The organism is Pseudooctadecabacter sp., from assembly GCF_020627745.1.
In the GTDB taxonomy this organism is placed as follows: domain Bacteria; phylum Pseudomonadota; class Alphaproteobacteria; order Rhodobacterales; family Rhodobacteraceae; genus Octadecabacter.
On sequence record NZ_JAHDGE010000001.1, the window covers coordinates 125034 to 179905 of the forward strand.

The 54872-nt window shown below is 61.9% G+C and carries 62 protein-coding genes (1 of these 62 only partly in view); 28 read left to right on the forward strand and 34 right to left on the reverse strand.

Going from position 1 to position 54872, the window contains the following annotated elements; genetic code table 11:
* Positions 1-596: thioredoxin (locus QZ653_RS00680; protein ID WP_296417018.1), on the forward strand; the 596-nt coding region annotated here is incomplete at its 5' end.
* Positions 597-599: 3 nt separating this feature from the next.
* Here the strand turns inward: QZ653_RS00680 and QZ653_RS00685 are convergent.
* From QZ653_RS00685 to argH, 5 genes are all read right to left on the reverse strand, one after another.
* Entirely contained in the window at positions 600-3236 is a 2637-nt protein-coding gene (locus tag QZ653_RS00685) for a DUF4175 domain-containing protein (protein ID WP_366933041.1), read from the reverse strand.
* 66 nt (positions 3237-3302) lie between these two features.
* Positions 3303-4568, reverse strand: a complete 1266-nt coding sequence (gene lysA / locus QZ653_RS00690) for a diaminopimelate decarboxylase (protein ID WP_296417021.1) — start codon at positions 4566-4568, stop codon at positions 3303-3305.
* 116 nt (positions 4569-4684) lie between these two features.
* Positions 4685-5005: a DUF2834 domain-containing protein gene (locus QZ653_RS00695; RefSeq protein WP_296417023.1), complete on the reverse strand. Its 321-nt coding sequence runs from the start codon at positions 5003-5005 to the stop codon at positions 4685-4687.
* Complete coding sequence (locus QZ653_RS00700) at positions 5005-5178, reverse strand: hypothetical protein (protein WP_296417025.1); 174 nt, start codon at positions 5176-5178, stop codon at positions 5005-5007. Before QZ653_RS00700 ends, QZ653_RS00695 begins: the two co-directional genes overlap by 1 nt.
* A complete protein-coding gene (argH, locus tag QZ653_RS00705; protein ID WP_296417027.1) occupies positions 5175-6569 on the reverse strand; it encodes an argininosuccinate lyase in 1395 nt (464 codons plus the stop codon). The genes QZ653_RS00700 and argH overlap by 4 nt, the downstream gene beginning before the upstream one ends.
* Positions 6570-6599: 30 nt before the next feature.
* On the opposite strand from argH, the gene QZ653_RS00710 reads away from it, so the two are divergent.
* Positions 6600-7187, forward strand: a complete 588-nt coding sequence (locus QZ653_RS00710; protein WP_296417028.1) for a TlpA disulfide reductase family protein — start codon at positions 6600-6602, stop codon at positions 7185-7187.
* Positions 7188-7222: 35 nt separating this feature from the next.
* On the opposite strand, the gene QZ653_RS00715 is transcribed toward QZ653_RS00710, so the two are convergent.
* Entirely contained in the window at positions 7223-8008 is a 786-nt protein-coding gene (locus QZ653_RS00715; protein WP_296417030.1) for a MauE/DoxX family redox-associated membrane protein, read from the reverse strand.
* A 144-nt stretch (positions 8009-8152) separates the two neighbouring features.
* On the opposite strand from QZ653_RS00715, the gene QZ653_RS00720 reads away from it, so the two are divergent.
* Positions 8153-8425, forward strand: a complete 273-nt coding sequence (locus QZ653_RS00720; protein WP_296417032.1) for a metal-sensitive transcriptional regulator — start codon at positions 8153-8155, stop codon at positions 8423-8425.
* Positions 8426-8429: 4 nt separating this feature from the next.
* On the opposite strand, the gene QZ653_RS00725 is transcribed toward QZ653_RS00720, so the two are convergent.
* The 5 genes from QZ653_RS00725 to ubiA all read right to left on the reverse strand — a co-directional run bounded on the left by QZ653_RS00725 (position 8430) and on the right by ubiA (position 12949).
* Complete coding sequence (locus tag QZ653_RS00725; protein WP_296417033.1) at positions 8430-9308, reverse strand: copper resistance D family protein; 879 nt, start codon at positions 9306-9308, stop codon at positions 8430-8432.
* Positions 9305-9649 (reverse strand): copper resistance protein CopC, encoded by a 345-nt coding sequence (locus QZ653_RS00730; protein ID WP_296417035.1) that lies wholly within the window; start codon positions 9647-9649, stop codon positions 9305-9307. The genes QZ653_RS00725 and QZ653_RS00730 overlap by 4 nt, the downstream gene beginning before the upstream one ends.
* 76 nt (positions 9650-9725) lie before the next feature.
* The gene (locus tag QZ653_RS00735; RefSeq protein ID WP_296417036.1) at positions 9726-10040 is read right to left on the reverse strand and encodes a hypothetical protein; all 315 of its coding nucleotides are present in this window, start codon (positions 10038-10040) and stop codon (positions 9726-9728) included.
* The gene (locus QZ653_RS00740) at positions 10037-11932 is read right to left on the reverse strand and encodes an OmpA family protein (RefSeq protein WP_296417037.1); all 1896 of its coding nucleotides are present in this window, start codon (positions 11930-11932) and stop codon (positions 10037-10039) included. Before QZ653_RS00740 ends, QZ653_RS00735 begins: the two co-directional genes overlap by 4 nt.
* Before the next feature lie 57 nt (positions 11933-11989).
* Positions 11990-12949, reverse strand: a complete 960-nt coding sequence (gene ubiA, locus QZ653_RS00745) for a 4-hydroxybenzoate octaprenyltransferase (RefSeq protein WP_296417038.1) — start codon at positions 12947-12949, stop codon at positions 11990-11992.
* Positions 12950-12960: 11 nt separating this feature from the next.
* Here ubiA and QZ653_RS00750 point away from each other — a divergent pair, with 11 nt between their 5' ends.
* The 4 genes from QZ653_RS00750 (at position 12961) to QZ653_RS00765 (ending at position 16484) form a co-directional block, all read left to right on the forward strand.
* Complete coding sequence (locus QZ653_RS00750) at positions 12961-13701, forward strand: 16S rRNA (uracil(1498)-N(3))-methyltransferase (RefSeq protein WP_296417039.1); 741 nt, start codon at positions 12961-12963, stop codon at positions 13699-13701.
* Positions 13698-14537: a GNAT family N-acetyltransferase gene (locus QZ653_RS00755; RefSeq protein WP_296417040.1), complete on the forward strand. Its 840-nt coding sequence runs from the start codon at positions 13698-13700 to the stop codon at positions 14535-14537. The genes QZ653_RS00750 and QZ653_RS00755 overlap by 4 nt, the downstream gene beginning before the upstream one ends.
* Positions 14534-15043 carry a hypothetical protein gene (locus tag QZ653_RS00760; RefSeq protein WP_296417042.1) on the forward strand — a complete coding sequence of 170 codons (510 nt, stop codon included), beginning with the start codon at positions 14534-14536 and terminating at the stop codon, positions 15041-15043. The genes QZ653_RS00755 and QZ653_RS00760 overlap by 4 nt, the downstream gene beginning before the upstream one ends.
* Positions 15044-15113: 70 nt before the next feature.
* Positions 15114-16484, forward strand: coding sequence for a glutamate--cysteine ligase (locus QZ653_RS00765; protein ID WP_296417043.1), 1371 nt, complete (start codon positions 15114-15116; stop codon positions 16482-16484).
* A gap of 123 nt (positions 16485-16607) precedes the next feature.
* On the opposite strand, the gene QZ653_RS00770 is transcribed toward QZ653_RS00765, so the two are convergent.
* The 6 genes from QZ653_RS00770 to QZ653_RS00795 are packed head-to-tail and all read right to left on the reverse strand — an operon-like array spanning position 16608 to position 20697.
* Positions 16608-16862 carry a hypothetical protein gene (locus tag QZ653_RS00770; protein WP_296417044.1) on the reverse strand — a complete coding sequence of 85 codons (255 nt, stop codon included), beginning with the start codon at positions 16860-16862 and terminating at the stop codon, positions 16608-16610.
* Complete coding sequence (gene plsY / locus QZ653_RS00775) at positions 16859-17461, reverse strand: glycerol-3-phosphate 1-O-acyltransferase PlsY (protein WP_296417045.1); 603 nt, start codon at positions 17459-17461, stop codon at positions 16859-16861. The genes QZ653_RS00770 and plsY overlap by 4 nt, the downstream gene beginning before the upstream one ends.
* Positions 17454-18722: a dihydroorotase gene (gene pyrC / locus QZ653_RS00780; RefSeq protein ID WP_296417046.1), complete on the reverse strand. Its 1269-nt coding sequence runs from the start codon at positions 18720-18722 to the stop codon at positions 17454-17456. Before pyrC ends, plsY begins: the two co-directional genes overlap by 8 nt.
* A 51-nt stretch (positions 18723-18773) precedes the next feature.
* Positions 18774-19322, reverse strand: coding sequence for a hypothetical protein (locus QZ653_RS00785; RefSeq protein WP_296417047.1), 549 nt, complete (start codon positions 19320-19322; stop codon positions 18774-18776).
* Positions 19319-19738 carry a hypothetical protein gene (locus tag QZ653_RS00790; protein ID WP_296417048.1) on the reverse strand — a complete coding sequence of 140 codons (420 nt, stop codon included), beginning with the start codon at positions 19736-19738 and terminating at the stop codon, positions 19319-19321. The genes QZ653_RS00785 and QZ653_RS00790 overlap by 4 nt, the downstream gene beginning before the upstream one ends.
* On the reverse strand, positions 19735-20697 hold the full coding sequence (locus QZ653_RS00795) for an aspartate carbamoyltransferase catalytic subunit (RefSeq protein ID WP_296417049.1): 963 nt from the start codon (positions 20695-20697) through the stop codon (positions 19735-19737). The genes QZ653_RS00790 and QZ653_RS00795 overlap by 4 nt, the downstream gene beginning before the upstream one ends.
* Positions 20698-20794: 97 nt before the next feature.
* Between QZ653_RS00795 and QZ653_RS00800 the strand changes: the two genes are divergently transcribed.
* The 4 genes from QZ653_RS00800 (at position 20795) to QZ653_RS00815 (ending at position 27039) form a co-directional block, all read left to right on the forward strand.
* On the forward strand, positions 20795-21574 hold the full coding sequence (locus QZ653_RS00800) for a uracil-DNA glycosylase (protein WP_296417050.1): 780 nt from the start codon (positions 20795-20797) through the stop codon (positions 21572-21574).
* Positions 21571-22110: a molybdenum cofactor biosynthesis protein B gene (moaB, locus tag QZ653_RS00805; RefSeq protein WP_296417051.1), complete on the forward strand. Its 540-nt coding sequence runs from the start codon at positions 21571-21573 to the stop codon at positions 22108-22110. The genes QZ653_RS00800 and moaB overlap by 4 nt, the downstream gene beginning before the upstream one ends.
* An 87-nt stretch (positions 22111-22197) precedes the next feature.
* Positions 22198-23655 carry an efflux RND transporter periplasmic adaptor subunit gene (locus tag QZ653_RS00810; RefSeq protein ID WP_296417052.1) on the forward strand — a complete coding sequence of 486 codons (1458 nt, stop codon included), beginning with the start codon at positions 22198-22200 and terminating at the stop codon, positions 23653-23655.
* 3 nt (positions 23656-23658) lie between these two features.
* A complete protein-coding gene (locus QZ653_RS00815) occupies positions 23659-27039 on the forward strand; it encodes an efflux RND transporter permease subunit (RefSeq protein WP_296417054.1) in 3381 nt (1126 codons plus the stop codon).
* On the opposite strand, the gene QZ653_RS00820 is transcribed toward QZ653_RS00815, so the two are convergent.
* Positions 27036-27848, reverse strand: a complete 813-nt coding sequence (locus QZ653_RS00820) for a protein-disulfide reductase DsbD domain-containing protein (protein ID WP_296417056.1) — start codon at positions 27846-27848, stop codon at positions 27036-27038. The genes QZ653_RS00815 and QZ653_RS00820 overlap by 4 nt on opposite strands.
* 115 nt (positions 27849-27963) lie before the next feature.
* Between QZ653_RS00820 and QZ653_RS00825 the strand changes: the two genes are divergently transcribed.
* Complete coding sequence (locus QZ653_RS00825; RefSeq protein WP_296417057.1) at positions 27964-28530, forward strand: YqgE/AlgH family protein; 567 nt, start codon at positions 27964-27966, stop codon at positions 28528-28530.
* On the opposite strand, the gene QZ653_RS00830 is transcribed toward QZ653_RS00825, so the two are convergent.
* Positions 28522-29475, reverse strand: a complete 954-nt coding sequence (locus tag QZ653_RS00830; RefSeq protein ID WP_296417058.1) for an L-threonylcarbamoyladenylate synthase — start codon at positions 29473-29475, stop codon at positions 28522-28524. The two genes, QZ653_RS00825 and QZ653_RS00830, sit on opposite strands and share 9 nt — an antisense overlap.
* Before the next feature lie 111 nt (positions 29476-29586).
* Between QZ653_RS00830 and QZ653_RS00835 the strand changes: the two genes are divergently transcribed.
* Together QZ653_RS00835 and QZ653_RS00840 are read left to right on the forward strand one after the other, a co-directional pair.
* Entirely contained in the window at positions 29587-31287 is a 1701-nt protein-coding gene (locus QZ653_RS00835) for an acyl-CoA dehydrogenase (RefSeq protein WP_296417059.1), read from the forward strand.
* Positions 31288-31311: 24 nt separating this feature from the next.
* Complete coding sequence (locus QZ653_RS00840) at positions 31312-32340, forward strand: MBL fold metallo-hydrolase (protein ID WP_296417060.1); 1029 nt, start codon at positions 31312-31314, stop codon at positions 32338-32340.
* Here the strand turns inward: QZ653_RS00840 and QZ653_RS00845 are convergent.
* Together QZ653_RS00845 and QZ653_RS00850 are read right to left on the reverse strand one after the other, a co-directional pair.
* Positions 32328-33068 carry a class II glutamine amidotransferase gene (locus QZ653_RS00845; RefSeq protein WP_296417061.1) on the reverse strand — a complete coding sequence of 247 codons (741 nt, stop codon included), beginning with the start codon at positions 33066-33068 and terminating at the stop codon, positions 32328-32330. The two genes, QZ653_RS00840 and QZ653_RS00845, sit on opposite strands and share 13 nt — an antisense overlap.
* A gap of 1 nt (position 33069) precedes the next feature.
* Positions 33070-33306, reverse strand: a complete 237-nt coding sequence (locus tag QZ653_RS00850; RefSeq protein ID WP_296417062.1) for a DUF6356 family protein — start codon at positions 33304-33306, stop codon at positions 33070-33072.
* A gap of 98 nt (positions 33307-33404) precedes the next feature.
* On the opposite strand from QZ653_RS00850, the gene QZ653_RS00855 reads away from it, so the two are divergent.
* The 4 genes from QZ653_RS00855 (at position 33405) to QZ653_RS00870 (ending at position 35168) form a co-directional block, all read left to right on the forward strand.
* Positions 33405-33866, forward strand: a complete 462-nt coding sequence (locus QZ653_RS00855) for an Lrp/AsnC family transcriptional regulator (protein WP_296417063.1) — start codon at positions 33405-33407, stop codon at positions 33864-33866.
* Positions 33867-33880: 14 nt separating this feature from the next.
* Entirely contained in the window at positions 33881-34330 is a 450-nt protein-coding gene (locus QZ653_RS00860; RefSeq protein ID WP_296417064.1) for a DUF6173 family protein, read from the forward strand.
* Between the two features lie 72 nt (positions 34331-34402).
* Positions 34403-34537, forward strand: a complete 135-nt coding sequence (locus QZ653_RS00865; protein ID WP_296417065.1) for an aa3-type cytochrome c oxidase subunit IV — start codon at positions 34403-34405, stop codon at positions 34535-34537.
* A gap of 4 nt (positions 34538-34541) precedes the next feature.
* Positions 34542-35168, forward strand: a complete 627-nt coding sequence (locus QZ653_RS00870) for a hypothetical protein (RefSeq protein WP_296417066.1) — start codon at positions 34542-34544, stop codon at positions 35166-35168.
* A gap of 16 nt (positions 35169-35184) precedes the next feature.
* Here QZ653_RS00870 and QZ653_RS00875 read toward each other — a convergent pair whose 3' ends face one another.
* Entirely contained in the window at positions 35185-35514 is a 330-nt protein-coding gene (locus QZ653_RS00875) for an AzlD domain-containing protein (protein ID WP_296417067.1), read from the reverse strand.
* Positions 35511-36224 (reverse strand): AzlC family ABC transporter permease, encoded by a 714-nt coding sequence (locus QZ653_RS00880; RefSeq protein WP_296417068.1) that lies wholly within the window; start codon positions 36222-36224, stop codon positions 35511-35513. Before QZ653_RS00880 ends, QZ653_RS00875 begins: the two co-directional genes overlap by 4 nt.
* 106 nt (positions 36225-36330) lie before the next feature.
* On the opposite strand from QZ653_RS00880, the gene mobA reads away from it, so the two are divergent.
* Genes mobA through QZ653_RS00895 form a run of 3 tightly spaced genes read left to right on the forward strand, consistent with a single transcriptional unit; the run spans position 36331 to position 38305 of the window.
* Complete coding sequence (gene mobA / locus QZ653_RS00885) at positions 36331-36912, forward strand: molybdenum cofactor guanylyltransferase MobA (protein WP_296417069.1); 582 nt, start codon at positions 36331-36333, stop codon at positions 36910-36912.
* On the forward strand, positions 36909-37730 hold the full coding sequence (locus QZ653_RS00890) for a molybdopterin guanine dinucleotide synthesis (protein ID WP_296417070.1): 822 nt from the start codon (positions 36909-36911) through the stop codon (positions 37728-37730). The genes mobA and QZ653_RS00890 overlap by 4 nt, the downstream gene beginning before the upstream one ends.
* Positions 37727-38305 carry a GNAT family N-acetyltransferase gene (locus QZ653_RS00895; protein ID WP_296417071.1) on the forward strand — a complete coding sequence of 193 codons (579 nt, stop codon included), beginning with the start codon at positions 37727-37729 and terminating at the stop codon, positions 38303-38305. Before QZ653_RS00890 ends, QZ653_RS00895 begins: the two co-directional genes overlap by 4 nt.
* Positions 38306-38344: 39 nt before the next feature.
* Here the strand turns inward: QZ653_RS00895 and QZ653_RS00900 are convergent, their stop codons facing one another.
* Together QZ653_RS00900 and greA are read right to left on the reverse strand one after the other, a co-directional pair.
* Positions 38345-39361, reverse strand: coding sequence for a hypothetical protein (locus QZ653_RS00900; RefSeq protein WP_296417072.1), 1017 nt, complete (start codon positions 39359-39361; stop codon positions 38345-38347).
* Between the two features lie 21 nt (positions 39362-39382).
* The gene (greA, locus tag QZ653_RS00905) at positions 39383-39853 is read right to left on the reverse strand and encodes a transcription elongation factor GreA (RefSeq protein ID WP_296417073.1); all 471 of its coding nucleotides are present in this window, start codon (positions 39851-39853) and stop codon (positions 39383-39385) included.
* A 215-nt stretch (positions 39854-40068) separates the two neighbouring features.
* Between greA and QZ653_RS00910 the strand changes: the two genes are divergently transcribed.
* The 3 genes from QZ653_RS00910 (at position 40069) to QZ653_RS00920 (ending at position 44449) form a co-directional block, all read left to right on the forward strand.
* Positions 40069-41715 carry an electron transfer flavoprotein-ubiquinone oxidoreductase gene (locus QZ653_RS00910; RefSeq protein WP_296417074.1) on the forward strand — a complete coding sequence of 549 codons (1647 nt, stop codon included), beginning with the start codon at positions 40069-40071 and terminating at the stop codon, positions 41713-41715.
* A 171-nt stretch (positions 41716-41886) separates the two neighbouring features.
* Entirely contained in the window at positions 41887-43605 is a 1719-nt protein-coding gene (locus tag QZ653_RS00915; RefSeq protein WP_296417075.1) for a tetratricopeptide repeat protein, read from the forward strand.
* Positions 43592-44449, forward strand: coding sequence for a 4-(cytidine 5'-diphospho)-2-C-methyl-D-erythritol kinase (locus QZ653_RS00920; RefSeq protein ID WP_296417076.1), 858 nt, complete (start codon positions 43592-43594; stop codon positions 44447-44449). Before QZ653_RS00915 ends, QZ653_RS00920 begins: the two co-directional genes overlap by 14 nt.
* On the opposite strand, the gene QZ653_RS00925 is transcribed toward QZ653_RS00920, so the two are convergent.
* A complete protein-coding gene (locus tag QZ653_RS00925; protein ID WP_296417077.1) occupies positions 44442-45440 on the reverse strand; it encodes a polyprenyl synthetase family protein in 999 nt (332 codons plus the stop codon). The two genes, QZ653_RS00920 and QZ653_RS00925, sit on opposite strands and share 8 nt — an antisense overlap.
* 54 nt (positions 45441-45494) lie before the next feature.
* On the opposite strand from QZ653_RS00925, the gene QZ653_RS00930 reads away from it, so the two are divergent.
* The 3 genes from QZ653_RS00930 (at position 45495) to QZ653_RS00940 (ending at position 46740) form a co-directional block, all read left to right on the forward strand.
* Positions 45495-45710 carry a DUF2007 domain-containing protein gene (locus QZ653_RS00930; protein WP_296417079.1) on the forward strand — a complete coding sequence of 72 codons (216 nt, stop codon included), beginning with the start codon at positions 45495-45497 and terminating at the stop codon, positions 45708-45710.
* Positions 45700-46455: a tRNA1(Val) (adenine(37)-N6)-methyltransferase gene (locus QZ653_RS00935; protein ID WP_366933040.1), complete on the forward strand. Its 756-nt coding sequence runs from the start codon at positions 45700-45702 to the stop codon at positions 46453-46455. Before QZ653_RS00930 ends, QZ653_RS00935 begins: the two co-directional genes overlap by 11 nt.
* A 117-nt stretch (positions 46456-46572) precedes the next feature.
* Positions 46573-46740 carry a YdcH family protein gene (locus QZ653_RS00940; protein WP_296417082.1) on the forward strand — a complete coding sequence of 56 codons (168 nt, stop codon included), beginning with the start codon at positions 46573-46575 and terminating at the stop codon, positions 46738-46740.
* Positions 46741-46772: 32 nt separating this feature from the next.
* On the opposite strand, the gene QZ653_RS00945 is transcribed toward QZ653_RS00940, so the two are convergent.
* The 4 genes from QZ653_RS00945 to QZ653_RS00960 all read right to left on the reverse strand — a co-directional run bounded on the left by QZ653_RS00945 (position 46773) and on the right by QZ653_RS00960 (position 51266).
* Positions 46773-47711, reverse strand: a complete 939-nt coding sequence (locus QZ653_RS00945; protein ID WP_296417083.1) for a transcriptional regulator GcvA — start codon at positions 47709-47711, stop codon at positions 46773-46775.
* A gap of 577 nt (positions 47712-48288) precedes the next feature.
* The gene (gene phbB, locus QZ653_RS00950; RefSeq protein WP_296417084.1) at positions 48289-49011 is read right to left on the reverse strand and encodes an acetoacetyl-CoA reductase; all 723 of its coding nucleotides are present in this window, start codon (positions 49009-49011) and stop codon (positions 48289-48291) included.
* A gap of 89 nt (positions 49012-49100) precedes the next feature.
* The gene (locus tag QZ653_RS00955; RefSeq protein WP_296417085.1) at positions 49101-50276 is read right to left on the reverse strand and encodes an acetyl-CoA C-acetyltransferase; all 1176 of its coding nucleotides are present in this window, start codon (positions 50274-50276) and stop codon (positions 49101-49103) included.
* A gap of 189 nt (positions 50277-50465) precedes the next feature.
* Positions 50466-51266, reverse strand: a complete 801-nt coding sequence (locus QZ653_RS00960; protein ID WP_296417086.1) for an EAL domain-containing protein — start codon at positions 51264-51266, stop codon at positions 50466-50468.
* Between the two features lie 104 nt (positions 51267-51370).
* On the opposite strand from QZ653_RS00960, the gene QZ653_RS00965 reads away from it, so the two are divergent.
* Positions 51371-51940, forward strand: a complete 570-nt coding sequence (locus tag QZ653_RS00965) for a DNA-3-methyladenine glycosylase I (RefSeq protein ID WP_296417087.1) — start codon at positions 51371-51373, stop codon at positions 51938-51940.
* On the opposite strand, the gene QZ653_RS00970 is transcribed toward QZ653_RS00965, so the two are convergent.
* The 4 genes from QZ653_RS00970 to uvrC all read right to left on the reverse strand — a co-directional run.
* The gene (locus QZ653_RS00970; RefSeq protein ID WP_296417103.1) at positions 51926-52345 is read right to left on the reverse strand and encodes a molybdenum cofactor biosynthesis protein MoaE; all 420 of its coding nucleotides are present in this window, start codon (positions 52343-52345) and stop codon (positions 51926-51928) included. The genes QZ653_RS00965 and QZ653_RS00970 overlap by 15 nt on opposite strands.
* A gap of 22 nt (positions 52346-52367) precedes the next feature.
* Entirely contained in the window at positions 52368-52613 is a 246-nt protein-coding gene (gene moaD / locus QZ653_RS00975; protein WP_296417088.1) for a molybdopterin converting factor subunit 1, read from the reverse strand.
* Between the two features lie 12 nt (positions 52614-52625).
* Positions 52626-53288 (reverse strand): CDP-diacylglycerol--glycerol-3-phosphate 3-phosphatidyltransferase, encoded by a 663-nt coding sequence (pgsA, locus tag QZ653_RS00980; protein ID WP_296417089.1) that lies wholly within the window; start codon positions 53286-53288, stop codon positions 52626-52628.
* A 188-nt stretch (positions 53289-53476) separates the two neighbouring features.
* On the reverse strand, positions 53477-54872 hold the 3' portion of the coding sequence (uvrC, locus tag QZ653_RS00985; protein WP_296417090.1) for an excinuclease ABC subunit UvrC. The gene runs 470 nt beyond the window's last position; 1396 of the gene's 1866 nt are visible here — the last part of the coding sequence; the start codon falls outside the window, past its right edge; the stop codon is at positions 53477-53479.

A 54872-nucleotide genomic window follows, 5' to 3' on the forward strand; every position in this document is an offset into this window, starting at 1 on the left:
AGCCGGAGCCGCAGCCTGAACCTCAGCGCCGAGAACTCGACCCCGGCGTGGCGGATATCTTGCGTCAGGAGGCGGAGTTCGAACAGGCCGCGCGTGCTGCCGAAGCGGATCCGATCGAGACCCAGCCGGAAATGGATTTGTCCCATGATCCGGATGAGGACCGCCGCAGTCGTGAAGCCCGCGACCGGCTGGCCCGTTTGCGTGGTGAGCAGGACACGACCACCAATGCCGCCACCGCAGCCGCCGTTGGCGCGACAATGGCCACGCAGACCGATGCGCCGCGCCGCGAATTGCTGCCTGACATCGAAGAAATCAATTCAACCTTGCGGCCTTCCGAAAACACCGCATCATCGACCAGCGAAGACGACACCGCACCGCCCAAAAGCGGGTTCCGCCGCGGGTTCATGGTGATGGTGCTGATCGCCCTGATCGCGCTGGCGGCCTATGTGTTCGCGCCACAGATTTCAGCGGCCATTCCGCAGACCGAACCCGCATTGACGGCCTATGTCGATTGGGTCGACAGCCTGCGGTTATGGCTGGATGCCCAGATCGGCACTCTGGTGGAACAAGCGACCTCCGGCGAGGCTGACAGCTAGAGATCAGAAACGGTCAAGCAACCGGCGCAGATAGTCCAGTTCTTCCTGAGGACGGGTCTGTTCCGACGACCTGTCCCGCAACTCGCGCAACAGTTCCTCGGCGCGGCGGTTCAGATCGTCCTGAAGCATGGATTCCTCGGATCCGAACTGGCCTTGCGTGCCCATTTGACGGCCCAGTGGATCGCGGCGTTCAGGCTCAGGTCGGCCTTCGGCGTTGCCCGTCTGGGTGCCCTGACCTTCGCGCAGTTCATCATTCGTCTGATTTTCGGCCAAAGCCTGTCCAAGGTTGCGCAGCCCGTCACGCAAAGCATCAAGCGCTTCTGCCTGTTGATCGATCGCACCGGGCAAGTCGCCTTCGCGCAGGGCGTCTTCAGCGTTGTCCATGGCCCCCTCGGCGCGTTCCAGCGACCGCTCCGCGTTGTCGGCGGCATCGCCGGTCAGACCGGGCAGGCCATCGCGCAACCGGTTTAGACCCTGACGCAACGCCTGCTGGCGTTCGGCCAGTGATCCCGCATCACCGCCACCCCCTTCGCCGGCCTGACCATTCTCGCCGGTCAGACCGCCTTGGGTGTTGTCCCCCTGACCTTGGCCCTGACCCTGTTGCTGGCCCTGCTGGCCGCTTTGGCCCTGCTGCCCATCCTGACCTTGTTGGCCTTGCTGACCCGGCTGTTGGCCTTGCTGCTGGCCGGGCTGTTGGCCCTGTTGCTGACCTTGCTGCTGGCCGTCCTGCTGGCCCTGATTGAACTGCTCCTGCAATTCGCGGAACGCCTCATCCGACAGCTGCTGCTGGTCGCGCAACGTTTCAGCGAGGTCTTCCATGCTTTGTTCACCGGGCGATTGCGGCCCGCCTTCGCCGCCCTCGCCTTGGGTGACTTGCAGGTTTTCCATCAACTCGTTGAGCTGTTCCATCAGCTCCATCGCTTCGGCCATGCGGCCTTCTTCCATCAACTCCTGAATACGATCCATAAGCGCCTGAAGTTCGTCCTGCGTGATCGTCTGGCTTTCGCCGCCTTGGGGCTGGTCGGTGCCGTCCTGCGGTTCTGCATTCTGGGCGAGCATGTTCATGTAATCATTCATCGCCTCACGCAGTTCCTGCATCAGTTCTGCGATTTCCTCGTCGGAGGCACCATTGCGCATGGCTTCTTCCAGCCGTTCCTGCGCACGTTCCAGACGGGCGCGCGCATCGGCCAGCGACCCTTCCTCAAGCTGGACGGCAAGCTCCCACATGGCGTCCACGACCTCATCGCGGACCTCATCGGTCAGGCCGACATCTTCGATGTTTTCCAGCCGGCGGATGATGAACCGCAGCCGCAGGTATGTGGTTTCATCGGGAAAGACGTCATCGGGGCGGTTGGACACCGCGCGCAGCACTTGGGCCACACGGGGCGCGTTGGATTTCGACCACAGGATGTCGCGGCGCTGTTCGATGACCGCGCGCGCGATGGGCTGGAAAAACCGCCGTCCGGGCAGGATGACCGGTTCGGGATCGGTGGCGCCGGTCTGGCCTAACGCGTCCTCGACCTGCAACGTAATGGTGACGGGCAGGTTGGCGAAGGGATGCTCGCTGAAATCGTCGATCAACATCTCTTCGAAATCGGCACGGTCGCCGGAAAAGGGCATGGGCAGGTCAAGGACCACCGGATCGCGCGGGTCAGGATCGGCGGCCAAACCGTAGCGGCGATCCACGCGCGATGGATCAAGCGCAATTGTGGCGGTGCCCGCGACGACGGCATAATCATCGGTGGCGGCAAAGGGTTGGGACATTTCGCCCATGGCGTCCGCCTCAACCGGGGCGGTCAGGTCCACGGTGGGGGCCTCATCCTCCAGCAACAGAATGGTCCAACTGGCCCCGCCTTCCCCGTCAATGGTGATGGTGCCGGATTGCGTGACGGCAAACCCCTGTTGCAGATCGGTGGCGGCGGGAATGTCCTCTGTCCGGCCGGAGACGGTTTCGGACACCGTGAGATCACCCACATCGCCGTAAAGGCGGATTGTGACAAAGGAACCTTGGGGAATTTGCACGCGGTTGGCGACGATGTCGGCCAGATAAAGCGTGGGCTTGCCGGTGTAGGCAGGCGGTTCGATCCAGCCTTCCCATACAGGACCTGCGGCAAGGGTGGGGTCAACGCCCTGTGCCACATCGCCCACAGTGCCAACCCGCCAGATGGACCCGAACAGCAAAGCCACGACCATGACGAGCAGCGCGACATAGCGTACGCCGTAGGGGTCTTTGGACGACACCCGTAAATCAGGTTCAACCGCGCGGGCCTCACGTGTCTTGGCGGCCATTCGCTCCAAATGGGCCGCCCAGACCGCCTCTGACGCGGGATCACCCGCCCCGATGGCCTGTTGGTCGTTCAGCGCGGCAATGGGACGGCCCGGCAGGCGCGCATCGACACGGGCCACAGCCTCGGCCCGCGTGGGCCATGAATACGCGCGGAAGCCACGGTAAAGCGTATATAGGAGCGCCAGCACCGCGATGACGCCGCCGACCCACAAAACCTCAAGCGGGGCGCGCTCGTGCCAGCCCATCATCAGCGGTGCGATGGCCAGAAACACCACCGTCCAGACCGGCCAGAACGCCTGCGTCACGCGTTCAGCCACAAGGCCCGCGCGGGTCAGCGCGACAGGCCGTTTCAGGTGCCGTGGAACGGGATAATCAGGGGTCAGGTGCCCTCTCCTGCTGATTTGGCGATGCCGGAACGATCATAGCCACTCAGGTATGGTATCTCGATTGATCATCTCGTCAAAGGTGGGACGTCGGCGGATAACCGCGAATTGATCTCCCTGCACTAAAACTTCGGGGATCAGGGGGCGGGAGTTATATTCGCTCGACATCACCGCGCCATAGGCCCCGGCAGAGCGGAAGGCGACCAGATCAGCGGCAGACAGCGTGGGCATCAGGCGTTCCTTGGCAAAGGTATCGCCGGATTCGCAGACAGGTCCGACGATGTCATAAGGCGTGAAATCATGGCCCGGCGCGGGTTCAACGACAGGGATGATATCGTGCCACGCCTCATACATCGCGGGACGGATCAGGTCGTTCATGGCGGCATCGAGGATCAGAAATTTGCGGCCTTCGCCGGATTTCACATAGATGACCCCCGCCACCAGAAGGCCCGCATTGCCCGAAATCAAGCGGCCCGGTTCAATCTCGATCTCGCAGCCCAGATGGCCGACCTCTTCTTGCACCATGGCACCGTAGTCGGTGGGCAAAGGCGGGGCGGAATTGTCGCGGGCATAAGGAATGCCCAGACCGCCCCCCAGATCAAGGCGCGTAATCTCATGCCCATCGGCACGCAGCTGTTCGGTCAACTCGGCCACCTTGCGATAGGCCAGACGGAAAGGTTCCAACGCGGTCAACTGGCTGCCGATATGCACATCAATACCAATCACCTTGAGCCCCGGAAGGGCGGCGGCCATGGCATAGACCTCACGGGCGCGCGAAATCGGGATGCCGAATTTGTCTTCCTTTTTGCCCGTGGAAATCTTCGCGTGGGTCTTGGCGTCCACATCCGGGTTTACGCGCACGGTGATCGGCGCCTGCATGCCCAAGGACACGGCCACGTCGGACAGGGCTTCCATCTCGGGCTCGGATTCGACGTTAAACTGACGGATTCCGCCCTCAAGCGCCGTGCGCATTTCCTCGCGCGTTTTACCGATACCGGAAAAGACGATCCGGTCGCCGGGAATGCCTGCGGCCCGCGCGCGGCGATATTCGCCGCCAGATACCACATCCATGCCGGCCCCTGCATCGCCCAGCAGCTTCAACACCGCCTGATTGGAGAGCGATTTCATCGCGAAACACACAAGATGATCGGTCCAGGACAGCGCTTCATCAAACAGCTTGAAATGTCGCAACAAGGTGGCGGAGGAATAGACATAGAACGGCGTGCCGACCTCGGCCGCGATCTGCGCAATCGCCACATCCTCGGCCATCAACTGACCGTCCCGATAGAGAAAATGATCCACGTCTGCACCTCGATAGATTCGCGTCGCACGCAGACCTAGCAGATCAGGCGCGCGGTCCAACCTTCATCTGGCCCAAAAAACTCCCGCCGGAGGCACCAAAATTCGCAGAATTTTGGTCACCCGCCCGCGGCACGCGCCTGTGACATGCGGATAAAAATATACAAGGGCAGCCCGCAACTGACCCCGATTCCGAAGGTCGCGGGAATCGTAACCAGCCGCACCCATTGGCGGGTCTGAACGGCTTCGTAAATAACCCAGACCGTCAGGGCGACAGCGGCCACCGTCAGATCCCAAACCAGACCCGAGGACGCATCATTGGCGTGCCACGCATCGACCATCGCCATGATGTCCCACGTATTCGCCTGAAACCACGCGATAAAGTAGGACATCGGGTGGATCGTGCCCCAGACGGCCAGCGCCGCGAACACCCATCTCATCAAAGGGACAGGCCCACGTTAAAGGTGCCGTTGGTGGCCCCCACGCCCACGTTGGGCGTCACGCCATTGGGCCCGACCGAAACACCCACATTGCCTGTTGGGCGGAACGGCGGATCGTCGGCGCCGCAGGCGGCGACGATGCTTAAGGTGATCAATGCAATAACAATTCTCATGACAAAACCTCTTTCCAGCGGCTGATCTGGGCGCGCACGTTGTCGGGCGCGGTGCCCCCGTAGGATGTACGGCTGCGCACGGAGTTGTCCACTCCCAGCACTTCAAACACCGCATCCGTGATGTCGCCATGGACCGATTGCATGTCCGACAACGTCAGATCCGGCAGGTCTATGCCCTTGTCTTCGGCCATGGCCACCAGCGAACCGGTGACATGGTGCGCATCGCGGAACGGCAGGCCCAAGGCGCGCACCAGCCAATCGGCAAGGTCTGTCGCGGTGGAAAAGCCCATGGCCGCAGCGACACGCAAATCGTCAGGCCGACCTTTCATGTCACCGACCATGCCGGTCATCGCGGCCAGCCCCAACATCAGGTTGTCGGCGGCGTCAAACACCTGTTCCTTGTCTTCCTGCATGTCCTTTGAATAGGTCAGCGGCAGGCCCTTCATCACCGTCATCAGCGCCACATTGGCCCCGAAAATCCGCCCGATCTTGGCGCGCAACAACTCTGCCGCGTCGGGGTTACGCTTTTGCGGCATGATGGAAGAACCCGTGGACCACCGGTCCGACATGGACACGAACCGGAACTGGGCCGAGGACCAGATCACCAGTTCTTCGGCCAGACGGCTCAGGTGCATGGCGCAGATGGAGGCAGCGGACAGGAATTCCAACGCGAAATCACGGGCCGCGACAGCGTCCAAGGAATTGGCCATGGGCCGGTCAAAACCCAGCGCCTCGGCCGTCATCTGACGATCCAGTGGAAAGGATGTGCCCGCCAATGCTGCGGCCCCCAAGGGGCTTTCATTCATACGGGCGCGCGCATCCGCAAACCGCGCACGGTCGCGGGCGAACATTTCCACATAGGCCATCATGTGGTGGCCCCATGTCACCGGTTGGGCCACTTGCAGATGGGTAAAGCCGGGCATGACCCAATCGGCGCCCTCCTCGGCCTGCCCGAGCAGCGCCTTTTGCAGTGCCACCAAAGCCTCCATCGCGGCATCGCACTGGTCGCGGACCCACAGGCGAAAATCGACGGCCACCTGATCGTTGCGCGACCGGCCCGTGTGCAGACGGCCTGCGGGTTCGCCCACGATCTCTTTCAGGCGGGCTTCGACGTTCATGTGGATGTCTTCCAGCTCCACCCGATAAGGGAACGTCCCGCCCTCGATTTCTGACAACACCGTGAGGAGGCCTTCCCTTATGGCGTCGGCATCGTCATTGGTGATGATACCAGTGGCGGCCAACATGGCGGCATGGGCGCGGGAGCCTGCGATGTCTTGGGGTGCCAAGCGGCGGTCAAACCCGATGGAGGCATTGATCGCCTCCATGATCGCGTCCGGCCCTGCGGCGAACCGTCCGCCCCACATTGCATTCGAGGATGTTTTGTCCGACATGAATAGCGTCCTTAAGCACGGGTGACCCGAATGAGAAAACAGCTGATCCTTGCCGCTGCCGCCGTCATCGGTGTTGCCGGTGGGCTATACCTAGCGAGCGAGACCGAGGGAACCCCCGGCCTGCCGGAGGTGGATTTTGCCACCGTCGAAGCGATGCGCGAAGGCGACATGCAAAAGCTGCAGTTCGGCGTCGATCGCGGATCGGACGTGGTGTTTGTGAACGAGGACGGGTCGGATATGACGCTGGCCGCGTTCGAAGGCAAACATGTGCTGTTGAATTTCTGGGCCACATGGTGTGCGCCCTGCCGCAAGGAAATGCCGCATCTGTCGCAGGTGCAGGCGGAACTGGGCAGCGATGATTTTGAGGTTGTGACCGTGGCAACCGGCCTGAACCAGCGCCCCGCGATGGAGAGGTTTCTGGCGGAGATCGGCGTCGACAACCTGCCGCTGCACACCGATCCGAATTCCGCGCTGGCGCGGGATTTCGGTGTCGTGGGCCTGCCGGTGACCTTGGTCCTTGATCCGCAAGGGTATGAGGTCGCACGGCTGATTGGCGATGCGGACTGGGCCAGCGACAACGCCAAGGCGATCCTTCGGGCGCTGATCGCGGACGACTAGATCAACTGGCCCGCGAGGCCGCAGCCGCGACGGGGCTAGATCATCAGCCACAACATGACGACGGCCATGGCGATCATCATCAGGTTTTCGGTCAAGCTGACGAACCCCAGCGGAACGTTTGAATTGCCGCCCACGCAGGCACATTTCAACTCCCGTTTGTCTATATAGACCGCTTTGAAGACGCTGATGGCACCGATGGTCGCGATGAACAAAGCCGCAGGGGCGGCCAGCCATGTCAGGATCATGCCGGTCATCAGGATGCCCGCTCCGGTTTCGACAAAGGGATAGATATAGCCGTAGGGCACCCATTTACGGGCCAGCAAATCATAGTTCAGGAACATGGTGCTGAACCCTTCAACATCGCGCAACTTCTGCATCCCCAACAGGATCATCGAAACGGAGATAAACCAGCCCAGCGTTTGCCACGTGATGGCCCCCAGAAACCCGATGGACAGGGCCACAGCCGTCAATGCGGCAACCGCAAAGAGATAGAGGACAGGACGATAGGTTTTGGCCTTCGGGTCCCATCCGGTCAGCTTTTCGCGCAGGTCGGTGTAGCCGCCCACCCGTTCGCCTTCGATCCAGGCTTGAGGGGTGGTTTTCACACCGTGTTCGGCCTTGAAGGCGTCCACTTCGGCCCGCGTGCGAAACAGCCGGTCGTCCACCTCGTACCCTTCGCGGTCCAGCAGCCAGCGCGCCTTTTGACCGGAGGGGCACAAATGGTCCGGCAGGGCCATCCGGTAAAGAACGGCTGTCTTTCCGGTCGCGGCCTGTGCCGGGGCGGTCTCGACATCGGCGACATCACGGGTTTGCTGTGGCATTTGCTGTCTATCCTGTTTGTGTCATCGGTGGCGGGGTATTTGAGGCCACACACCTCTATACCCCTATAGGGTATAAATACAACCGTCATCCGTTTAGTTCCATCCCCCCTCGACTTGCCCATAACGCACGTGCCACAAGAAAGGATGCACAAGAACCGCGACGCCGCCCTGAACCGCCTCAAACGCCTTGAAGGGCAGGTGCGCGGCATTGCCAAGATGATTGAGGACGATCGGTATTGCGTTGATGTCCTGACGCAGATTGCCGCTGCTCGTGCAGCACTGAAAGGTGTCGAGAAGCTGGTGATCGACGACCATGCCGCCCATTGCATCGAAGACGCGCTTGCGTCGGGTGATCCGCAGGACCAACGGGCCAAGTTCACGGAACTTCTGGACCTGTTGGACAAGGCGCGCGGCTAGACTGTCAAAGGTTGACCGGCGGTGTGGTCAGCACTGTCAGGGCCGCTGTCGCCAGCAAGATGACGGCGACGGCCACTGCCTCGGCGAGGATCGACCTTTTCAAGGCCGGACCGGCCTCCGCTGTCCCTGCCCGCAAGGCAGGCACCAGCCGCAGCTTGTTGAGAGCTGCAAAGCCCAAAAGCACCGAAACTCCCGCCACCTTCAACAAAAGACCAGCCCCATAGGCCGTCCCGAACAAAGCAGACAGCGAACCGGACAGCAGCCACGCAAGGGCCACCCCTGCAACAACCAGCACGGCAACACCGTAGGCAGCCACGGTGCCGAAATTGTGCAACAAGTCCGCGCCATGAGGGGTGGACGCCGCGCGCCTGAGGGGCATCAAGGCTCCGACCCAAAGGGCCGCCGCCAGAAGGTGCACACCAACAAGACCCGCCAAGGCGCCGCGGGGTGCGCCCAATGAATGGCCCACCTGTGTGTAGGACACAGCCACGGCACAACATCCCGCCAAGGCAATCCAACGCCCCCAACGCGGCACCAAAAGCGCCAGAATGGCCAGTTCACCGGCGCCACGCCACACAGCAGCCGTGCCCAGCGGGCTGTCCCAGACAAAGCCCAGCATCACCGGATCCAACGCACCGTCGACCCCCATGCCTGAAATGCGGGCCGCCCTGATGCCGAACCGCGCTGCGAGTATGACCAGCCCAATCAGCGCTGCCGCGACAGCAAGACGCTGCGCCACGCGCACCACTTCAGGTGCGGCCCGACGTGCGAAGACAAACACAAACAGGACACCGCCCATAGCCAGCAAGGCAGCACCATACCCCATTGCCTTGACGACAACGGCAAGCAACGCTGCCCCGTCAACAGGGGCCAGTCCGGTCATTCAACAATCACAAACGAGAAACTGCCCTGCATCGGATGCCCGTCGGCGGCCATGCCGCGCCAGTCAAACCGGTAGCTTCCGGGTGCAAGCGCCTGTGTGGGCAGGGCGCGGAATTCCGTCACCGCATCCATGCCGGTTTCGCGGTCAATTCCTATTTCGCCAGCATCCGATGTGAGGGTCACGGTGATGACGCGCACGGGATCGTCGAACCGCATGGACACCTCGGGCACCTCCGTGACCTGGGCACCGTCTGCGGGCGTTGTGGCGTCGGTTTTGGAATGGGCAAACGCCATTACCGGAACCAGACAAACCGCAAGAGTGACGAGGGTATATTTGATCATATCGAAAGCCTTCGGTAGGGCGTAGCAATTCGCACGACAGGGGTCCGGATCGCTGACGGATGGGGTTGATGAGGTCCTAGCCTTGTAGCTGGCCGCGCAGATGTTCGGCCTCGGTGCGGGCATCGCGCAGGCCGTCCATGGCGGCGCGCAGTTCAGCCTCGGTCTGGCTCAGCTGGTTGGTGATTTCCGCCTCACGTTGTTGCAGATAGGTGATCGCCTGATCGCGGGTTTCCTCGGCTTCATGCAAAGCCTGCGCCATACGGTCCAATTCGCCCACTTCGGCTTTGGACACGCGGGTGAAGCGGTTGATCAGCCAAGAGGCAAACCAGCCCAGCGAAAACGCGACAAACAGGATGATCGCTGTGGCGACGATGAATTCGGTTCTGTTCATTCGGTGGCCTCGTCCCCGGTCTGTTCTGCAGCGGCGGCTTCTGCTTCGATCTGCTCAAGCGCTGTGGGTTCTTCGGTACTTTCCGGCACGATCAATGTAAACTCAATCCGTCGGTTCGCCTCACGGCCTGCTTCGGTTTCATTGTCGGCAATCGGGTTTTCCTCGCCGTAGCCGACGGACCGGAAGCTGGACACCGGCACGCGGCGCACGCGCAGCGCATCGAGAACCGCATCGGCACGCTGCTGGCTGAGGCGCTGATTGCCCCCTTCGGAGCCCTGACTGTCGGTGTAGCCCGCGATTTCAAGCCGAAGATCGGAACACCGGCGCAGAATGTCGGCGATGTCGTCGATGATGCTGGCACCTTCGCCTGCGATATTCGCGGAACCGGGGTCGAAGGTGATCTTGCGTGCGGCGGTGACGGCGGTGATCTGGTCAAGGCATTCTTCCTCGGTCGGGAGGGCCGCGATCGGATCGAGGGCCTCCACATAGGTCACGTTTACCTCGAATTCGGCGGAACTGCCCAGCTTGTCGACCAGAAGACGGCTGATGATTCCGTTGGCGTCTTCCACACCTGAATTGCCGCGCACGACAATCGTATCGGGCTGCACCGTCACCGACCCGTTGGACAGCGACGACAGCGCTTCGACCCCGGCCAGAACGCGCACCGGCCATGTGCCGGGCAGACCGTCCGAGACACGGGTCGCCATGGAGATATCGTTGGATCCGAATTTCGCACGGGCAAAGTTTTCTGCCGTGGTGTTGAGCAATTCATCAGACACGCGGCCGCGCAACTGCACCAGCCCTTCGGGGCTGAGGGTGGCGACAAACTGTGGCGGCCCGTCCTGCCCCTGAACGGGGGCCTCGGGCAGGATCGCCTCAAGTGCAAAAGCCTCGGGCAAGGTATTCTCAAGCTCGCCTGCGACACGGTCGAACAGGCCCTGAACCGCACCCTGCTGGCCGACCAGTGTCACCTCCGTGTCCGAGATCGTGACCGTGCCACCACCGAGTTCATCCACAGCCTCAAGCGCCATGGTCACCGCATCGGCCCAGCGCGCGGTGGGCGCACCCAAAGCGACAGTGCAGCCGACACGGCCTTCGATCCCGGCCGCCTGGGCCGCTGTCACGATGCGACGTTCGGCGGCGGGCGTATCGGCCACGCAACTGTCAAAGCGCGCCCCGTCAGCATCCTTGATAAAGCGTGTCACAAAGGGCGACACGACCTGACGGGGGGCCATGATGTTCAGCGTCACCAGCTGGCCTTGCGGGGTGATGCGGCGCAGTTCGTTTTCGAAGGCGGCCTTTTCCTCGGGCGAATCCGAGATCGCCTCAACCGACACGCGTCCCGCACGCACGGAAATCTTCGAACGCGGCAACTGGCGCAAGGCGCGCAGGGCGAAATCCACGGAGTCGTTCCAGCCCAGCGGAGTTTCGTAATCCGCCGTCTCAAGGAAATCCGCGAAGTTGCCGTCGCGGCCTGCAAGACCTGCAAACCGTGCGGTCAGCGCCTCACGATCGGTGGCGGCAGGGATCAGCCCGATAAGGGACACGCCGCTGTCGTTGCGCAAAATCTCCATGGAGAATTCGGGCGCCTGCAACGCCTCGGAGGCTTTGACGGTCATGTTGTCGATCACGCGGCTGGCGTCGACCATGGACCCCGCGGTGGAGATGGCGCGGAACCGGTTGGCTTCGGTCGGGGCCTCCCCCTCCAGGATCACCTGCAAGCCGTCGCCCAGCACGGTCGCGAAGTCGTGGCCGTTTTCCTGCAAGGCGATCTGCACGGCATCGACAGACCGTGTTTCCACCGTGGCCACAGCAAAGCGCGCACCTACGACGCAGATCACGGCTGCGATGGCAAAGGCGGCAAGGCGCACAAAAAGTTCTGACAGCCGCATGGCGGATCCTTTGAAACCTGTGAAGTGTCGTTTAGGCGGTTCGGGCCTTGGGTTCAATCATAGCAAAAGGGCGACGGCGAAAAACGGCACGGGGATCAGGCCCGCGTCGCGGTTGGACCGGAACAGGCGCAGCAGGTGGGGGCCGTCGTCCGCGTCAAACGTGCGCAGCTGCCATGCCAGATGCCAGCCCATGGCCCACGGCCCGCCCAGCGCCACCACCAGAGCCAGAATGGACGCATCCTGTGCGGCCCAAATGATAGCAAGGCCCAGAAGGATGATCGTGTTCATCAAAAACAGCCGCAGCCATTTGCGGGTCGCATCCCCAAACAGCCGCGCCGTGGATTTCACCCCGATCAGCGCGTCATCTTCAGCGTCCTGATGGGCGTAGATCGTATCGTAGAAAAGCGTCCACGCGATGCCTGCCAGATAAAGGACAAAGGCCGGCCATTCCAACGTGCCGGTGTGCGCTGTCCATGCCAGCAATGCCCCCCAGTTGAAAGCAAGGCCCAGAAACACCTGCGGCCACCACGTGAACCGTTTCGCGAAGGGGTAAATGGCGACGGGGATCAGCGACGCAAAGCCCAGCAGAACCGCATTGGGCGGAAATGTCAGCAGGATCAACAGAGCCACCAGCGATTGCGACGCCATCCAGATCAGCGCGGCCCGCACGCCCACTTGCCCAGACGGAATGGGCCGCAGCGCCGTGCGCTCAACCGATCCGTCGATATGCCGGTCGGTGATGTCGTTCCACGTGCACCCCGCTCCGCGCATGAGGAACGCGCCCAACGCACAGCCCAGCGCGATCCATGCATCATAAAGGCTGGCGCTGCCTGTGTGCAGCATCGCCAGCAGCAGTGACCACCAGCAGGGCAGCAACAACAACCACGTGCCGATGGGCCTGTCCGCACGGGACAGCCTCAGAAACGGCCGCGTGCGCGGGGGCGCCCATGTGTCGACCCAATTGCCGGTCACGGCATCGGCAATCGGCCCCTCTGGTGTCCCGTCTTGATGGGTCATATGGTCCTCGCATGGCACGGAAAAACAATCACATTCGGCTCTATGTAGATCATCCTTTGCGGGCGGCGCAAAGGGTCAGCCTGACGCGGGATCAGGCGCATTATCTGTTCGGGGTCATGCGGCTGGGGCTGGGCGACGCAGTGGCGTTGTTCAACGGGCGCGATGGCGAATGGCACGCGCAAGTCAGTGAGGCTGGCAAGAAAGGCGGCGTCCTGACCTGCGCAGACCAGACCCGCCCGCAAACCGCCCCGCCGGATCTGTGGCTGGTCTGTGCGCCGATCCGCCGTGAACGGCTGTCGTTTCTGGTGGAAAAGGCCGTGGAACTGGGGGCCGCACGGATCGTGCTGATGCAGACGGAGTTCACCCAAGACGCCAAGCGCGTCCGTGTCGATAAATTGCAGGCCACCGCCGTAGAAGCAGCGGAGCAATGTGAGGCCTTGGTGGTGCCTGAGGTTACCGAAGTCACCAAATTCAAACCCCTCATGGACGGCTGGGACCCCACCCGCCAGATCATGTTCTGTGACGAGGCCGCCGCCGGTGCTGCCACCTCCCTGCCCGACACTCCCCCCCCGAATACCACCCACCCGTGGGCCGTCTTCATCGGACCCGAAGGCGGGTTTTCCGACACCGAACGCGCACGCCTGCGTGAGGTGGCGACGCCGGTATCGCTCGGCCCGCGCATCTTGCGCGCGGAAACGGCCGCGATTGCAGCCCTGACGCTGTGGCAATCGCGGCTGGGGGACTGGACGTGAGGTGGCGTGCCGCCACCGACGACGATGTGCCGCAAATGGAAGACTTCCTTCAGGCGCATCTGGAAACTTCGATGTTTCTGGTGTCCAACCTGCGCCGCTTTGGCCCAGCGGGTGCCGATCACGACTATGCCATGCGCTATTGGGTCACGGGATCACCCATAAGCGGCGTCTTCGCGCTGGCGACCAACGGCGCGATCATGGTGCAATGGCCGGACGCCGGCGATTGGTCGGAACCGCTGGCGCTGGTCGACCGCAGCGTGACGCGGCTGATCGGGGAAAGCGGACAAATCGCGCAGCTGCGCCATGCGGCGGGACTGGACGCGGCGGATACGTCTTTGAATTCTGAGGAAACGTTGTTTTCCCTAGCATTGGACAAGGCCACGATGCCGGATGGACCGGGCCACCTGCGCAGGGTGGTCGAGGCCGACCGGCCTGTGTTGCGCGACTGGATGCTGGACTATGATGTGAACACCCTTGGTTTGACCCGCGCGGACGCCGAGGCACGGGTGGACCGCGAATTTGACGCCGCTTTGGCCGCAGGCAGCCGCCGGATATTGGCAGAGGGTGAAACGCCCCTGTGTCTGACGGGCTTTAACGCTGTGGTGGATGATATCGTACAGGTGGGCCCCGTCTACACGCCCCCGGAACATCGCGGAAAAGGTCATGCGCGCCGCGCGGTGGCGTTGCACTTGCAAGAGGCGCGTAAGGACGGCGCCAATCGCAGCATTCTTTTTGCCACCGACCCGAGCGCCATCGCGGCCTATCGCGCGGTGGGCTTTCGGCCGATTGGCCGCTTTTCCCTGATCTTTTTTGAACATCCACAGGTGCTGGCATGATCCGCGCGGAAGTCAAAACGCTCGCCTGGAAATGGCGGGAGGTTCTGTTTGCCGCCGGAGTGGCGGGGCTTGGTCTGTGGTGGGGGTCCGCGTCTTTTGGCGTCATGCAATGGCTGGGCTATGGCGTGGCGGCGGTGGCGGTGATGCTGGGGATCGCTGCGGCCCAAAAGGTGCGGTTTCGCGGGGACAGCGACGGGCCGGGCGTGGTCGTTCTGGATGAACGGCGCGTGACCTATTTGGGGCCCGAGGATGGCGGCGTCGCGGACCTTGATCTGATGGTGCAACTTGATGTGACACCGGCACCGGCGTGGCGGCTGATAAATGCGGACGGGCATTACATCGACATCCCAACCGATGCCAAAGGCGTAGAGGTCTTGTTCGATGCCTTCACCGCCCTGCCCGGCCTTTCAACCCAACACATGCTGTCGGTTCTTCAGCGCACAAAGCCTGCGCGCATGACAGTCTGGATGGCACCCGGTCACAGACCTTACAAACAGGTGCATTGACACCGCCGCCCACAGGGGCCAACGGTGAGGTCCCAACGCGGAAAACGGCCCAAGTTCAGGAGCGCCCAACATGTCCATTCCACAGTCCGGCGGCGGTCCGATTGAACGTCACGAACAGCTTGCCGAATATCTGGCCGAGGGCTGCAAGCCCAAGCAGGATTGGCGCATCGGCACCGAACACGAGAAATTCGGCTATTGCACCGACACCCACAAACCGCTGCCCTTTTCAGGCGAGCGGTCAATCGAGGCGGTGTTGTCCGGCCTGCGCGACCGCTACGGCTGGGCACCCGTCACCGAAGGCGGGTTCCTCATTGGTTTGGAAAAAAACGGCGCGAATGTATCGCTTGAACCCGGCGGCGCGTTGGAGTTGTCAGGCGCGCCCGTCGAGACGATCCACCAGACCTGCGACGAGGTGAACTCCCATCTGGCTGAGGTCAAATCCATCGCTGATGAAATCGGTGTGGGTTTCATCGGGCTGGGCGCGGCCCCCGAATGGTCCCACGACGAAATGCCCCTCATGCCCAAAGGCCGCTACAAGCTGATGGATGCCTATATGGACAAGGTCGGCACCAGCGGCAAAATGATGATGCGGCGGACCTGTACGGTTCAGGTGAACCTCGATTTTTCGTCCGAGGCCGACATGGTGCAAAAGATGCGCGTGGCGCTGGCGTTGCAGCCCGTGGCAACAGCCCTCTTTGCCAATTCGCCGTTCTGGGAGGGCAAACCCAATGGCCACAAATCCTGGCGCAGCCGCGTGTGGCGGCATCTGGATGATGCGCGCACAGGCATGTTGCCCTTTGTGTTTGAGGACGGGTTCGGGTTTGAACGCTGGGTGGACTACGCCCTCGATGTGCCGATGTATTTTGTCTACCGCGATGGGGAATACGTAGATGCTCTAGGTCAGTCGTTCCGCGATTTTCTGCGCGGCGAACTGCCTGCCCTGCCCGGTGAAACGCCGACCCTGTCGGACTGGGCGGACCATCTGACGACAGCATTCCCCGAGGCGCGGTTGAAGAAATTCATCGAAATGCGCGGGGCCGATGGCGGGCCATGGCGGCGGTTGTGCGCGTTGCCCGCGTTTTGGGTCGGTCTGACCTATGACCAAGAGGCTTTGGATGCCGCTTGGGACCTGTGCCGCAATTGGGATGCGGAGACACGCGAGGCGTGGCGCGTGGCGGCCTCCGTCGATGGGTTGCAGGCGCAGGTCGGCGGACAGTCCATGCACGACATCGCCCGTGAGGTTGTGGCGATTGCCGAAACGGGCCTCAAGAACCGCGCGATGCCCGGTGCGGGCGGCTTGGTGCCTGATGAGACCCATTTTCTGAACGCGTTGAAGGAAAGCATCGAGACCGGCAAGACACCGGCGGACGAATTGCTGGACGACTACAACGGGGACTGGGGCGGCGACCTGAGCAGGATTTACGCGGCCTATTCTTATTAGGATCGAATTTGGCTGCGCCAAATCCGATTAGCTGGGGGTTTCACACCCCCAGACCCCCGCGATACCTGGGGGTTTCACACCCCCAGACCCCCGTGGAGTATTTGTGGCAAAACGAAACGAAAATCAGTCGCTGACGGTGAGGTCGGCCACAAAGGCGCGGACTTTGGCCTGCGACATTTCACAAGGTTTGAGGAGATCGCCCGCGGCAAGATGATAGAGGTTGAGGCTGATGTAGTCTGAACCGTCCAGCGCCTCGGCCACAAGTTTTTCGCCCTTACCGTTTGCGACATGGGCGCGGGTGACGATCCAGTCTTTGCCATGGGCCTGACCGCGAAAAGTGCCCAAGGGCAGCTTTGCGAGCTTTTGGGCAAAACTCACTTTTGGCCGATCTTGCTTTCTTCGCCGGCCAGCAGACGGTGGATATTGGCGCGGTGGCGCGCGAAGATCAGCGCGCAAAGGGCGAGGGTCAGAAAGAAAACGTGAGGCCAGCCCATAAAGCCTGCGATGGGCGCGCTGAGGGCGGCCACCAGCGCGGCCAGAGACGAAAAGCGCAGGAGGGCTGCGGTGGCAAGCCATGCCACTGCGGCAATGAGGCCCACGGGCCAGATGACGCCGAACAGGACGCCATAGAAGGTGGCCACACCTTTGCCGCCGTTGAATTTGAGCCAGACCGGAAAGCAATGCCCGATCATTGCCGCAAAACCCGCCAGTTGTGCCACGTCCGGACCCGCGATAGCGCGCGCTAACAGGACGGCCACAAGGCCTTTGCCAGCATCAAAAAGAAGCGTCAGGGCCGCCGCCTTTTTGGACCCTGTGCGCAAGACATTCGTCGCCCCGATGTTGCCCGACCCGATGTCGCGCAGGTTGCCCAGCCCCATCACGCGCGCGATGATCACGCCGGACGGAATAGACCCGATCAGATAGGCGATCACGGCCCAGAGCGCGAAGGTGGGCAGGCTGTTGATGATGTCAGGCATCCAGTGCCTCCGTCATATTTACGCCGCCCACGTAGGTGGCTGTGACGCGGCCCTGCAGGATGGTCCCGTCGAAGGGGGTGTTTTTGGATTTCGATTTCAGCGCGAAGCGGTCCAGACGGTGGCTGGCATCGGGATCAAACAGCACCAGATCGGCAGGCGCGCCCGGCGTCAGGCGCCCGCCGGACAGGCCAAGTCTTTTGGCGGGGTTCAGCGACAGGGCACGGAACAAAGTGGGCATATCCAAATAGCCGTTGTGCACCAGCCGCAGGGCGGCAGGCAGCAGGGTTTCCAGGGCCACGGCACCGCTTGCGGCCTCCTCGTATGGCAGACGTTTGGATTCCTCATCCTGCGGGGTGTGCATGGAACAGATGATGTCGATGAGGCCGGAGGCCACGGCCTCAACCACCGCCAAACGGTCCTCTTCGGCGCGCAAGGGCGGTTTGAGTTTGAAGAACGTGCGGTAGTCGGCCACGTCCATTTCATTCAGCGTCAGGTGGTGGATGCCCACACCTGCGGTGATGTCCAACCCGTTGGCCTTCGCCCGTTCCAAAGCAGGCAAGGCGCGTGCGGTGGTGATCTGATCCACGTGGTAGGCCGCCCCGGTCATTTCAAGCAGCGCCACATCACGGTCAAGCCCCATGCGTTCGGCCATGGGCGACACGCCGGACAGCCCGCGCAGGGTTGCGAATTTGCCGGAGGTCACAGCCCCGCCAGAGGACAGGCCAGGTTCCTGCACGTGGCCCACGACCAGCGCGCCGCAGGATCGGGCATAGGTCAGCGCGCGGCTGAAAACCTTGGTGTCGGTGATCACGCGGTCGCAATCGGTGAAGGCTACGGCACCCGCATCCATCAGAAACCCGATTTCGGTCATCTCACGGCCCGCGCGGGCCTTCGTCAGGGCGGCCATGGGCAACACGTTGACGGCGGCGTCGATACTGGCGCGGCGTTCGACAAATTCGAGCGTTTCAGGCGTGTCGATGGCCGGATCGGTGTCGGGGCGGGTGACGATGGTGGTGATGCCACCTGCGACGGCGGCACGACCGGCAGAGGCAAAGCTTTCCTTGTGACGCTCACCGGGTTCGGAGACTTTGACGCCGATGTCGACAATGCCGGGGGCAAGGCATTGACCGTGACAGTCAATGGTCTGGTCCGGCGCGTCTGCGGCGTCGCCGATCACCCCGCCGTCAATCATCAACGCGCCACGCGTCTCGGTGCCGGTTTCGGGATCAATCAGGCGGGCATTTTCAAGGAGCGTCTTCATGGGGTTCCTTTTGCACCGCCCAGCCTACGGGGTAAACGGATTTGTGCGGGCCTAGCTTGCCACCCAGATCATGACGATCACCAGAACCGCCAGAACGAGCAGCGCGAGGGTGGCCACACGGCCCGACATGGCTGCATCTGACGGGGCTTTCTTTTGTGGCGCATCGGACAATGCGGCCTGCGGATCGGGATTGGGCAGGGGGTCAAATGTGACATCGCTGTCAGGTTCCCGCAAGGTGGCGATCAAGGTGGCCTCGCCGTCGGAGGGCAGGGTTACGGGCCGGTTGGCAAAGGCGCCCGAGCGGACAAGAAGCAAGAGCCCTTCGAAATTGTCCAGACCGTTGAGCGCAAATTCATGTGCTGCAATGTCGTCTTCATTGACCTCGTAACCGGCACGCAGGAAGTCGGTGACGGTCATGTCTTCGAGGGTGCTTGGCCGCAGTTGCTGGATGTCGCTTTCATCAAGTGCCTTGACCCCCAGCGCCTTGAACAGCCGGTCGTAGACACCGTGGTGGCCGATATCCATGGCCAGTTGCGGGTCCAGTTTGAAGACACGGACGAGGCCGTGTTCGTGCGGGGTCACTGTGGTGCCGTCGATCATGGCGCGTTTCCTTTGGCTGTCATGATGGCAGTTGCAAGGGCATCGCCATCCTCGGGATAAAACAACTTCGGTCCCTTGCCGATGTTCCCGTCAAGGTGCAGGCGAAGGCCGTTCCCCTCCGTACGTGTGCCCGCGATATCGGCAAGCGTGATGGCCTGTCCGCCCTGCATAATGATCCGCCGGTTGGTGATCCATGCGCGGTGGCGGCCAAGGCGGACACGTTCCTGTGCCAGAAGAACGGTCGTTACAAAAAGGGGCACTGCGGGCCAGAAGGTATCCGGAAAGACGATCAAAAAGGCTGCGACAGGAAGCAATGTCAAAACGATCATCAACAGCGCGGTGCGTTTGAACCGGCGCAAGGACGGTACGTGATCAAAGACGATCTGTTCGCCGGCTTCCAGCGGTGGGCCGCTCATGCCATGACGCCCGCCGCTTTTGCGCCCCGCGCTGCGCGCAGGTTGCGCGCCAAAAGGTCCATCGCGGCCATGCGCACGGCCACACCCATTTCAACCTGTTCCTGAATGACGCTGCGGTTGATGTCGTCCGCGATCTGACCGTCGATTTCCACGCCGCGGTTCATCGGGCCGGGATGCATGACGATGGCGTCATCCTTGGCATGGGACAGCTTTTCGGAATCCAGACCGTAGCGGTGGAAATATTCGCGTTCCGACGGGATGAACCCGCCGTCCATGCGTTCCTTTTGCAGGCGGAGCATCATGACAACGTCCACGTCGCGCAGACCCTCGCGCATGTCGTGGAAGACCTCGACCCCGAACTCTTCCACCCCGCTGGGCAACAGCGTGGGCGGGCCGACCAGACGCACGCGGTTTTCCATTTTGCCCAGCAACATGATATTTGACCGCGCCACGCGGCTGTGCGCCACATCACCACAAATCGCAATCGACAGACGGTGCAACCGCCCCTTGGCGCGGCGGATGGTCAGCGCATCCAGCAGGGCCTGCGTGGGGTGTTCATGCCGCCCGTCGCCTGCGTTCAACACAGCGCAATTCACCTTTTGCGCCAAAAGGTCCACCGCACCGGAATTGGGGTGCCGCACAACCAGCAAATCGGGGCGCATCGCATTCAGGGTCAACGCCGTGTCGATCAGCGTCTCCCCCTTTTTGATGGAACTGGCCTGCATCGCCATGTTCATCACATCGGCACCAAGGCGCTTGCCTGCGATCTCGAAACTCGCCTGTGTCCGGGTGGAGTTTTCGAAGAACATGTTGATCTGGGTCAGCCCCTCCAGCACGTCGCGGTGGGGACGACCGATGCGGTTGTGTTCGGCGTATTGGTCCGCCAGATCCAACAGGGTGGTGATTTCGGGGGCCTGAAGGTGTTCGATGCCAAGAAGGTGCGACGCGCGAAATGACATTGGGCCTCCGATCGGGGTTTTGGCGGTTATAGGGGCCGGTGCAAGGCGCGGCAAGATCAGCACGTGAAGTCCCTGCACGGGCGCGGTAGGGTACGGCATGGAATCGGCTGCGGAGTATTGGACATCGAAAGCGCTTCTTGACTGGCAGGTCGAGATGGGCGCGGATGAGGCCATCTGCGACACCCCCGTTGACCGTTATGCGCTGGGGGCGAAAAAGCCTGCGCCCAAAGCGGCCCCCGTGGCCGAGGCCCCACCGCCCGCGCCGGAACCGGTGGACATTGACGCGGTGCAGGTCGCCCGCGAGGCCGCAGCCGCTGCATCCGATCTTGAAGGATTGCAGGCGGCGATGTTCGCCTTCGAGCATTGCGATCTGAAAAACGGTGCGCGCAATTTTATCTTCGCCGATGGCGTGGCGGGGTCCGCTGTGATGATCGTCACCGACGCGCCTGATCGCGAAGATGACCGTGCGGGCCAGATTATGTCGGGACGATCCGGCGTTTTGTTTGACAAGATGATCGGGGCAATCGGGTTATCCCGCGTGGGTGAAACGTCGGTTTATATTGCGCCTGTCTGTCCGTGGAACCCGCCCCAGAACCGTGACGCGAATGCAGACGAACTCGCCATGATGGAGCCGTTCCTGAAGCGTCACATCGAACTGGCGGCCCCGAAATTGATTGTGCTGATGGGCAACGGTCCCTGTCAGGCCCTGCTGGGCCGCAGCGGCATGACACGGTTGCGCGGCACATGGGCCAAGGCGGTGGACCGCCCTGCCCTGCCAATCTTTGCGCCGTCTTTCCTGATGGCCAATGGGGCCGCGAAACGGGACGCTTGGGCGGACCTTCTGGCGCTGAAAGCGCGGTTGAAAGACCTGACATGACCCTTGATATGACCCGCGATTTCATCCCCGTGCGCATCGCCATCCTGAGCGTCAGCGACACCCGCAGCCTTGACGAAGACCGGTCCGGCCAGACGCTGGTGGACCGTCTGCAAGACGCGGGCCACATCCTCGCTGATCGAAAAATCCTGCGCGATGAACGCGCGCAAATTGCCGATCAGTTGCGCGCATGGTGCGCGGACCCGGATGTTGACGTGATTTTGACCACGGGCGGCACCGGCCTCACGGGGCGCGATGTCACGGTTGAGGCGCACCGCGACGTCTATGAAAAAGAAATCGACGCCTTCGGCACCGTCTTTACCCATGTGTCCATGGCCAAGATCGGGACATCAGCGGTTCAAAGCCGCGCGACGGGCGGTGTGGCCAATGGCACATACCTGTTCGCGCTGCCTGGCAGCACCGGCGCGTGCAAGGATGCGTGGGACGAAATCCTCGTCAAGCAGCTCGATTATCGGCACCGACCCTGCAACTTCGTTGAAATTCTGCCGCGACTGGATGAACACCAGCGACGGAAATGATCCGCCGCGCCGTATGATCCGTACCTGATACACCTGGGAACCGCATGAATGCGGCCTAGGTCTTGGGATGTTTGTAGGAGTGTTTTGATGCAGTTTCTGAGGCGATCCCTTGTTGGTCTGTTCCTTCTGGCCGCGACGCTGGCGCTGTTTGCTTGGGCCGGCAATACGGTCAGGCTGGCCGTGCAGGAACGCATGAACGCCGAGCCGCGCAGTTTTCCGCAGCGCGAACGGGTGTTGTCGGTCAATGTGGTCGACGTGATCCCGCAGACGATTGCCCCTGAATTGATGGTCTTTGGCGAACTGGCCAGCGCCAACACATTGGACATCCGCGCCCTGTCCGGCGGGACGGTTCTTGAGGTGTCCCCGAATTTCGTTGACGGCGGGCGCGTGACCGAAGGAGAGGTGCTGGTGCGCATCGACCCCCGCGATGCCCAATCCGCCCGTGATCGTCTGGCCGCCGATCTGCGCGATGCCGAGGCAGAGCAGCGCGATGCCGACCGTGCCCTTGTTCTGGCGCGGGACGAACTGGCCGCCGCCGAGGATCAGGTTGTCTTGCGCCAACAGGCGCTGACCCGCCAGCAGGACCTTGCCAGTCGGGGCGTGGGCACAGCTGCGGCCATCGAGACGGCAGAACTGGCCGTATCCGCCGCGCGACAGGCGGTCCTGTCGCGCCGTCAGGCCGAAGCACAGGCGCAGGCGCGGCTGGATCAGGCGGCGACCCGTCTGGACCGGGCCGAACTGAACCTTGCCGATGCGGACCGCGCCCTGACCGACACAGAAATTTTCGCGCCCTTCGCCGGAACGTTGACCGGCGTATCCGTAGCGCGAGGCGAACGGGTGACCGCCAATGAAACCTTGGGGGAACTGATCCAGAAAGACGACCTTGAGGTATCGTTTCGGCTGTCCACGGCGCAATATGCCCGCCTTGTGGGTGAGGACGGGACGCTTAACGCCGCGCCTGTGACGGTCACACTGCAGGCGCAGGGCCTGACCTTGACGGCCGACGGCCAGATCACCCGTGAAAGCGCCATTGTGGGCGAAGGCCAGACGGGGCGATTGCTGTTTGCCAAAATCGAAACCACCGCAGCCCTGCGGCCCGGTGACTTTGTCACCGTTTCGGTGACAGAGCCTGTATTGCGCGGCGTGGCCCGTGTGCCGTCCACCGCTGTGGGGGCCAATGAAACCGTGCTGATGCTGGGTGAGGAAAACCGTCTGGTTGAGGTGTCGGTCGATGTGTTGCGCCGCCAAGGCGACGATGTCCTCATCCGCGCGCCCGAGGCGTATGGCCGCCAAATCGTCGCCGAACGCTCACCCCTTCTGGGGCAGGGCATCGCGGTCCAGCCGATTGATCCCGACGCCGAACCGGAGGTCCCCGAGCCGGTCGAGATGATCACGCTGGAAGACGACCGTCGCGCGCGCCTGATCGCCTTTGTCGAAGAAAGCCGCATGCCGCCGCCCGTCAAAACGCGCATCATCGGGCAGTTGGAACAAGACGAGGTCCCCTCCGACGTGGTTGCCAATATCGAAGACCGGATGGGGAGCTAGGCCATGCTCAAACCCGGCGGCATCCTGTCCTACCTCACCCGTCACCGCACGGCGGCGAACCTGTTGATGGTGGTCTTGCTGGCCGCTGGCATCGCGGCCTACCCCAAGATGCGCGCACAATTCTTCCCCGATGTGATCATCGACAACGTCAGCGTGTCGGTCCAGTGGTCCGGTGCCGGGGCCGAAGACGTGGACGCGGCCATCGTTCAGGTCTTGCAGCCTGCGCTTCTGGCGGTCGAGGGGGTCACGAACACGACCTCCACATCCTCCGAAGGCAGTGCACGGATTTCGATGGAGTTTGAACCCGGTTGGGACATGGCGAAAGCGACCGAAGACGTGCAACTGGCCGTGGATGCCACATCCAACCTGCCCGACGACGCCGAAGACCCCAACGTGCGGCGCGGACAATGGTCGGACCGGGTGACGGATGTGGTCATCACCGGCCCCGTCGCCCCCGAACAGCTGGGCCGGTTTGCCGATGAATTCACCGTGCGCCTGTTCGCCCAAGGCGTCACACGCACCACCATTCGCGGCGTCGCGGCCCCGTCCACCATCATCGAAGTGCCGTCGCTGGCACTGATCCGCTACGACGTCACCATGCAGGACATCGCCGCTGCCATCGCGGAGGAGGTCAACGCCGACCCCGCAGGCGACGTGTCCGGGGCGGCCCGCGTGCGCACCGGCGTCGAAAAACGCACCGCCGATGAGATTGAGGCGATTGCCCTGCGCACAGACGCCAGCGGTGCCACCCTGACTATTGGCGACGTGGGGCAGGTGTTTGTGGAAGGGGTCGACCGTGAACGCGCCTATTTCGTAGGCGACGATCCGGCCATCACCATCCGCGTGGACCGCGCCGCCACGGGTGACGCCATCGACGTGCAAAACACCGTGCAACAGGTGGCGGATGCCTATGCCGCAACCCTGCCGCAAGGCAGCAGTATTGAGCTGATCCGTGCCCGCGCCGAACTGATCACGGGCCGTTTGAACATCCTTTATGAAAATGCAGCCCTTGGTCTGGCCCTTGTTGTGGCGCTGTTGTTTCTGTTTTTGAATGCGCGCACCGCGTTCTGGGTCGCCGCCGGTATTCCCGTGGCCCTTGCCGGTGCGATAGCCCTGATGTGGGCAGCGGGCCTGACGATCAACATGATCTCCCTATTTGCGTTGATCATCACGCTGGGCATTGTGGTGGATGACGCCATCGTGGTGGGTGAGCACGCCGATTATCGCCACCGCAAGCTGGGTGAAAGCCCCGCTGAGGCCGCTGAGAATGCGGCCAAAAAGATGTTCAGCCCCGTGTTCTCGGCCACGCTGACAACCATCATCGCCTTTTTCGCGCTGGTCCTCGTGGGCGGGCGGTTCGGGGATCTGATCGCCGACATCCCATTCACTGTCATCGTCGTTCTGATCGCCTCGCTGATCGAATGTTTCCTGATCCTGCCCCACCACATGTACAAAGCGCTGAAAGCCGGCGAAGGCGGGCAAAAGTGGTACGACGCCCCGTCCCGCGTGGTGAACCGTGGCTTTGACTGGGTCAAGGACAGGCTGTTCCGTCCGTTCATGGCGGGAGTGATCTGGGCGCGCTATCCGGTCATGGCGCTGGCGGTGGTGCTGCTGGCCGTACAGGTCAGCGGATTGATCCGGGGCGATGTGCAATGGCGGTTTTTCAACGCGCCCGAACAGGGCAGTGTCACCGGCAATTTCGCCATGCTGCCCGGTGCAACCCGCGAAGACACGCTGGAAATGATGCAATCGCTGCAAGAGGTCACGGAGGCCTTGGGCGCGGAATATGAGGCGGAACATGGGACCAACCCGTTGGACTATGTCATCGCGGAAATCGGTGGTAATTCGGGCCGTGGCATTGCGGGGGCCGCTACCAAGGATGCGGACCAGTTGGGCGCGATTGCGATTGAACTGATCGACGCCGACAGCCGCCCCTATTCCAGCTTTGCCTTTGTGGCCGAACTGCAAGACCGCGTGATCCGCCACCCCATGGTCGAAACTGTCAGCTTCCGGTCCTGGGCATCCGGCCCTGGCGGGGATGACATCGACATCCAGCTGTTCGGGGCCAATTCGGACGTGTTGAAAGAGGCCGCAGAGGCGTTGAAGGCGGAACTGGCGCAGTTTGGCGAAGTCTCCGCGTTGGAGGATTCGCTGTCCTACGACAAAGAAGAATTGATCCTTGAATTGACCCCGCAGGGGCAGGCACTGGGCTTTACCATCGACGGGCTGGGGCGCGTGTTGCGCAACCGCCTTGGCGGGATCGAGGCCGCGACCTACCCCGACGGGCCGCGATCTGCCACGATCAGGGTGGAATTGCCGGATGGCGAGTTGACGGCGGATTTCCTCGACCGGACGCAAATGCGCGCGGCCAGTGGCATCTACGTGCCGCTTGCCGACATCGTGACAGTGCAATCGCGCACGGGCTTCAGCACGGTGACACGCGAAAACGGGGTGCAGTTGATTTCCGTCACCGGCGATCTGACAGATGACGACGCCGACCGCGCCGCCGAAATTCAGGAGTTGATCCAAAGCGATATACTGCCCCGCATCCAAAGCGCCTATAGCGTGTCATCGTCCCTGTCGGGATTGAGCGAGCAGGAGGATGAATTCCTCAACGATGCGCGGGTGGGGCTGATCTTTTGCCTCACAGGGATTTTTCTGGTGCTGGCGTGGATTTTCCAAAGCTGGTCGCGCCCGCTGGTCGTTATGGCGATCATCCCCTTTGGTCTGATCGGCACCATCTACGGGCATGCGCAATGGGATGTGCCCCTGTCGATGTTCACGGTCGTGGGGTTGCTGGGCATGACCGGCATTATCATCAACGACAGTATCGTGCTGGTCAAAACCATCGACGAATACGCCGAAACACGCGGGTTGGTGCCTGCGATCATCGACGGCGTCAGCGACCGGTTGCGCCCTGTGTTGTTGACCACTTTGACGACGGTTCTGGGCCTTGCGCCGCTGCTTTACGAAGGGTCGTCACAGGCTGAATTCCTGAAACCCACGGTGATCACGCTGGTCTACGGGTTGGGCTTTGGCATGGTGCTGGTGCTGTTTATCGTGCCGTCGCTCATGGCGATGCAGGGAGATGTGGGCGTGCAGGTGCGATCGGCGAAACGCGGGCTTGCCAGCCGCACGGGCGCGATTGCATGGCCCGTGCGCATTGCTGCCCTTGGTGTGGCCGGTTTGTTTGCTGCGATTGTCTTGCCGATCCTGGCCACCGGCACGCCGTGGGCGCCCTTGGCCGCAGCTCTGCCGATGCTTTATGCGGGTACGGGCGCGGCGTTGGGGCTGTTTTTGCTGATGACAATGGTCTGGTTGGTCGTAGTCTATATTGCGGCGGGATTGGTCGTGGCGTTCAGCCGCCGACGACGCATCACCTAACCTGCGACGCATCCCTCAATGTCCACCGACTGGCCACCTGCGATCACCGTGATCCGCATGTCGGACCGGTTCACGGTAAACCCGTCGCGGTCCACGTGGATCATGTCGGAGGACGCATAAAGGCGCGGACCTTCGCGCCACGTATGGGGTTCGGACACCCAGACCTGCTGATCGCCGCTTTCGATGACGACCTCTTCGTCCGTGCCCATGGGCGGCATCGGAATTTCCGCAATGACCCGCAGCCCGCCGTCAATCGGGCTGATGGCACAGGACACGTCGCCCACACCTGCCTCGTTGGCGGTGCGGGGCCGATCGACCAAGGACGCCACAATCGCCGCATCGCGCCGCCCGTCCACGGGCAGCGCCGCGTCGAAGGACAGCATCACCGGCACGCAAATTTCCTCGCACACGCCAATCTGGACACGGCCGGCCAGACGGGCGGGCGCATCTGCGTTGTCCAGCGCCAGTTCGACGGGAATGACGACGATCCCCTCATACCCGATGGAGCGCATGTTGTTGATGCGGCTGACCTCAGGCACCGGCCAGTGCAGCGCGACGCCCTGCAGGTTTTCGGACCCGTCCCAAGCAAAGCGCGGCGGGATGCCGCCATCACCGGGCACCCGCCAATAGGTTTTCCACCCTGGTGCCAGCGTGATTTCCAGCCCCGCCATATGGGTGCCAGCCTGCGTGCGCCAGCCGGGCAGCACCTCAAGCTCCACCACCCCGTCGGCGGGGTTTGCGGCCAGGGTATTGGCGAACGGCAGGGCGGTCAGGGCCGCAAGGGCGACATTGAGAATCCGGTGTGTCATGCCCTGTCTTTCGCTGATGGGTGTGACAATAGAAAGTCACGTTTGGGTTAGGTCTTTGTCATATCCGCGCCTGCGCCCCCTTGCACAGCACAGGGCAGACCCCCACAGTCGAACCATGACGGATACGATCGACCTGACCGGAAAGCTTTTGATCGCGATGCCCGATATGGGCGATCCGCGGTTTGAAAAGTCGGTGATTTACATGTGCGCCCATGCGCGCGAGGGCGCGATGGGGCTTATCGTCAACAAACCAACGCCGGAGATCCGTTTCACCGATCTGCTGGAACAGCTGTCCATTGATGACGGCGAATTGGCGACCGATGTGCGTGTCCACTATGGCGGACCTGTTGAAACAGGGCGGGGGTTCGTCTTGCACACCGCTGATTATGCGTCAGGTGCCGGCACGATGGAGGTGGCGGCGGGCATTGCCATGACCGCGACGCTCGACATCCTCGAAGATATCGCCACGGGCGCGGGTCCGAAACGGTCGATGCTGGGGCTGGGGTATGCCGGTTGGGGGCCAGGCCAGTTGGAGGGAGAGATTGCGCAAAACGGCTGGCTGGTCGCTGACGCGACCGATGACATCCTGTTTGGCCGTGCCGCCGAGCACAAATGGACAGCCGCACTGAAGGTGCTGGGCATTGATCCGTTGATGCTATCGTCGTCGGGCGGATCAGCCTGACCTCGGGGCTGCGGCACGGCGCAGGCGGTCATTGATCGCCGCCCCTAGCCCGTGATCGGGGATCGGGGACACCGCAATCTGTGCAGCGCCCATGGCATTGAGCTGGTGCAGCGCATCAAACAGGCGGGCCGCAGCCTCAACCAGATCGCCCGAAGGCGACAGATTCAGCGGGGCATCGACGGCGCCGAAGCCCAGCAAAACCTCCCCTTCGTTGATATCCACCGCATTCAGCCGCACGGTCCCTTTGGGCGCATAATGCGATGCAAGCTGCCCCGGCGACGTCGGCGCATCGGCATCCCCTGCCATGGCCAAATCTTGGCCCACAGCGTTGGCAATCGCCTCCGCCGGAAGGCCGCCTGCCCGCAACAATGTTGGGCGGGGCTGCGTTGCAACGATCGTTGATTCCACCCCTACGGGGCAATCGCCACCGTCGACGATCCCGTCGATAATTCCAGTCATATGGTCGGCCACATGGGCCGCCTTCGTGGGGCTGACCTGCCCCGACGGATTGGCGGACGGGGCCGCAATCGGCCCGTCAAATGCGGCCAGCAATGCGGCCGCCACCCCGTGATCCGGCACCCGAATGGCCAAGGTATCCAACCCCGCCGTCACCAGCGGCGAAATACCGGCATCGGCGCGCAGGGGCAGCACCAAGGTCAAGGCACCGGGCCAAAATGCCTGCGCCAAGGCGCGGGCGGTGTCGTCAAATTCGACATAGGCCTCTGCCGCGTCCAGGGACGCCACATGCACGATCAACGGATTGAAACCGGGCCGGCCTTTGGCCGCATAAAGCCGCGCCACGGCGTCGGAATTGCGCGCATCAACGCCAAGGCCGTAAACAGTCTCGGTCGGGAAGGCCACAAGGCCACCGTCGCCCAGAACTGCTGCGGCCTGCGACAGCCCCGCCGCGTCAGGCGTGAATGTCCGTGTGGTCACGACGGTCATGACGTCGCGTTTTGGTTGATTGGGCGGCCCATGGCGATCACCTTTGTTGTAACATCCGCCACATACGCGCCATACGCGCCGAATCCAAGAACCCCACCCAAGGAGCACGTCATGCCCTATCGTTCGCCTGCCAACGAATTCCGGTTCCTGATGGATCATGTCGTGGGCTTCGATCTGGTCGCAGCCACCGACCGTTACGCAGAGGCCACGCCAGACACCTGCGACGCGATCATCACCGAAGCCGCCAAGCTGTGCGACGAGGTTCTGGCCCCCTTGCAGCGGCCGGGCGACATGCACCCCGCACGGTTGGAAAACGGCATCGTGCGGACATCACCGGGGTTTGGCGACGGGTTCAAGGCCATCGCGGAAGGCGGCTGGATCGGCATTTCCGCAGATCCGGAATACGGCGGCATGGGCCTGCCGCTGACACTGGCCACATCCGTCAACGACATGATGGCCGGTGCCTGCCTGTCTTTGCAGTTGAACCCGCTGATGTGTCAGGGCCAGATCGAGGCTCTGGAACATCACGCGTCGGATGCGATCAAGGACACCTATCTGCCCAAGCTGATCTCGGGTGAATGGACCGGCACAATGAACCTGACCGAACCGCAGGCCGGATCAGACGTGGGCGCCCTGCGGTCAAAGGCGGAACCCAACGGCGACGGGTCCTACGCGATCAGCGGTCAGAAAATCTATATCTCATGGGCCGACAACGATTTCACCGAAAACGTCTGCCACCTTGTGCTGGCCCGCCTGCCCGATGGCGTGCCCGGCACCAAGGGCATCAGCCTGTTCATGGTCCCGAAATTTATTCCCAATGAAGACGGAACATTGGGTGACCGCAACAGCCTGCGGGTGGTCAGCCTTGAACATAAAATGGGTCTGCACGGCTCCCCCACTGCCGTGATGGAATACGACAATGCCCGCGGCTGGCTGGTGGGGCCGGAACACGGCGGCATGGCGGCCATGTTCACCATGATGAACAACGCCCGCGTGGGTGTGGCCACCCAAGGCGTCGGCGTGGCCGAAGCCGCCTACCAGCACGCGCTGGCCTATGCGATGGACCGCAAACAGGGCCGCGCGGGGGGCAGCGGGGCCATTGTGGAACACGCCGACGTGCGCCGGATGCTGGCGTCGATGAAGGCCGATACCTTCGCCGCCCGCGCCATCACCATGGCCAATGCGGTGGCTATCGACATGTCCAACGCCACGGGCGATGCGGGCTGGAAAGCGCGGGCCGCACTGCTGACGCCGATTTCCAAAGCCTTCGGCACCGATATCGGGGTTGAGGTCGCGGCCACCGGCATTCAGGCCCACGGCGGCATGGGCTTCATCGAGGAAACAGGCGCCGCGCAATATGCCCGCGACGTCCGCGTGGCCACGATCTATGAAGGCACCAACGGCATTCAGGCCATGGACCTTGTGGCACGCAAGATGATGGACGGCGGCGATGCGGCCTTTGCCCTGCTGGATGAGATTGAGGCCGCCGCCGAAGCCGCCAAAGACACGCTCCCCGATCTGGTGGAACCGGTCTGGCAGGCCTGCGAATCCTTGCGCGAAACGACTGAATGGCTGGTGGGTCAGGACATGGATGACCGCTTTGCAGGGGCGGTCCCCTACCTGCGTGCCTTTGCGCGGGTCTTGGGCGGGCACTATCACCTGACGGCCGCCTTGCAGGGCGATGAAAGCCGGAAGCGACTGGCGACGTTCTACATCAAACGTCTGTTGCCCGAACACGCGGGCCTTTTGGCCCATGTGCGCGAAGGGGCGGATGATCTGATGGCGCTGTCTGTGGATGATCTGGTGGCCTGACGGAATTTCCGCTAGGCCACTGGCATGACAGCCCCCATCACATACCCATGGCCCGAACCACCCCAAGCGGGTGAGGCGACCCCCGTGGCCGACGGCATCCTCTGGATGCGTCTGCCGCTCCCGATGGCGCTGGATCACGTGAACGTCTACGCGCTGGATGACGGCGACGGCTGGACGGTCATTGACACCGGCTTTGACAGCCGCAAGACCCGTGCGATCTGGGAAGGCCTGCTTAAGGGGCCACTGGCAGGCAAACCCGTCACCCGCGTCATCGGCACGCATCACCACCCTGATCACATCGGCCTTGCCGGTTGGTTTCAGGACGCCGGCGCCGAATTGGCCATGCCACGCACCGCGTGGCTGATGGCGCGGATGCTGACGCTGGACGAACAGCCCGCCTACCCCGCACGGTCGATGGAGTTCTACCGCCGCGCGGGCATGTCCGCCGACATGCTGGAAAAACGCGCCAAGGACCGGCCCTTCAACTTTGCCGATTGTGTGCATCCCATGCCGCTGGGCTTCACCCGCCTGCAAGAAGGCGGCACGATCCGCATGGGCGGGCGCACGTGGGACATCCGCATGGGCAATGGTCACGCGCCGGAACATGCGACCTTCTGGTCGCGCGATGACAACCTGGTCATCGGGGGCGATCAACTGCTGCCGTCCATCAGTCCCAACATCGGCGTTTATCCCACCGAACCCGATGCCGATCCGCTGGCCGAATGGTTGGAGGCTTGCGAACGTCTGGCCCCTTTCGCGCGGGACGATCATCTGGTTTTGGGCGGCCACAAACTGCCCTTCACCGGTCTGCCCACGCGGATGCGCCAGCTGATCGACAACCACCACGGCGCGCTCAAACGGCTGTTGGCCTTCATCGACACGCCCAAACGCGGCGGCGAATGTTTTGCCCCCCTGTTCAAGCGCACCATCGACGAAGGCACCTACGGGCTGGCCTTGGTTGAGGCGCTGGCCCATCTCAACCACCTGCACCAAACCGGCCAAGCCACGCGCACCTTGGGCGAAGACGGGGCCTATCTGTTTCAGGCCACCTGACGGGCGGCGGGGTTTGTCAGCCTGACAATCCGGTTTTCTGGTACCGCATCCCACTGGCCACCGTCCAGCGCCTCAGACGCGAAAGCGCGCCCCCCATTGTCGAGGAGACCAGAGGCATAAAGCGTCGGCGCAGGCCCTTTGGACGCATACCGAAACCCGTAAAGCGCCTCCCCATCTGAGAACACACATGTGATCTTCACCGGCGCGGGGCCGTTGCCCAACACCTCCAACGTGCGCGCGATGGCGGCGTCCGGATCATCGGCCAGACCGTGGGCCAATAGCGTCAGAAAAATCATCTCACTGTCGGTGGACCCGCGCCGCGCGGCGTAAAGATCATCAGGCAAAGCCTGTTCCAACCTCCGGCGGATCGCAGGGAAATGGGGCACCTGCCCGTTGTGCATGAACGACCAGCGGCCCACCTGAAACGGGTGGCAATTCTGGCGGCTGGTCTCCCCCATGGTGCTGGCGCGCACGTGGGACAAAAACAGCCGCGACCGGACCATCCGGCACAGCGACGTCAGATTGTCATCGGCCCAAGCGGGCAGCACATCGCGATAAAGGCCCGGAGCCTCGCCGTGATCATACCACGCGATGCCAAAGCCGTCGCCGTTGACGGCCAGCTTGGCCTCCGTCGCGTGCTGGCTTTGCTCAAGCAGGGAATGACGCGGCTTGATGATGATATTTTCCAGCGGAATAGCAGGGCCTGTGTAGGCAGCGATGCGGCACATATCAGTGCCGCGCGTCCATGCGCGCTACAAGGCGGCGCAAAATCCGGCTGGCGGTCGTTTCACATAAAGCAGGCACAACCGCGTGGATCAAAGCCGCACCTGCGGCCACGGTCAGCCAGAAACAAAAGGTGGCAGCAAAGCGCATGTGCTGGAAATACGTCTCCCCCACGGTGGCGGGATGGGACAGAAACCAACGATCGGCAAGGCTGCGGCGGGTCGGGGGTGTCAGGTCGGTCATGGGATGCTCCTTTGTTGGTCCCATGATAGGGGTCTGATCTGGCGGGCGCGTCCCAATCAGACTGGCCATGACGCCCCTTCTTGGGATATTATCCCGATATGACGAACCAGATTGATAAAATAGACCACGCCATATTGGCCGAACTGCAAAAAGACGCCACCCTGTCTGTCGATGCCCTGTCTGACCGCGTGGCCCTGTCGCGCAACGCCTGCTGGCGGCGGATCAAAACACTTGAAAGCGCAGGCATCATCCGCAAACGGGTGGCCTTGCTGGACGCGGACAAGGTGGGCTGTCCGCTGTCTGTGCTGGTCATGATCCGCACCGATCACCACTCAGACGCATGGCGCAGCGACTTTGCCATCGCGGTCGAAGCCCTGCCCGAAATCACCGCCGCCTACCGCATGACCGGCGATCTGGATTACGTCCTCAAGGTGCAGCTGGCGGATATGGCGGCCTATGACCGGTTCTACAAACGTCTGACTTCACGGATTTCTGTATCGGACATTTCCGCCAGTTTCGTTATGGAAGACATCAAAGACACCACCGCCCTGCCGCTTTGACGAAAGACGCCCCCATGAACGACGCCATCAAAACATCCGCCGAAGCGCTGGAAAGCGCCGTCCTGCATGAGGTTCACACCGACCCCGACGCCGTCAAACCCGACGCCAGTGCGCTGAAGAAAAACGACGGCCCCAAAAGCCCCGCGCGCTGGGCCTATGAACGTCTGATTCTCTATATCCAGAACTTCGAAAAGCAGCTTGATAACGAACATGAGGTCGCCATGGGCTTCGCAGGTGGAGACACTGGCGTGATCCGCATCGAAGGCATGGGGTTTTTCGACCCCGATATCATCACCTTTTACGGCAAAGACCCTGCGGGAACAAAAACCCAGCTTGTTCAACACGTCAGCCAGTTGTCCGTCATGCTGCGCGCCCTGCCCAAACCGGTGGCCGCCGCAGAACCCAACCGGATCGGCTTTCGTCTGGCGGCTGATCTGACCGAAGACACAGATGTGACGACCTGACCCAAGCGTTCGGGGCTGACAAGCCTGCACCGATGCGCTAAGGCACGCACAACACACGAAAGGGAACATATCATGGCTGATCACAAGCACGGCGAAATGGACATCAAAGTTCAGGAAAAGACCTTCGAAGGCTTCATGAGCATGGTTACAAAAGGCACGGTTATCATCATCGTGGCGTTGATCTTCCTCGCCCTCGTCGGGGCCTAAGAGCATGAAACGCCGCACGTTTCTTCTGACGGCCCCTGCGGCCCTTGCTGCGTGCGGCAATACTGTCCTGCGGGACGAGGTTCTGGCGTCACAATCCGATCTGGACCGCGTGCGCTACGTCCATCCCGGCCCTCCGCGTTTGACGCTGCTGACGATGAAAAACGTCCAGTCCGGCAACGGCGCGCACAGCGGGCTGATGATCAACGCCAGCGAACGCGTGCTGTGGGACCCTGCAGGCACTTTCGGGCATCCGACCATTCCCGAACGCAACGATGTCCATTTCGGTGTCACCCCGCGCGTGGAACAGTTCTATATCTCGTATCATTCGCGGTTGACCTATTTCACCTTGATACAGGAAATTGATGTCGCCCCCGAAGTGGCGGAAATGGCCCTGCGTCTGGCGATTGCCAATGGCCCCACACCCAAGGCGGCCTGCACACGCCACACGTCAAGGATGCTGGGCAAGCTGCCGGGATTCGGGACGATCACCTCCAGCCTGTTCCCGAACCGTCTGGCCGATGAATTCGGGGCGCTTCCCGGGGTCCGGTCGCGCGAATATTATGAAGACGACAGCGAGGACAAGGCCGTGGCCGCGGCCCAGATCGACGCCGCCATTCGCGCCGGTCAGTGACCTCCGGCCCGCCCTGTCAGCCCGCGCCCAGCGCCCATAACATCCCATAAAGCGTCGCCCCGCCGCACAGGATTGCGGCGACCACATTGCGCGTCAGAATGCCGACGCCGAATGTCACCAATGCCGCGCTCAGCCGTGCAGGATCGGGCTGTCCGTCCGTCGCGTCAGGCCACAGAACCAGCGGGGCCACCAGACCCGGCAACACGGCCACCGCTGTATAGCGCAGGTGCCGCAGCACCCAGTCCGGCAAATCCCGGCCCGCGATCAGGCCCAGAAATGAAAACCGGATCAGGTAGGTGCCGACGGCCAGAATTGCGATGATCGACCAGATGTAAAAATCGCTCATCTGCGCGTCCTTTGGTCCTGCCACACTTCAACCTGCGCGCCGACGATCATAGCCGTGCCTGCGGCCGCCAGCAGACCCAGATTGTAGGGCACCCCGGCCAGCAACAAGGCCACAACGATGGACGTCACGGCGGCAAGCATATGCGCCAGCGTGCGCATCATCGGCGCGATGATGGCCAGAAAACAAATGGGCACCGCAAAATCGAGGGCCATGGACGGCGGGATGCCCTCCCCCAGCCAGACACCGAGTGCAGTCGCGACAATCCACATCGGCACGATGGGTGTCACCGCCCCGAAGAAATACCCGACTTTCTGGGGCGTTGTCAGATCCGGCCTGTCTTCGAACGTATTGACCGCCACAGCATAGCTTTGATCCACATTGACATACGCCACCAGGGCGCGGGTCAGAAACGGCGCATCGCCAAGATAGGTCGCAAGGGACGCCGAATACATCGCCATGCGCAAATTGACGGCGAGAGCGGTGGCCACGACGATCGCCATGGGCGCATTTTCGACCATCAGCTGCAGCGCGGCAAACTGGGACGCCCCTGCAAAGACGACCGATGAAAAGGCCATGGTCTGCCATGCGGTCAATCCCGCTTCGGTCGCGACCACCCCGAACAGCAGGCCGAACGGCATGACGACCAACAGAAACGGCACGCCCGCGCGCACGCCCTGCCAGTAAAGTGATTTCGTGGTCGCCCCGTCCATTGTCCTGTCCTACACTTGGTTCAACCGCCCATACCGGCGGCCCGAATTCTTGGCAACCAGAGGGACGCGATGCGCGCGCCGGAACATCGAAACCGCAAAGGCCGTGATGCGTAAACCATTGGGGCTTATCCTGGCCGGAGGACGTGGCCAGCGGATGGGACACGTCTCCAAGGCGGATGTAATGCTGGGCGGGCGCCGGTTGCTGGATCGCTGCAGTGACAGGCTTGACCCACAGGTGGACGCGGTTGTTGTGAACGCGGCCGCACCGGTCAGCACCGGTTACAGGGTGATTCAGGATACGATTGCGGATTATGCGGGGCCGCTGGCCGGCGTCCTTGCCGGTATGATCCATGCCGAAGGCACCGGTCACAGCCATGTGGCCACTGTCGCGGTCGACACACCGTTTTTTCCCTGCGATCTGGTGCCCCGCCTGCAACTGGCCGCACTGAACACGTCCCATGGGCTTTCTGTGGCCTGCGATGGTGCGGGGCTGCACGGGACGTTCGCGCTTTGGCCTGTGGCGCTGCGGCCTGCGCTGGCGGAGTATCTTGAACAGGGGCAGCGCAAGGTCCGCACCTTTCTGGAGGATCACAATGCCGCCCGTGCCCTGTTTCCAGACACCACCCCCGGAAGCTTTTTCAACATCAACACCCCTGACGACCTGAAAGACGCACACGCCTGGATATGACGTTCGACACCATTATCACCATCGACTGGTCCGGCGGCAATCAGCGCCCGACAACGCCCAGCACAGACGCCATCTGGGCCTCTGTCTGGCACTACGGGACGCAAAAGCCGCCCATGTATTTCCGCAACCGGCAGCTGGTGGAATTCTGGCTGCGGGCCACACTGGACGAAGAATTGAAATTCGGTCGCCGTGTGTTCGTGGGCTTCGATTTCGCCTTCGGCTTTCCCGAAGGCTTTACCGCAGCGGTCACAGGGCACGACGATCCGCTGGCGATCTGGGGCTGGCTGGAAGACCACATCATGGACAGCCCGCAGGCCAACAACCGGTTCGAAGTCGCGGGGTTGATCAACGCACGTTTCGACGGGATCGGGCCGTTCTGGGGCAATGCCTCCGCCACCGACATCGACGCATTGCCGCGCAAGGGGCGGGACCGCACCTGTCGCGCGTTTGCCGAACGCAGGCAGGTGGAAACCCGCATCAAGGGGGCCTTTCCGGTCTGGCAACTGGCGGGCGCTGGCGCTGTCGGGTCGCAGACCCTGATGGGCCTGCCGGTGCTGGAACGTCTGCGCCGCCGCTTTGCGGGCAAAATTTCCGTCTGGCCGTTCGAGCCCCTTGAAACGCCCGTGGCCTTTGTCGAAATCTGGCCGTCCCTTTACGCAAACGAGGTGACCGCAAATGCAGCGCTGCACCCGATCAAGGACGCTGTACAGGTGCATACGTTAACGCAGATCATCGCCGCGATGGACGGCCCCGCCCTTGGCCGCACCCTTGACGTGCCGCCCAATTCCGAAGGGTGGATTTTCGGGGTTCCCGCATGAGGGTTTCCGCCGGATTTGACGATCGCGAACGTGATCAGATTGCGGGCATGTACTGGCAGGCCTTCGGGTCAAAACTGGGGCGCGTTATGGGGCCGGACAAACGCGCGATTGCCTTTGTCCGTGAAGTGCTGGATCCGGCACATGCGCTATGTGCGCGCGACGATGCCGGTGCGTTGCTGGGTGTGGCCGGGTTCAAGACCATCAAAGGTGCGCTGGTGGGCGGCGACTGGTCCGACATCCGCCGCCATTACGGGTATGCGGGCGGGGTCTGGCGCACGCTTCTTCTGTCCTTGCTGGAACGGGACACTGAAAACGCACGGTTCCTGATGGACGGCATTTTCGTCAGCGACGGGGCGCGCGGACAGGGCGTCGGGACCTGTTTGCTGGAGGCCATCTATCGCGAGGCTATCGGCCGTGGTTTTGCCGAAGTGCGCCTTGATGTGATCGACACAAACCCGCGCGCCCGCGCCCTTTATCTGCGCGAAGGCTTTGTCGACGCGGGCGACCACCGCCTTGGGCCATTGCGATATATATTCGGGTTCGAACGCGCCACAACCATGGTCCGGCGCGTGTGACCCGCTGAAAACGCTGTTTCGGGGATGGGTCTGTCGGGGCTAGTCGAAAGCACCCGTCACACGGCCCAGCAGCATAAAGGCACGGCTGGTGCGGGTTTCGGCCAGTGCGGCCAGATCTTCGTCCGAGGCATCGGCCTCGAACGTGACCAGCATCTGGTCATACTTGCGCAGGAAGTGATGGGCGGCATCGCGAAAGATCGTGTCCTCGCGCATCCGCCCCGCCGTCAACGCCAGCGACGACCGGTCGCGCACCCCGCCAAGGGAAGCGACGGTCTTTCCGCGTTCGCCGTGTGCGAATTTGCGCCAGATTTCGGGCCGCGCACGGTCGGGGCGCAGATCGTCCATGTAAATTCCGTCCTGACTGAGCAGGGTCAGAACGTCCTGACTGGCCTGGATCAACTGTTTTGCTGTCCGGTCTTTCAATGCGCGGCGCAGGGCGGCAAACCCGACCTCATCCCCTTCGGTGTCCGGGAAATTCAAGGCGCGCACCAGATCGGGTTTGGAAATGGGCGGTGTAATGTCTTCGGCGGTGGTGCCCAGCGCAAGGCTTGGCTGGTCATCGCCGCGCACCGGTTGCGGCTTGGGCGCGGCCTGCATCTTGGCTGCTGTCGGGCGCGAGGTGGCAAAGGTCGCCAACGCGGTTTCCGTCTTTTGGGTGGCGCGCGCGATTTCGTTCAGCTTGCGTTCCACGGTGGGTTCGATCCCCGCCCCCCGCGCCTGACGGTCCGCCACATAGGTCTGGCGCATCCCGTCAATCGCGGCCTGCAACCGGCGGCTTTCCTCGCGCACGACCTTGGCCGAACGGGCCGACATGGCGGCGATCCAGACCATGGCGATGGGCAGAAAAATCGCCATCAGGGTCATGACAAACCGCAGGCTGTCTATCTGCGCCGACCCGTCGCCCTCGGATGGCAGCACCAGAAAGAATGTCGCGACCCCGACCAGCCAGATCAGGCTGACCACAATCGCCACAATCTCGATCGCTGTCACGCGCACATCATGCGAAGGCGACGCCGCCCCCACTGTCCGTCCTGTGCTGTTGGAACCATCCGACATGACCGCGCCTAGCCAAATTGCCTATTTATATACGATTTCGAGGATCTCGTATGATTTCTCACCACCGGGCGTGCGCACTTCGACGCTGTCGCCCTCTTCCTTGCCAATCAGGGCCCGCGCAATGGGGGATTTGATGTTGAGCTTGCCGTTCTCGATGTCGGCCTCGTATTCGCCCACGATCTGATAGGTCTTTTCCTCGTCCGTGTCTTCATCGACCAGCGTGACATGGGCGCCGAACTTCACAGCCCCCGACAGTTTGGACGGGTCGATCACATCCGCCAGCGAAATCGCACCCTCAAGTTCCTTCACACGGCCCTCGATGAAAGACTGCTTTTCCTTGGCGGAATGATATTCGGCATTCTCGGACAGATCGCCATGTTCGCGCGCCTCGGAAATCGCTCGGATAATCGCGGGGCGCTCAACCGACTTCAGATGCTTCAGTTCGGCATCCAGTTTGTCAAACCCGGCCCGTGTCAGCGGTATTTTGTCCATGTCAGGCATCCTGCGGTGCTGTTTCTCAAGTGCTCTTGCATAACCCGTGTGGCTGAGAACCCTCAAGGGGGTAGACAGCCCCATCGGCCTTTATTTGCGGACGCCACGTTTCGGTCGCGGGGGCGCAATTTTATGTCGCGCCAAGATTGCTGCATGCGCAGCGTTGGGATATGCAGACACCGGTAAATTGACCCGTGTAGCCAAGGGAGCGGAACATGGCCGAGATTGAACGCGAATCAATGGAATACGACGTCGTCATCGTGGGCGCAGGCCCCGCTGGCCTGTCTGCGGCGATCCGTCTGAAACAGCTGGATGCGGACCTGAACGTTGTGGTTCTTGAAAAAGGGTCCGAAGTGGGCGCGCACATCCTGTCCGGCGCGGTGCTGGACCCTGTGGGCCTGAACACGCTGATCCCCGACTGGAAAGAAAAAGGCGCGCCGCTGAACGTGCCGGTGAAATCCGACAAGTTCTATCTGCTGGGCGAGGCCGGCCAGCTGCCGATCCCGACGTTCCCCATGCCGCCGCTGATGAACAACCACGGCAACTATATCGTCTCCATGGGCAATGTCTGCCGCTGGATGGCTGAACAAGCCGAAGAACTTGGGGTCGAGATTTTCCCAGGCATGTCGTGTTCCGAACTGGTCTATGGCGACAATGGCGAAGTCAAAGGCGTCGTCGCCGGTGTCTTCGGCCTTGAGGCCGATGGCACCATCGGCCCCGACACCGAACCGGGCATGGAGTTGCACGGCAAATACGTGTTCCTCAGCGAAGGCGTACGCGGGTCGCTGTCTAAAGAGGTCATCGCAAAGTACGAGTTGGACAAAGATGCAGAGCCGCAGAAATACGGCATCGGCATGAAGGAAATCTGGGAAATCGACCCCGACAAACACAAGGAAGGCGCGGTTTTCCACTCCCTCGGCTGGCCCTTGGGCGGAAACGCGGCGGGCGGATCGTTCATCTATCACGCCGAAAACAACCAGATCTTTATCGGTCTGGTCACCGCGCTGAACTACAAAAACCCGCATGTCTTCCCCTACATGGAATTCCAGCGGTTCAAGCATCACCCCATGGTGCAAAAGCTGCTTGAGGGCGGCAAACGTGTGGCCTACGGCGCGCGCGCCATTGCACAGGGCGGCTATCAGTCCATGCCAAAGGCCAGCTTCCCCGGTGGGGCACTGTTGGGCTGTTCCGTGGGCCTCGTGAACGTGCCGCGCATCAAGGGCAACCACAACGCAATGCTGTCCGGCATCGCCGCGGCTGAGGCCGCGCACAAAGCCATCGGCGAAGGCCGCGCCAGCGATGAGTTGACCGAGTATAACGACGAGCTGAAATCCGGCCCCGTCGGCAAAGACCTGTACAAAGTGCGCAACGTCAAGCCGTTTCAGTCCAACAACGGTGTGTTGGGCGCGCTGGGTCTGGGTGGCTTCGATATGTGGACAAACACCTTTGGCTTTTCGCTGTTCGGGACCAAAAAGCACGGCAAATCCGATGCCGCCGCGACCGAAAAGGCATCCAAGCACAAGCCGATCGATTACCCCAAACCCGATGGCAAGATCAGCTTTGACCGCCTGACGAACGTGTCCTTCAGCTTCACCAACCATGAGGAAAGCCAGCCTGCCCACCTTAAGCTGAAAGACCCGTCCATCCCCGTGGCCGTGAACCTGCCGGAATACGCTGGCCCCTCGGCCCGCTATTGCCCCGCAGGTGTCTATGAATTTGTGGGCGAAGGGGCCGACACCAAGTTCCAGATCAATTTCCAGAACTGTGTCCACTGCAAAACCTGCGATATCAAGGACCCCAGCCAGAACATCAACTGGACGGTTCCGCAGGGTGGCGACGGGCCGAACTACCCGAATATGTAAATCCTGCTGATCGGATCAAAGGGGCCTCGCACTGCGGGGCCCTTTTTCGTGGGGTCGGGGCGGGACAGATTGCCCCACCGGGTCGCAACAACCCGCCCACCGGATAAATTGTTATTTGATCCTGTGATTCCCACCTCCTAGGCTGGCCGGAGCCGAAGAAGGGAATCCGTTTTGACACTCCGACCGCTCCGATTGTTTTGCTCTACTGCTATTGTGGCCGTGGTCGGCTTCGCCACGCCCACCCTTGCCGACACCGATGCCGGGTCCTATCTGGCGGCGCGTCAGGCCGGAATTCTGGGCGATTACGCAGCGGCGGCGGATTATTTCCAGAATGCCCTGATTGCGGACCCCAACAACACCACCCTGATGCAGCAGACCCTGACGTCCTATCTGGGCAGCGGGGAGGTTCAATCCGCCGCCGAAATCGGCCGTGCCTTGAACAAGACCGGCGGGGACAATCAGGTCGCCAATATTGCGATCATGGCGCAGGCCGCCCGCAACGGCACGTGGGGCACGATTTTTGACATGCTTGAAGCGGGGCATGAGGTCGGCCCCCTTCTGGATGGGCTGGGGCAGGCATGGGCCTATGTGGGGCTGGGTCAGATGGACCGCGCGCTGATGTCCTTTGACGAGGTGATCGACACCCCCGGCCTGCGCAACTTCGGCCAGCAACACAAGGCCATGGCATTGACCATCATGGGCGATTTTGCCGCTGCCGACGCCATCTATTCCCTGCCGCCCAACGAAGGCATCGTGCCGACCCGCGGGTCGGTGTCTGCGCATCTGCAAATCCTGTGCCGCTTGGGTGAATTCGACAAGGCGCGCGGCATCGTCACCCGCGCCTTCGGGTCCGATGTGGACCCCGAAATCGCAGCGATCCGCAATGCGATCGAGGCCGGCGAAGTGCCCGTTCTGGACACCATGGTGTCCAATCCCGCCGAAGGCCTCGCCTATGCCTTCAAAAGCCTGTCCGACATCCTGCAGGGGGAGGCCAATGAGAGCTATCTTCTGCTTTATGCGCAGGCTGCACGACATATCGCGCCACAGGACGCCGACACGCATATTGCCGCTGCGCGGCTGCTGAATGCGCTTGGCCAGCACGCAGACGCAGCCCAGACCTTTGCGCAGGTGCTGACGGACGATCCGGCCTTTCCCAATGCCGAACTGGGCCGCGCAGAGGCGCTGCGGCTGGACGGACGGCACGATCAGGCGATCGAGGTTCTGACCCAACTGACGCGCAGCCATCCGGACATGCCGCTGGCCTATGCGTCGCTGGGCGATGTCTACCGCCAGCAACAGGATTACACCGCCGCCAATGCCGCCTATGACGCAGCCCTTGATGTCTATGCCGATGATGCCTCGATCCGCTGGTGGCTGCATTATTCACGCGGGATGACCCACGAACGGCTTGATCAGTGGGACGCGGCCGAGGCTGATTTCCGCCGCGCGCTGGACCTCAACCCCGGCAATCCGTCGGTCCTGAACTACCTTGGCTATTCGCTGGTCGACCGTGGTCAGCAGTACGACGAAGCCCTGCAGATGATCGAAGACGCCGCCGAGGCACGGCCCGACAGCGGCGCAATCATCGACAGCCTTGGGTGGGTCTACTACAAACTGGGCCGCTATCAGGACGCGGTGACGCCCATGGAACGTGCGGTGGAACTGGAGCCCAATGATCCGGTCATCAGTGACCATCTGGGAGACGTCTACTGGCAAGTCGGACGCGAGGTTGAGGCCCGTTTCCAATGGGCCCGCGCCCTGTCCTTTGGCCCCGAAGAGGGTGAGGCCGACCGCATCCGTCGCAAGCTGAATGTGGGCCTTGATGCGGTCTACGCCGAAGAGGGCGTGACCCCCACCCCGGCGGTCGAGGTCGCCAATGACACCAACTGACGGCACGGTCACTGAACCGGCCTTTGCCAAGATCAACCTGACCCTGCATGTGACGGGTCAGCGGGATGACGGGTATCACCTGTTGGATTCCATGGTCATGTTCACCGCACTGGGGGATGAGATCACGGTTGCCCCAGCCGACAGGTTGAGCCTGACAATCGATGGCCCCTTCGCCGCAGGGCTGGACGCGGGGGAAGACAATCTGGTCCTCAAAGCCGCACGCAGCTTTGGTCTGGACCACGGGGCAGCGATCACCCTCACCAAACACCTGCCTGTCTCCTCGGGCATCGGGGGCGGGTCCGCCGATGCGGCGGCCACCCTGCGCGCCCTGTCGCAGCTTTGGGATGTGCCCCTGCCCGACGCGGCCACGCAACTGACGCTGGGCGCTGATGTGCCTGTGTGTATGACGGCTGATCTGACGCGGATGGAGGGCATAGGCGAAGACCTGACCCGCCTTGGTCCGGCCCCGATGCTCGATATGCTTTTGGTCAACCCCGGCGTTGGCGTGTCCACCAAAGCGGTGTTCGAAAGCCTTGCCAGCAAAACAAATGCGCCCATGACAGCCGATATGCCAGACCCGTTTGAAATGGACGACTGGGTCAGCTGGCTGTCCGGTCAGCGCAACGATCTTGAGGCACCGGCGCGCACCCTCGCCCCTGAGATTGATGATGTTCTGACGTTGCTGGCCGATCAGCCGGGTTGCACCCTGTCCCGCATGTCCGGATCGGGTGCGACCTGTTTTGCAATTTTCGAAGATGCGGACAGCCGCGATATGGCAGCGGCGGCGATCACGTCACAACGCCCGAACTGGTGGGTCGCGCCAACGGACGAAGCCCCTACCTGACCCGCGCAACCACGTAATCCGCCAGATCCAGCAGCATGGTTTTGATGTCATGATCCGGCACCTGCGCAAGTGCCGCCTTGGCTTTGTCCATCCACGCCAGTGCCTCGGCCCGCGTCGCCTCAAGCGTGCCGTGTTTGACCATCAGGTCCAGCGCCATTTCCAGGTCGCCCTCCTCCTGGCGGCCCTTTTCGATGGTCCGCACCCAAAAGGCCCGTTCTTCCGCGTCAGCCAAAGCCACGGCCTTGATCACCGGCAGGGTCAGCTTGCGTTCGCGAAAATCATCCCCGATGTTTTTGCCCGTCGCATCCGTGCCTTGATAATCCAGCAGGTCGTCCACGATCTGGAACCCCACGCCCAGCGCATCGCCGTAATCAAACAGCGCCTGCACCAGCGCCGCATCGCGCCCCGCAATCACGCCGCCCACTTCCATCGCCGCTGAGAAAAGCGCCGCCGTCTTGCCGCGCACGACCTTAAGATAGATGTCTTCCGTCGTGGCCAAATCCCGTGCTGCTGTCAGCTGCAACACCTCACCCTCGGCAATAGTGGCGGCCGCATTTGATAGGATGCGCAGAACCTCAAGCGATCCGGTTTCCGTCATCAACTGGAACGACCGCGCGAACAGGTAATCCCCCACCAGCACCGACGATGTGTTGTCCCACAACAGGTTCGCCGTGGGCCGCCCGCGCCGCTGTTCACTTTCATCGACCACATCGTCATGCAGCAAGGTCGCTGTGTGAATAAACTCCACCGTGGCAGCCAGATGCACGTGATAGGGCCCGTCATAGCCACACAGCTTTGCAGCCGCCAGCGTCAGCATCGGACGCAGACGTTTGCCGCCTGCCTCCACCAGATGCGCCGTCACCTCGGGGATACGCGGCGCATGTTCTGATGCCATCCGGTCGCGGATCAGGGCGTTCACATCCGCCATTTCACCGGTCAGGGCAGCGGCCAGCCGTTCGTGCGGCTTCGTTGCGGCATGGTCGAGGCTCATCACGGCTCCGTCAGTTGCTCGACAAAGGTGCGCATTCCACCTTATGTCAGGATCATGAAAGAGCTTTTGCGCACCAATGACATCACCATCATCGCCTTCGCCAAGGCCCTTCTTCAAGGCGAGGATATAGAGGTGTTCGAGTTGGACGTAAACATGAGCATCCTCGACGGGTCCTTGGGCATATTGCCACGCAGGCTGATGGTCCGGCGTGAGGATCACTTCGTGGCGACCTCCGTGATGAAAGCCAACAACATTGACCTTGGATTCTGACACCACGCTGGACGCTTTCCTTGGCGGACGCCTGACGCTGGAACAACCCCGCAAGGGATACCGCGCAGGCGTTGATCCTGTGTTGCTCGCCGCGGCGGTGCCTGCACAGACGGGCGACACGGTGCTGGAACTGGGGTGTGGCACGGGGGCCGCCCTGTTGTGTCTGGGGGCACGGGTGCGTGAACTGGTGCTTCACGGGGTGGAAGTTCAGGCGCGCTACGCCGACCTGTGCCGCGCCAATGTGGCGCGCAACGGGATAGACGCGTCCATTCACACCACCGACCTGCGGCAGTTGCCCGACAACCTGCGCGCCCTGTCGTTTGACCACGTCATCGCCAATCCACCCTATTTCGACCGCACCCAAGGCAACCCCAGCACCGCGCCAGACAAGGACGTGGCCTTTGGCGGGGACACCAAGCTGGCCGATTGGGTCGATCAGGCGACACGGCGGCTGAAACCGCGCGGGCGGCTGACCATGATCCAGAAGGCGCACCGTCTGGCCGATCTTTTGACCGCAATCGACAGCCGTCTGGGATCGGTCGTTGTGACGCCCATCACAGGGCGTGAAGGGCGCGATGCCGACCGTGTTTTGGTGCGTGCCAAAAAAGGCGGCCGTGCGGCGTTTCGCCTGACAGCGCCGGTTTATTTGCACGAAGGCCCCGCCCATGTGCGGGACGGCGAAGACTATCGCCCCGAAATTGTTAAGATTTTGCGCAACGGCGCATCTTTCCCCACGCGCGATTAATCTTTTCGCAACACTTTCTGCGCGATCATCGAGCTATGTCATATGCTGCCCTGCGGCGTGACTCGGACCGCAGAGTGTGATCCGATGACATATACATCAACATTACGGAGGATACCCATGAGCTTGACGTCCCACCTTCAGGAACTCAAGAAGAAGCACGAATCCCTCTCCAATGCCGTCGAAGTGGCCCAACGAAGCCCCGGCGTTGATGACCTTGAGATTTCGCGTCTCAAGAAACAAAAACTCCACATCAAAGAAGAAATCACGCGCCTGTCCGCAGGCTAAGCGTTTGGCGTTGGCGTTTTGCGCCAGCGCCGTCAGCCCGCCTCGGCGGCCACCAGATCGCGCCCCTCTTCGAATACGCGCGACGCCTGAATTTCACTGAAAATCCAGTTTTTGAAAGCCGCCACATGGGGCCGCGTTTGCGTGCCCTCAGGGCAGATGAACCGGAACTGCGCTTGCGTCAAAAGTCCGGTTTTGAACGGGGCCACCAACCGCCCCTGTTCCAACGCACGTGTGGCCAGCGACACCCGCCCCAACACCACCCCCGCGCCCGAAATCGCCGTATCCAGCGCGTGATCGGCCTGACTGAACCGCAATCCAGACGTTGTATCAATGGAGATACCCGCCGCACGGCACCAAGCGGGCCAGTCGGTGGGCTGTTTGAAGAAGGTGATCGATTCGTCATGGATCAGCGGCGCCCCATCAAGTTTTTCTGGCGTATCGTACTTGGCCGCCAATTCTGGCGTCATCATCGGCGTCATCCATTCACGGATCAACGGTTCTGAAAAGACGCCTTCGTCATTGCCAAGCCCGAACCGGATCGCGACGTCCACCTCATCGCGGTCAAAGTCGATCAACCGCAAGCTGGCCGAAAAGCGCAGTTCAATCTCAGGGTGGGCCTGTGCGAATTCAAAAAGGCGCGGGGCCAGCCATTTTGACGTGAACGCAGGGCCAGCGGTGACAGTCAATGTCTTGTTATCGCTCAACCTTTGCGTATTTCGCCATGCCGCCGACAGGGCCGCGAACCCGTCCGTCACACCGGGCGCCAAGGCGCGCCCTGCCTCCGTCAGTTCCACCGCACGGTTTAGACGGTGAAACACGGGATGGCCCAAATGGTCCTCCAACGACTTGATCTGGAACGACAAGGCGGCAGGTGTGACGTTCAATTCTGCCGCAGCCTTCGCAAACGACAGGTGGCGGGCAGCGGCCTCAAAGGCGCGCAGGGCGGTCAGCGGGGGCAAACGGTCAGACATCTCACATAAGTATATCTTAACTGAACCGCTGGAAAGTCTCGTTTGTCAGATCGCCCGATGAACGCCATTTTAGGGTCAGACACCAAAACACCTTTTAGAGGATCACGATATGTTCGAAGCAACCACAAACGCCCGCACCCGCGACGCCATCCGCACAGCCCACGCCCAGCGCGGCGCGGTTCTGCGCGGCCTGTTCCGCCGCAAATAACGCTCCGGCAGGCTTAGGTCTCCGACCCGTCCAGCCGAACGCAAACGGGCCGATCCAGCAAGGGGGTCGGCCCGTCTGTCATCCAGACTTGCAGAATCCGCAACGCAGGCTTGCGACCTCGGCGGTTTTCGCACGACGTGCATCCGCGTATTCAATCCCCATGGGAGGAGACCACGCCACGCATAGGATGGACCCATGTACGACCAACTGACACCTGCCCAAGTCGACCGCATCATCGCCCAAGCCCGCAGCCAGCGCGCAGGCGCATTCGGCCGGATGATGGCAAACCTGTTCCGCCGCTAATTCGGTCGGACAACGCAAAAAGGGCGGGGTTAATCCCCGCCCTTTTGTCATTCTGGCGTCTGAATATCAGACGAAGAACTGCGCACCGTTGGCCGAAATGGTCGACCCGTTGATGAACCCGCTTTCGTCGGAGGCAAGGAACGCCACACAACGTGCGATTTCCTCAGGCTCCCCCAAACGACCGGCAGGGATCTGGCTGATGATGCTTTCACGTACCTTTTCAGGCACCGCCATCACCATTTCCGTGGCGATGTAGCCAGGGCAGATCGCGTTTGCGGTGATCCCCGCACGCGCGCCTTCCTGCGCCAAGGACTTCACGATCCCCAGATCACCGGCCTTCGTCGCGGCATAGTTCACCTGCGCGAACTGGCCTTTTTGACCGTTGATCGACGAAATGACGATGACGCGGCCGAACTTGCGTTCGCGCATGCCGGGCCAGATCGGGTGCACGGTGTTGAACACGCCGGTCAGGTTCGTGTCGATCACTTGGTGCCACTGGTCCGGCGTCATTTTGTGGAAAGGCGCATCGCGGGTGATGCCTGCGTTGGCGACCACAACCTCAATCGGGCCCAAATCGGCCTCAACCTGTTCCAGCCCCGCTTTGGAACTGTCGTAGTCCGCGACGTTCCACTTGTAGGTCTTGATGCCGGTTTCTTCGGTAAACTTCGCGGCGGCTTCGTCGTTGCCCGCGTAGGTCGCCGCAACGGTGTACCCGTCCGCCTTGAGCTTTTTCGAAATGGCCTCACCGATACCGCGGCTACCGCCGGTGACGAGTGCTACACGTCCCATGGTCTTCTCCTTCAAACAGTCTGTTTGGTAATTTCATTATACCCGAATAAACCCGTGCGCAACTTTATTGCGCACGGGACGTGACGTTATCAGGGGCGCTCAACACACAGCGCAACGCCCATGCCGCCGCCGATGCACAACGTCGCGAGGCCCTTTTTGGCATCCCGGCGCTTCATTTCAAACAGCAGCGTGTTGAGCACGCGGCAGCCGGAGGCGCCAATCGGGTGGCCAATGGCAATGGCTCCGCCGTTCACGTTCACGATGGCCGGATCCCAGCCCATGTCCTTGTTCACAGCACAGGCCTGTGCGGCGAAGGCTTCGTTGGCTTCGACCAGATCAAGGTCATCCACAGACCAGCCCGCCTTATCCAGCGCCTTGCGGGACGCATAGATCGGGCCCACGCCCATGATCGACGGGTCCAGACCGGCGGTCGCGTAAGACGCGATGCGCGCCAGCGGCTCGATCCCGCGCTTTTCCGCCTCATCCGCAGACATCAACAAGGTCGCCGCCGCGCCGTCATTGAGGCCCGAGGCATTCGCCGCCGTGACAGTGCCGTCTTTGGTGAACGCAGGGCGCATCTTGGCCATCGCGTCAAGGTTGGCACCGTGGCGGATGTATTCGTCCTGATCCACAACGATATCGCCTTTGCGGGTCTTTACGGTGAAGGCCGCGATTTCATCGGCGAACTTACCTGCCTTTTGTGCGGCCTCGGCCTTGTTTTGGGAGGCCACAGCAAATTCGTCCTGCATGTCGCGGGAAATCTGCCATTTTTCGGCAACGTTTTCAGCTGTCTGACCCATGTGGTACTGGTTGAACGCATCCCACAGGCCGTCCTTGATCATGGTGTCGATCAGCTTCATGTCGCCCATCTTCTGACCTGCGCGCATGGATTGCGCATGGGGGGACAATGTCATGTTTTCCTGACCGCCAGCCGCCACAATCGACGCATCGCCCAGCATGATGTGCTGTGCGCCCAGTGCCACAGCGCGCAGGCCGGACCCGCACACCTGATTGATGGACCAGGCCGCAGCCTCCTGCGGGAGGCCCGCGTTCACATGGGCCTGACGGGCGGGGTTCTGGCCTTGGGCTGCGGTCAGCACCTGCCCCAGAATGGTTTCCGACACTTCTGATTTATCGACACCGGCACGCGCGACGACCTCTTCAAGTACAGCAGCGCCCAGATCGTGGGCAGGGGTGTTGGCGAATGCGCCACCAAAGCTGCCGACGGCGGTGCGCGCAGCAGATGCAATTACAACGTTGGTCATGGAATGAGTCCTCTTATTGGTCCGACCGATCGGCGACACAAGAGAGCCCCAGTTGCCGTGACTTCGCACGACACGTGGCTGCGGGCCCCCTACCCGCCGTTGGTCCGTGCATATGAGATTGCGTGCCCATAAGCAACGCCCTGCCCCCGCGTCAGCTGACCGCCCCGCGAATGTCCGCCATGCAGCCGGTTACTTGACCGAAAATTTCGGCACCCCGAAATGATAGCCCTGCACACAATCCACCCCGACCGAGATGAGGAAATCGGCCTCCTGCTGGGATTCGACACCTTCGCCCACGGCAAACATCTCGAACTGATGGGCGACGGTAATCAGTGCCTCAGCCAGAACCTGATTGTCCGGGTCGCGGTGAATGTTGCGGGTGAAATGGCTGTCGACCTTCACCAAGTCGAAAAAGAAATCCTTGAGGTAGCGAAATGCGGTCAGCCCTGCGCCAAAGTCGTCCAGCGCAAACGCAAGCCCGTAGGGCTGCATTTCTTCCATGAACCGGATGACAACTTCGGGCAGTTGCATCGCGCTTTCTTCGGAAATTTCAAGGATCAACCGGTCCGCATACATCGACCCGCTGTCCAACTCCTTTTCCAGCACCCGCCGCCACGCCGCATCCCCCAGCGACCGCGCCGACACATTGACCGACAAGCGCAGGTCGTCGTGCCGCGCCAACAACCTGAAGGCAAGTTTCAAACTGGCCGCATCAATATCGCGCCCGATGCTCGTATCCTCGATCTGGCCCATGAACTGCGCGGCGGGAATAATGCGCCCCGTCTCATCCATCACACGGATCAGACACTCATGAAACGCCACAGGATACCCGCTTTGGGCGGCACAGACAGGTTGCAACGCCAACTGGCACGAATCCGTCCGCAGGGCCGTGCGCACCATGGACAGGACATCCTTATCGCGCACACTGACCGCGTATTCCAACGGATCACGCGGCGTCTGATCATCCCATGCAGCAGCATTCGGTCCCACTAAATCTATCCCTTACTGACCCGCAGTCCATCTGCCACACAGAGGTTTAAGGGCTGGTAAAGGTTCGCGATTTGTCCCTAATTGTAATGATAAAGGAGACCCCAATGTCAGACCGCTGCGGCTGGGCCGGACCCGATGATATCTACATCGACTACCACGATACCGAATGGGGCGTACCGGAATGGGACAGCCGCGCGCTGTGGGAAAAACTGATCCTCGACGGGTTTCAGGCAGGCCTCAGCTGGATCACAATTCTGAAAAAACGCGATAATTTCCGCGCGGCGTTCGCAGGGTTCGACCCCGCCACAATCGCGACCTGGGGTGAGCCTGAGGTCACGCGCCTTTTGCAAAACCCCGGCATCATCCGCCACCGCGGCAAGATCGAGGCCACGATCACCAACGCCCAAGCCTATCTTGAAATCGACGATTTTTCGGCCCTGTGCTGGTCTTACGTCGGCGGCGCGCCGATCCAGAACCGGTTTGAAACGTTGGCCGATGTGCCCGCCGCCACAGACATCTCCACCCGGTTTTCCAAAGACCTCAAGAAAATGGGGTTCAAATTCTGCGGCCCCACGATCGTCTATGCGTGGATGCAGGCCTGCGGGCTGGTCAACGACCACCTTGTGACATGCCCCAGACGGCCTGTCTGCGCGGCCCTGTCACCAGCGACCTAGCGCCTCCTCGTCCTCATCCCTTGACGCAACCCACGAAGATCCCTCTAAGGTCACTTCCTTCTTCCAGAAGGGCGCGCGGGATTTGAGGTAATCCATCAAAAACTCCGCCGCTTCAAAAGCGTCCTTGCGATGTTTGGATGCGGTCGCGACCATCATGATCACCTCCCCCACATCCAGCCGGCCAAAGCGGTGAATGACCATCGCCTCCGCCAAATCCCAACGCTGCATCGCCTCGCCGCGAATGGCGCCGAGGGCCTTTTCCGTCATGCCGGGGTAATGCTCAATCTCCATACCCGATAGACCACCTGTCACATCACGGACCACGCCGGTGAAACTGACAATGGCGCCCGCCCCCGCCACGCCTTGGGAAAAGGTATTCAATTCACCACCGGGATCAAACGGCATCGCCTGCACACGGATCAACGCCCTATCCCCCCGTCATGGGCGGGAAAAACGCCACTTCCTGGACGCCCTCCAAAGACGCATCAAAATCCGCAAGTTCCTGATCCAGCGCGACGCGCAACGCGGTCACGTCTTCAAATGCGGCCTCATAGCGGGCCTCACGGGCGCGCAGTTCGTCCACCAGCTGCGCCACTGTGCTTGCCGAGGTTTCAACAACCTCACGCGGCAACCCGATACGTTCCCGCACCCAAGCAAAATACATAACCTGCATGACGCCCCCGCCTTACTTGTCCTTCAAAAACGGCATCGCCTTGCGCAGATAATCCGCGCCGGTGATGACCGTCAGAACCATGGCCAACCACAACAGGATGATCCCGATCCACCACGAATAATAGGCCCCGTTCAGCTTCCATCCAATGCCGCCCTCATCAGGCAGCTCACCCGACAAAATCGCATCCACCGTAGCGCCATCCATGCCCTCAACCGACATTTCGAAATAGGTCTCGAATGCGCCGGTGGAAAACAAAACAGCGATGGCTGTCATCTGGGCGGCTGTTTTCCACTTGGCCAGCTTGGTGACTTTCAACGTGCCCGCTGTATCGCCCAGAAACTCCCGCAGGCCGGACACGAATGTCTCACGGAACATGATCAAGGTCGCAGGCAGCAAAATCCAAGGGTTCATGCCGGAAAAGCCGCAAATCACCAGCAAGGCGATGACCACCATCGCCTTGTCCGCAATCGGGTCCAGCATCGCACCAAACTTGCTTTCCTGTTTCCAGGCGCGCGCCAGATATCCGTCCACCCAGTCGGTCGTCGCGGCCACCACGAACAGGATCAGCGCGAACCAATCCGCCCAGGGCCGCGCGAAATACAAAAACATGATCGCCACACCGGGGGCCGCCAGCAAACGCAACAGCGTCAGAATATTGGGAATGTTCCACGTCATATCGTCTGTCTATGCCCTTTGCGGCCTTTGCGCCACCGCCCTGCTTCTCTGGTTCACAAATACCTGAAAACCGCACAAGCAGCCGAGCGCCCCATTCATTGTACTACGCACCAAATGGCCGCGTCCGTCGCGCCGCGCAGCGGCGCGGATCGGATGGGCAAAGCCCATTCGAAACCCCGTAAGCGCCATCAGCCCTTTTCGTTGAAATAGCCATAGATCGTCTCGGCCATGTTGTCCGAAATCCCGTCCACCGCCTTGAGGTCCGCCAATGCCGCGCGTCCCACCGCCTTCGCAGATCCGAAATGTTGCAACAAAGCGCGTTTGCGCGCAGCCCCCACCCCCGGCACGTCATCCAAAGGCGTGGCCCCGATGGCCTTGGCGCGTTTGGCGCGGTGGGTGCCAATGGCAAACCGGTGCGCCTCATCCCGCATCCGCTGGATGAAATACAAAACCGGATCATTGCGCGGCAGCGCCATGACAGGCTTGCCCGTGCGGTAGAATTCTTCCTTACCGTGGTCGCGATCCACACCCTTGGCCACACCCACCATGGGCACATCGCTGACGCCCAGTTCGTCCATGATCTCGCGCACCGCGCTGACCTGCCCCGCGCCCCCGTCAATCAGCAACAAACCGGGCCACGTGCCCAGCTGCCTATCCGGGTCTTCCTTCAACAGCCGTTTGAACCGCCGGGTCAGGACCTCTTTCATCATGCCAAAGTCATCGCCGGGGGTGAGCTCCTCGCCGCGAATGTTGAACTTGCGGTACTGGTTTTTATCGAACCCCTCTGGCCCCGCGACGATCATTGCCCCCACAGCAAACGCCCCTTGAATGTGTGAGTTGTCGTAAACCTCAACCCGTTGCGGCACCTGCGGCAGATCGAACGCCTCTTTCAACCCGCGCAACAGCCGCGCCTGCGTGGCGGTCTCCGACATCTTGCGGCCAAGGCTTTCGCGGGCATTGCGCGCAGCACCGCTGACCAGTTCCGCCTTTTCACCCCGTTGCGGCACGATAATCTCAACCTTGCGGCCTGCCTTGTCGGCCAGCAGCTCACAGACCAGGTCCTCGTCATCCACGCCGTGGGACAACAGCAACAGCCTTGGCGGTTCACGGTCGGCATAGAACTGCCCGATGAAGGCCTGCATGACCTCCGCCGGGTCCTCATCCCCACTCACACGGGGGTAATAATCGCGGTTGCCCCAGTTCTGGTTGGCGCGGATGAAAAAGACCTGAACACAGGCCTGCCCGCCATCCCTGTGCAACGCGATCACATCTGCCTCGGTGGTGTTCTGCGGGTTTATGCCTTGCGCCGTCTGCACCTGCGTCAGCGCCTTGATCCGATCGCGCAAAGCGGCGGCGCGCTCAAACTCCATATCCTCGGACGCCTTGGTCATCTGTTTGGCCAGCGCCGCCTGCATGTCCGTGGTCTTGCCGGTCAAAAACCGCTCCGCATCGCGGACCAGTTGCTTGTACTCCGCCACCTCGATCTTGCCGACACAGGGCGCGCTGCAGCGTTTGATCTGGTACTGCAAACAGGGCCGCGTCCGCGTCTCGTAATCACTGTCACTGCAGGTCCGCAGCAGGAAC

Excerpts from the sequence above, each read along its gene's own strand:
- QZ653_RS00900 (WP_296417072.1), bottom strand. The coding sequence starts at position 39,361 with ATGTCGGATGGTTCCAACAGCACAGGACGGACAGTGGGGGCGGCGTCG.
- greA (WP_296417073.1), bottom strand. The coding sequence starts at position 39,853 with ATGGACAAAATACCGCTGACACGGGCCGGGTTTGACAAACTGGATGCC.
- QZ653_RS00790 (WP_296417048.1), bottom strand. The coding sequence starts at position 19,738 with ATGAGCGGCCCACCGCTGGAAGCCGGCGAACAGATCGTCTTTGATCAC.
- QZ653_RS00895 (WP_296417071.1), top strand. The coding sequence starts at position 37,727 with ATGAGGGTTTCCGCCGGATTTGACGATCGCGAACGTGATCAGATTGCG.
- QZ653_RS00865 (WP_296417065.1), top strand. The coding sequence starts at position 34,403 with ATGGCTGATCACAAGCACGGCGAAATGGACATCAAAGTTCAGGAAAAG.
- plsY (WP_296417045.1), bottom strand. The coding sequence starts at position 17,461 with ATGCCTGACATCATCAACAGCCTGCCCACCTTCGCGCTCTGGGCCGTG.
- QZ653_RS00785 (WP_296417047.1), bottom strand. The coding sequence starts at position 19,322 with ATGATCGACGGCACCACAGTGACCCCGCACGAACACGGCCTCGTCCGT.
- QZ653_RS00970 (WP_296417103.1), bottom strand. The coding sequence starts at position 52,345 with ATGCCGTTTGATCCCGGTGGTGAATTGAATACCTTTTCCCAAGGCGTG.
- pyrC (WP_296417046.1), bottom strand. The coding sequence starts at position 18,722 with ATGAAGACGCTCCTTGAAAATGCCCGCCTGATTGATCCCGAAACCGGC.
- QZ653_RS00835 (WP_296417059.1), top strand. The coding sequence starts at position 29,587 with ATGCCCTATCGTTCGCCTGCCAACGAATTCCGGTTCCTGATGGATCAT.
- QZ653_RS00810 (WP_296417052.1), top strand. The coding sequence starts at position 22,198 with ATGCAGTTTCTGAGGCGATCCCTTGTTGGTCTGTTCCTTCTGGCCGCG.
- QZ653_RS00695 (WP_296417023.1), bottom strand. The coding sequence starts at position 5,005 with ATGAGATGGGTGTTCGCGGCGCTGGCCGTCTGGGGCACGATCCACCCG.
- QZ653_RS00795 (WP_296417049.1), bottom strand. The coding sequence starts at position 20,697 with ATGTCATTTCGCGCGTCGCACCTTCTTGGCATCGAACACCTTCAGGCC.
- pgsA (WP_296417089.1), bottom strand. The coding sequence starts at position 53,288 with ATGACGTGGAACATTCCCAATATTCTGACGCTGTTGCGTTTGCTGGCG.
- QZ653_RS00750 (WP_296417039.1), top strand. The coding sequence starts at position 12,961 with ATGGCACGGAAAAACAATCACATTCGGCTCTATGTAGATCATCCTTTG.
- QZ653_RS00910 (WP_296417074.1), top strand. The coding sequence starts at position 40,069 with ATGGCCGAGATTGAACGCGAATCAATGGAATACGACGTCGTCATCGTG.
- QZ653_RS00875 (WP_296417067.1), bottom strand. The coding sequence starts at position 35,514 with ATGAGCGATTTTTACATCTGGTCGATCATCGCAATTCTGGCCGTCGGC.
- moaD (WP_296417088.1), bottom strand. The coding sequence starts at position 52,613 with ATGCAGGTTATGTATTTTGCTTGGGTGCGGGAACGTATCGGGTTGCCG.
- QZ653_RS00945 (WP_296417083.1), bottom strand. The coding sequence starts at position 47,711 with ATGTCTGACCGTTTGCCCCCGCTGACCGCCCTGCGCGCCTTTGAGGCC.
- QZ653_RS00955 (WP_296417085.1), bottom strand. The coding sequence starts at position 50,276 with ATGACCAACGTTGTAATTGCATCTGCTGCGCGCACCGCCGTCGGCAGC.
- QZ653_RS00855 (WP_296417063.1), top strand. The coding sequence starts at position 33,405 with ATGACGAACCAGATTGATAAAATAGACCACGCCATATTGGCCGAACTG.
- QZ653_RS00930 (WP_296417079.1), top strand. The coding sequence starts at position 45,495 with ATGAAAGAGCTTTTGCGCACCAATGACATCACCATCATCGCCTTCGCC.
- phbB (WP_296417084.1), bottom strand. The coding sequence starts at position 49,011 with ATGGGACGTGTAGCACTCGTCACCGGCGGTAGCCGCGGTATCGGTGAG.
- QZ653_RS00765 (WP_296417043.1), top strand. The coding sequence starts at position 15,114 with ATGTCCATTCCACAGTCCGGCGGCGGTCCGATTGAACGTCACGAACAG.
- QZ653_RS00845 (WP_296417061.1), bottom strand. The coding sequence starts at position 33,068 with ATGTGCCGCATCGCTGCCTACACAGGCCCTGCTATTCCGCTGGAAAAT.
- QZ653_RS00890 (WP_296417070.1), top strand. The coding sequence starts at position 36,909 with ATGACGTTCGACACCATTATCACCATCGACTGGTCCGGCGGCAATCAG.
- QZ653_RS00925 (WP_296417077.1), bottom strand. The coding sequence starts at position 45,440 with ATGAGCCTCGACCATGCCGCAACGAAGCCGCACGAACGGCTGGCCGCT.
- QZ653_RS00720 (WP_296417032.1), top strand. The coding sequence starts at position 8,153 with ATGCACAAGAACCGCGACGCCGCCCTGAACCGCCTCAAACGCCTTGAA.
- QZ653_RS00735 (WP_296417036.1), bottom strand. The coding sequence starts at position 10,040 with ATGAACAGAACCGAATTCATCGTCGCCACAGCGATCATCCTGTTTGTC.
- mobA (WP_296417069.1), top strand. The coding sequence starts at position 36,331 with ATGCGTAAACCATTGGGGCTTATCCTGGCCGGAGGACGTGGCCAGCGG.
- QZ653_RS00725 (WP_296417033.1), bottom strand. The coding sequence starts at position 9,308 with ATGACCGGACTGGCCCCTGTTGACGGGGCAGCGTTGCTTGCCGTTGTC.
- QZ653_RS00800 (WP_296417050.1), top strand. The coding sequence starts at position 20,795 with ATGGAATCGGCTGCGGAGTATTGGACATCGAAAGCGCTTCTTGACTGG.
- QZ653_RS00965 (WP_296417087.1), top strand. The coding sequence starts at position 51,371 with ATGTCAGACCGCTGCGGCTGGGCCGGACCCGATGATATCTACATCGAC.
- QZ653_RS00870 (WP_296417066.1), top strand. The coding sequence starts at position 34,542 with ATGAAACGCCGCACGTTTCTTCTGACGGCCCCTGCGGCCCTTGCTGCG.
- QZ653_RS00940 (WP_296417082.1), top strand. The coding sequence starts at position 46,573 with ATGAGCTTGACGTCCCACCTTCAGGAACTCAAGAAGAAGCACGAATCC.
- QZ653_RS00880 (WP_296417068.1), bottom strand. The coding sequence starts at position 36,224 with ATGGACGGGGCGACCACGAAATCACTTTACTGGCAGGGCGTGCGCGCG.
- QZ653_RS00815 (WP_296417054.1), top strand. The coding sequence starts at position 23,659 with ATGCTCAAACCCGGCGGCATCCTGTCCTACCTCACCCGTCACCGCACG.
- QZ653_RS00740 (WP_296417037.1), bottom strand. The coding sequence starts at position 11,932 with ATGCGGCTGTCAGAACTTTTTGTGCGCCTTGCCGCCTTTGCCATCGCA.
- QZ653_RS00840 (WP_296417060.1), top strand. The coding sequence starts at position 31,312 with ATGACAGCCCCCATCACATACCCATGGCCCGAACCACCCCAAGCGGGT.
- QZ653_RS00825 (WP_296417057.1), top strand. The coding sequence starts at position 27,964 with ATGACGGATACGATCGACCTGACCGGAAAGCTTTTGATCGCGATGCCC.
- ubiA (WP_296417038.1), bottom strand. The coding sequence starts at position 12,949 with ATGACCCATCAAGACGGGACACCAGAGGGGCCGATTGCCGATGCCGTG.
- QZ653_RS00830 (WP_296417058.1), bottom strand. The coding sequence starts at position 29,475 with ATGACCGTCGTGACCACACGGACATTCACGCCTGACGCGGCGGGGCTG.
- QZ653_RS00715 (WP_296417030.1), bottom strand. The coding sequence starts at position 8,008 with ATGCCACAGCAAACCCGTGATGTCGCCGATGTCGAGACCGCCCCGGCA.
- QZ653_RS00760 (WP_296417042.1), top strand. The coding sequence starts at position 14,534 with ATGATCCGCGCGGAAGTCAAAACGCTCGCCTGGAAATGGCGGGAGGTT.
- QZ653_RS00710 (WP_296417028.1), top strand. The coding sequence starts at position 6,600 with ATGAGAAAACAGCTGATCCTTGCCGCTGCCGCCGTCATCGGTGTTGCC.
- argH (WP_296417027.1), bottom strand. The coding sequence starts at position 6,569 with ATGTCGGACAAAACATCCTCGAATGCAATGTGGGGCGGACGGTTCGCC.
- QZ653_RS00850 (WP_296417062.1), bottom strand. The coding sequence starts at position 33,306 with ATGACCGACCTGACACCCCCGACCCGCCGCAGCCTTGCCGATCGTTGG.
- moaB (WP_296417051.1), top strand. The coding sequence starts at position 21,571 with ATGACCCTTGATATGACCCGCGATTTCATCCCCGTGCGCATCGCCATC.
- QZ653_RS00700 (WP_296417025.1), bottom strand. The coding sequence starts at position 5,178 with ATGAGAATTGTTATTGCATTGATCACCTTAAGCATCGTCGCCGCCTGC.
- QZ653_RS00860 (WP_296417064.1), top strand. The coding sequence starts at position 33,881 with ATGAACGACGCCATCAAAACATCCGCCGAAGCGCTGGAAAGCGCCGTC.
- QZ653_RS00920 (WP_296417076.1), top strand. The coding sequence starts at position 43,592 with ATGACACCAACTGACGGCACGGTCACTGAACCGGCCTTTGCCAAGATC.
- QZ653_RS00730 (WP_296417035.1), bottom strand. The coding sequence starts at position 9,649 with ATGATCAAATATACCCTCGTCACTCTTGCGGTTTGTCTGGTTCCGGTA.
- QZ653_RS00820 (WP_296417056.1), bottom strand. The coding sequence starts at position 27,848 with ATGACACACCGGATTCTCAATGTCGCCCTTGCGGCCCTGACCGCCCTG.